The 57671-nt window shown below is 61.2% G+C and carries 40 protein-coding genes (1 of these 40 running past the window's edge); 27 read left to right on the plus strand and 13 right to left on the minus strand.

What is annotated here, in order from left to right; genetic code table 11:
- Positions 1 to 268 precede the first annotated feature (268 nt).
- The 3 genes from ABHT90_RS03700 to ABHT90_RS03710 all read left to right on the plus strand — a co-directional run bounded on the left by ABHT90_RS03700 (position 269) and on the right by ABHT90_RS03710 (position 3613).
- Complete coding sequence (locus ABHT90_RS03700; protein ID WP_055310199.1) at positions 269 to 985, plus strand: YoaK family protein; 717 nt, start codon at positions 269 to 271, stop codon at positions 983 to 985.
- Between the two features lie 165 nt (positions 986 to 1150).
- Positions 1151 to 2317 carry a lactaldehyde reductase gene (fucO, locus tag ABHT90_RS03705; protein ID WP_195234670.1) on the plus strand — a complete coding sequence of 389 codons (1167 nt, stop codon included), beginning with the start codon at positions 1151 to 1153 and terminating at the stop codon, positions 2315 to 2317.
- Between the two features lie 276 nt (positions 2318 to 2593).
- Complete coding sequence (locus tag ABHT90_RS03710; protein ID WP_346981660.1) at positions 2594 to 3613, plus strand: M42 family metallopeptidase; 1020 nt, start codon at positions 2594 to 2596, stop codon at positions 3611 to 3613.
- 135 nt (positions 3614 to 3748) lie between these two features.
- Here ABHT90_RS03710 and ABHT90_RS03715 read toward each other — a convergent pair whose 3' ends face one another.
- The 3 genes from ABHT90_RS03715 to cysK all read right to left on the minus strand — a co-directional run bounded on the left by ABHT90_RS03715 (position 3749) and on the right by cysK (position 7497).
- Positions 3749 to 5146 (minus strand): hypothetical protein, encoded by a 1398-nt coding sequence (locus ABHT90_RS03715; RefSeq protein ID WP_346981661.1) that lies wholly within the window; start codon positions 5144 to 5146, stop codon positions 3749 to 3751.
- Positions 5147 to 5275: 129 nt separating this feature from the next.
- A complete protein-coding gene (gene mnmA, locus ABHT90_RS03720) occupies positions 5276 to 6541 on the minus strand; it encodes a tRNA 2-thiouridine(34) synthase MnmA (protein ID WP_346981662.1) in 1266 nt (421 codons plus the stop codon).
- A gap of 17 nt (positions 6542 to 6558) precedes the next feature.
- Positions 6559 to 7497 carry a cysteine synthase A gene (cysK, locus tag ABHT90_RS03725; RefSeq protein WP_329738258.1) on the minus strand — a complete coding sequence of 313 codons (939 nt, stop codon included), beginning with the start codon at positions 7495 to 7497 and terminating at the stop codon, positions 6559 to 6561.
- A gap of 253 nt (positions 7498 to 7750) precedes the next feature.
- Between cysK and ABHT90_RS03730 the strand changes: the two genes are divergently transcribed.
- On the plus strand, positions 7751 to 8179 hold the full coding sequence (locus ABHT90_RS03730) for an RrF2 family transcriptional regulator (RefSeq protein ID WP_022094857.1): 429 nt from the start codon (positions 7751 to 7753) through the stop codon (positions 8177 to 8179).
- Between the two features lie 144 nt (positions 8180 to 8323).
- Here ABHT90_RS03730 and ABHT90_RS03735 read toward each other — a convergent pair whose 3' ends face one another.
- Positions 8324 to 8683, minus strand: a complete 360-nt coding sequence (locus tag ABHT90_RS03735; RefSeq protein ID WP_055285729.1) for a phage holin family protein — start codon at positions 8681 to 8683, stop codon at positions 8324 to 8326.
- Positions 8684 to 9008: 325 nt separating this feature from the next.
- Between ABHT90_RS03735 and ABHT90_RS03740 the strand changes: the two genes are divergently transcribed.
- The 12 genes from ABHT90_RS03740 (at position 9009) to ABHT90_RS03795 (ending at position 31953) form a co-directional block, all read left to right on the plus strand.
- Positions 9009 to 9308: a YerC/YecD family TrpR-related protein gene (locus ABHT90_RS03740; protein ID WP_022094855.1), complete on the plus strand. Its 300-nt coding sequence runs from the start codon at positions 9009 to 9011 to the stop codon at positions 9306 to 9308.
- 183 nt (positions 9309 to 9491) lie between these two features.
- Entirely contained in the window at positions 9492 to 12590 is a 3099-nt protein-coding gene (locus tag ABHT90_RS03745) for a PD-(D/E)XK nuclease family protein (protein ID WP_346981663.1), read from the plus strand.
- A 3-nt stretch (positions 12591 to 12593) separates the two neighbouring features.
- Positions 12594 to 16220 (plus strand): UvrD-helicase domain-containing protein, encoded by a 3627-nt coding sequence (locus tag ABHT90_RS03750; RefSeq protein ID WP_346981664.1) that lies wholly within the window; start codon positions 12594 to 12596, stop codon positions 16218 to 16220.
- A 176-nt stretch (positions 16221 to 16396) separates the two neighbouring features.
- Positions 16397 to 20200, plus strand: coding sequence for a DNA polymerase III subunit alpha (dnaE, locus tag ABHT90_RS03755; RefSeq protein ID WP_346981665.1), 3804 nt, complete (start codon positions 16397 to 16399; stop codon positions 20198 to 20200).
- A 162-nt stretch (positions 20201 to 20362) separates the two neighbouring features.
- A complete protein-coding gene (locus ABHT90_RS03760) occupies positions 20363 to 23836 on the plus strand; it encodes a DEAD/DEAH box helicase (RefSeq protein ID WP_346981666.1) in 3474 nt (1157 codons plus the stop codon).
- Positions 23837 to 24000: 164 nt separating this feature from the next.
- Positions 24001 to 24363, plus strand: a complete 363-nt coding sequence (locus ABHT90_RS03765) for a desulfoferrodoxin family protein (protein ID WP_161156252.1) — start codon at positions 24001 to 24003, stop codon at positions 24361 to 24363.
- 117 nt (positions 24364 to 24480) lie between these two features.
- Complete coding sequence (locus ABHT90_RS03770; protein WP_346981667.1) at positions 24481 to 26466, plus strand: NAD(+) synthetase; 1986 nt, start codon at positions 24481 to 24483, stop codon at positions 26464 to 26466.
- Between the two features lie 294 nt (positions 26467 to 26760).
- A complete protein-coding gene (gene ruvC, locus ABHT90_RS03775) occupies positions 26761 to 27282 on the plus strand; it encodes a crossover junction endodeoxyribonuclease RuvC (protein ID WP_118405685.1) in 522 nt (173 codons plus the stop codon).
- Positions 27282 to 27902 carry a Holliday junction branch migration protein RuvA gene (gene ruvA / locus ABHT90_RS03780; protein WP_271736621.1) on the plus strand — a complete coding sequence of 207 codons (621 nt, stop codon included), beginning with the start codon at positions 27282 to 27284 and terminating at the stop codon, positions 27900 to 27902. The genes ruvC and ruvA overlap by 1 nt, the downstream gene beginning before the upstream one ends.
- Positions 27902 to 28969: a Holliday junction branch migration DNA helicase RuvB gene (gene ruvB, locus ABHT90_RS03785; protein WP_022095140.1), complete on the plus strand. Its 1068-nt coding sequence runs from the start codon at positions 27902 to 27904 to the stop codon at positions 28967 to 28969. The genes ruvA and ruvB overlap by 1 nt, the downstream gene beginning before the upstream one ends.
- A gap of 144 nt (positions 28970 to 29113) precedes the next feature.
- A complete protein-coding gene (locus tag ABHT90_RS03790; RefSeq protein ID WP_152068300.1) occupies positions 29114 to 30781 on the plus strand; it encodes a formate--tetrahydrofolate ligase in 1668 nt (555 codons plus the stop codon).
- A 179-nt stretch (positions 30782 to 30960) separates the two neighbouring features.
- Positions 30961 to 31953: a hypothetical protein gene (locus ABHT90_RS03795; RefSeq protein ID WP_346981668.1), complete on the plus strand. Its 993-nt coding sequence runs from the start codon at positions 30961 to 30963 to the stop codon at positions 31951 to 31953.
- Positions 31954 to 31965: 12 nt separating this feature from the next.
- Here the strand turns inward: ABHT90_RS03795 and ABHT90_RS03800 are convergent, their stop codons facing one another.
- Positions 31966 to 33147, minus strand: coding sequence for a cation diffusion facilitator family transporter (locus ABHT90_RS03800; protein WP_346981669.1), 1182 nt, complete (start codon positions 33145 to 33147; stop codon positions 31966 to 31968).
- A gap of 218 nt (positions 33148 to 33365) precedes the next feature.
- Between ABHT90_RS03800 and ABHT90_RS03805 the strand changes: the two genes are divergently transcribed.
- Positions 33366 to 34703: a TFIIB-type zinc ribbon-containing protein gene (locus ABHT90_RS03805; RefSeq protein ID WP_346981670.1), complete on the plus strand. Its 1338-nt coding sequence runs from the start codon at positions 33366 to 33368 to the stop codon at positions 34701 to 34703.
- A 122-nt stretch (positions 34704 to 34825) separates the two neighbouring features.
- Here ABHT90_RS03805 and ABHT90_RS03810 read toward each other — a convergent pair whose 3' ends face one another.
- Positions 34826 to 35614, minus strand: coding sequence for an ADP-ribosylglycohydrolase family protein (locus tag ABHT90_RS03810; protein ID WP_346981671.1), 789 nt, complete (start codon positions 35612 to 35614; stop codon positions 34826 to 34828).
- A 199-nt stretch (positions 35615 to 35813) separates the two neighbouring features.
- Between ABHT90_RS03810 and ABHT90_RS03815 the strand changes: the two genes are divergently transcribed.
- On the plus strand, positions 35814 to 36083 hold the full coding sequence (locus ABHT90_RS03815) for a hypothetical protein (RefSeq protein ID WP_346981672.1): 270 nt from the start codon (positions 35814 to 35816) through the stop codon (positions 36081 to 36083).
- 94 nt (positions 36084 to 36177) lie between these two features.
- Here ABHT90_RS03815 and ABHT90_RS03820 read toward each other — a convergent pair whose 3' ends face one another.
- Positions 36178 to 36771: a hypothetical protein gene (locus ABHT90_RS03820; RefSeq protein ID WP_346981673.1), complete on the minus strand. Its 594-nt coding sequence runs from the start codon at positions 36769 to 36771 to the stop codon at positions 36178 to 36180.
- Positions 36772 to 36999: 228 nt separating this feature from the next.
- Positions 37000 to 37605, minus strand: a complete 606-nt coding sequence (locus ABHT90_RS03825) for a hypothetical protein (RefSeq protein ID WP_346981674.1) — start codon at positions 37603 to 37605, stop codon at positions 37000 to 37002.
- 377 nt (positions 37606 to 37982) lie between these two features.
- Between ABHT90_RS03825 and ABHT90_RS03830 the strand changes: the two genes are divergently transcribed.
- The 7 genes from ABHT90_RS03830 to ABHT90_RS03860 all read left to right on the plus strand — a co-directional run bounded on the left by ABHT90_RS03830 (position 37983) and on the right by ABHT90_RS03860 (position 50740).
- The gene (locus ABHT90_RS03830; protein ID WP_346981675.1) at positions 37983 to 38615 is read left to right on the plus strand and encodes a cyclodeaminase/cyclohydrolase family protein; all 633 of its coding nucleotides are present in this window, start codon (positions 37983 to 37985) and stop codon (positions 38613 to 38615) included.
- A 2-nt stretch (positions 38616 to 38617) separates the two neighbouring features.
- A complete protein-coding gene (locus ABHT90_RS03835) occupies positions 38618 to 39472 on the plus strand; it encodes a bifunctional 5,10-methylenetetrahydrofolate dehydrogenase/5,10-methenyltetrahydrofolate cyclohydrolase (protein ID WP_346981676.1) in 855 nt (284 codons plus the stop codon).
- A 101-nt stretch (positions 39473 to 39573) separates the two neighbouring features.
- The gene (locus tag ABHT90_RS03840) at positions 39574 to 41097 is read left to right on the plus strand and encodes a C69 family dipeptidase (RefSeq protein WP_346981677.1); all 1524 of its coding nucleotides are present in this window, start codon (positions 39574 to 39576) and stop codon (positions 41095 to 41097) included.
- Between the two features lie 143 nt (positions 41098 to 41240).
- Positions 41241 to 41657, plus strand: coding sequence for a hypothetical protein (locus tag ABHT90_RS03845; protein ID WP_346981678.1), 417 nt, complete (start codon positions 41241 to 41243; stop codon positions 41655 to 41657).
- Positions 41658 to 41665: 8 nt separating this feature from the next.
- Positions 41666 to 43429: an ABC1 kinase family protein gene (locus ABHT90_RS03850; RefSeq protein ID WP_346981679.1), complete on the plus strand. Its 1764-nt coding sequence runs from the start codon at positions 41666 to 41668 to the stop codon at positions 43427 to 43429.
- A gap of 431 nt (positions 43430 to 43860) precedes the next feature.
- The gene (locus ABHT90_RS03855; RefSeq protein WP_346981680.1) at positions 43861 to 49848 is read left to right on the plus strand and encodes a DUF4430 domain-containing protein; all 5988 of its coding nucleotides are present in this window, start codon (positions 43861 to 43863) and stop codon (positions 49846 to 49848) included.
- Positions 49838 to 50740: a DUF4430 domain-containing protein gene (locus ABHT90_RS03860; protein WP_346981681.1), complete on the plus strand. Its 903-nt coding sequence runs from the start codon at positions 49838 to 49840 to the stop codon at positions 50738 to 50740. Before ABHT90_RS03855 ends, ABHT90_RS03860 begins: the two co-directional genes overlap by 11 nt.
- Before the next feature lie 412 nt (positions 50741 to 51152).
- On the opposite strand, the gene ABHT90_RS03865 is transcribed toward ABHT90_RS03860, so the two are convergent.
- The 3 genes from ABHT90_RS03865 to ABHT90_RS03875 all read right to left on the minus strand — a co-directional run bounded on the left by ABHT90_RS03865 (position 51153) and on the right by ABHT90_RS03875 (position 54169).
- Positions 51153 to 51560 carry a GtrA family protein gene (locus ABHT90_RS03865; protein WP_022095123.1) on the minus strand — a complete coding sequence of 136 codons (408 nt, stop codon included), beginning with the start codon at positions 51558 to 51560 and terminating at the stop codon, positions 51153 to 51155.
- A gap of 218 nt (positions 51561 to 51778) precedes the next feature.
- A complete protein-coding gene (locus ABHT90_RS03870) occupies positions 51779 to 52174 on the minus strand; it encodes a GtrA family protein (protein ID WP_006235398.1) in 396 nt (131 codons plus the stop codon).
- Between the two features lie 78 nt (positions 52175 to 52252).
- Positions 52253 to 54169 (minus strand): fructose-1,6-bisphosphatase, encoded by a 1917-nt coding sequence (locus ABHT90_RS03875; protein WP_346981682.1) that lies wholly within the window; start codon positions 54167 to 54169, stop codon positions 52253 to 52255.
- Between the two features lie 320 nt (positions 54170 to 54489).
- Here ABHT90_RS03875 and ABHT90_RS03880 point away from each other — a divergent pair, with 320 nt between their 5' ends.
- Positions 54490 to 55380 (plus strand): DegV family protein, encoded by an 891-nt coding sequence (locus tag ABHT90_RS03880; protein ID WP_346981683.1) that lies wholly within the window; start codon positions 54490 to 54492, stop codon positions 55378 to 55380.
- Between the two features lie 79 nt (positions 55381 to 55459).
- Here ABHT90_RS03880 and ABHT90_RS03885 read toward each other — a convergent pair whose 3' ends face one another.
- On the minus strand, positions 55460 to 56551 hold the full coding sequence (locus ABHT90_RS03885) for a beta/alpha barrel domain-containing protein (protein ID WP_346981684.1): 1092 nt from the start codon (positions 56549 to 56551) through the stop codon (positions 55460 to 55462).
- A 191-nt stretch (positions 56552 to 56742) separates the two neighbouring features.
- Between ABHT90_RS03885 and ABHT90_RS03890 the strand changes: the two genes are divergently transcribed.
- Positions 56743 to 56913 (plus strand): hypothetical protein, encoded by a 171-nt coding sequence (locus ABHT90_RS03890; RefSeq protein ID WP_006235403.1) that lies wholly within the window; start codon positions 56743 to 56745, stop codon positions 56911 to 56913.
- 24 nt (positions 56914 to 56937) lie between these two features.
- On the opposite strand, the gene ABHT90_RS03895 is transcribed toward ABHT90_RS03890, so the two are convergent.
- Positions 56938 to 57671, minus strand: partial view of an RsmB/NOP family class I SAM-dependent RNA methyltransferase gene (locus ABHT90_RS03895; RefSeq protein ID WP_346981685.1) — the 3' portion only. 370 nt of this gene lie beyond the right edge of the window; 734 of the gene's 1104 nt are visible here — the last part of the coding sequence; the start codon falls outside the window, past its right edge; the stop codon is at positions 56938 to 56940.

Below are 57671 nucleotides of genomic sequence, written 5' to 3' on the forward strand. Positions count from 1 at the left end.
ACCGGTACGGCTCAATCGTATAGCCGTGCAACGGAAAAGAGCCGCCCTTTCGGACAACTCAAACTGTAATGGGGCTAAAAAGACTGGGGGAGTACATGAGCTGGGGATCGGCGCGTCGATGCGGGGATCGTTTGTTTCCAGACTGTGTATCTGCGCGTTGGAGAACCCGTCTCGCGCGCGCGCCATGTTGTCAATGGGTTACAGTATGAACGGCGGTTATGTTTCCGCCAACGCACGAGAGAGTCGTCAACAAGGAGGATGCACGGCGATGCAGCGTGCCAAACAGATATCGGAGTCTATTGAGCTGGGCATCATCTTGGCGCTTGCCGGTGGCTTTATGGACGTTTATTCGTACATTGGGCGCGACCATGTTTTCGCCAACGCGCAGACAGGCAACATCCTGCTCGTGGGCGTGAGCATCTCGGAGGGCAACTGGGCACTTGCGGGACGCTACTTCTTCCCCGTGGTGTCGTTTGCCGTGGGCATTATGCTTGCCGACCTGGTGCATGAGCGGTTTGGCAGCGTGATTCACTGGCGCCAGGTAACGGTGTTCTTTGAAGCCGTCATCTTGCTGGGCGTGAGCTTTATCCCGGGCGGCAATTTCAACCTGCTCGCCAACTGCCTCACCTCGTTTGCCTGCGGCATGCAGGTCGAGAGCTTCCGCAAGATCCACGGTCACGGCATCGCTACGACCATGTGCATCGGCAACTTGCGCAACGCGCTGCAAAACGTGGACGATTACATCATCACCCACAGGCGCGGCTTTTTGGAAAACGGCCTGCTGTACTTTGGCGTGATCTTTACCTTTGTGTTTGGCGCCGTGTTGGGCAACTGGTGTATTGAGCGCATGGGCCTGCACGCCATCGTCGTGGCGAGCTTGCTGCTGTTTGTCGCGTTTGCCATCATGTTCATCGACCGCGAGCGCGACTTGCGCTTACGCTGGAAGGTTGCGGCCGAGGCTTGGAAAGAGGGCTGCCGAAAGTAACCGAATGCGGCAAAGGGGTTGTCCCTTTGCCGCAATATTTTTCATCATCTGTTGAAACGCTTTAACACTTTTGATGTTCTCACGCGTTTTTTGTTTCAAAAGCGTTAGGATGGGACTCATAGCGTGGGGCGTAATGGATGCCCCGCACACGATGGGAGGCTATCAATGGCTAATCGTTTCGTTCTCAATACCATCTCTTATCATGGTTCCGGCGCCATCAAGGAGATCCCCGGCGAGCTCCAGCGTCGCGGCTACAAGAAGATCTTCGTCTGCTCCGACCCCGATCTGGTCAAGTTTGGCGTTACCGCTAAGGTGACCGACGAGCTCGACGCTGCCGGCATCGCTTGGAGCCTCTACTCCGAGATCAAGCCCAACCCCACTATCCAGAACGTCAAGGACGGCGTCGAGGCCTTCAAGGCCGCCGAGGCTGACGCTATCGTGACCATCGGTGGTGGCTCCTCCATGGACACTGCTAAGGCCATCGGCATCATCATCAACAACCCCGAGTTCGCCGATGTCCGCAGCCTCGAGGGCGTTGCTCCCACTAAGAACCACGCCGTGTTCACCATCGCTGTGCCGACGACCGCCGGTACCGCCGCCGAGGTGACCATCAACTACGTCATCACCGACCCCGAGAAGGTCCGCAAGTTCGTGTGCGTCGACACCAACGACGCCCCCGAGGTCGCCGTCGTCGATCCCGACATGATGGCCTCCATGCCCGCCGGCCTGACCGCCTCCACCGGCATGGACGCACTGACCCACGCTATCGAGGGCTACACCACCAAGGGCGCCTGGGAGCTTTCCGACATGTTCCACTTTGAGGCCATTAAGCTGATCAGCGAGAACCTGCGCGACTCCGTCGCCGAGGCCAAGTCCGGCCAGCCCGGCTCCGGCCGTGAGGGCATGGCTCTTGGTCAGTATGTCGCCGGCATGGGCTTCTCCAACGTTGGCCTGGGCATCGACCACGCCATGGCTCACACCCTGTCTGCTCACTACGACACCCCGCACGGCGTCGCTTGCGCCATGCTGCTGCCGATCGCCATGGAGTTCAACAAGCCGGTTTGCGCTGAGCGCCTGGCCAAGGTTGCCCTTGCCATGGGTGTTGACACCACGGGCATGAGCACCGACGAGGCTGCCGACGCCGCTATCGCCGCCGTCAAGCAGCTTTCCGCCGACGTGAATATCCCGCACGTCTGCGAGGCTATGAAGGCCGACGAGATCGAGGTTCTGGCCAAGGACGCCATGGCCGACGCCTGCTTCCCGGGTAACCCGCGCGAGGCAACGCTCGACGACGTCATCGAGCTCTTCAAGAAGATCTGCCCGGCTGCCTAACTTGGTTCGGCGGGCCCCTGCCCGTTAGCCCCAGAATCGTCCTCGGACATGTCGGAGGCCCCGTTGCGCACTACGTGCGGCGGGGCCTCCTTCTGTCCTGCGGAAAGATTCTGGGGCTAACGGGCAGGGGGCCGCCGGCTCGTTATCGTGGCGGGCGCTGCTCTGAGAAGCTCGATGGGTTGTCTCGCTGGGTAAATTTTTGTGCGTGGTGGTATCGTTGTTGGGGCTTTTACTGATTACGGGATGTTGACTTTGGAGTTGTGGATGGTGCCCCAAATGGATTCTACGCTTGGTTTTATTACTGACCAGCTTAAGACGCTGACTTCTATCGCTTCGCCTACGGGCTATACCCGTGCGGCGACTGATTATCTGATGGAGACCCTGCGCGATATGGGGTTTGGGCCTGAGCGTTCTAATAAGGGTAACGTGCTCGTTGAGCTTGGTGGCGAGGGTGAGCCGCTCGTACTGGCGAGCCATGTCGATACTCTGGGCGCCATGGTGCGCTCCATTAAGGACAATGGTCGCCTGCGCCCCACGACGCTCGGTGGGCACCAGTGGTCCACGGCTGATGGCGAGAACTGCACCGTTTACACGCGCGATGGTAATGTCTACACGGGTGTAGTCCTCAATACCGAGCCTTCGGCGCATGTGGCCGATGAGCCGGTCAAGACCATCGAGAAGAACATGGAAATCCTGCTCGACGAGAACGTCGACGGCAAGGACGATGTGCTCGAGTTGGGCATTCAGACCGGTGACATCATCGCCATGGATCCGCGCACCACGGTGACGGAGAGCGGCTACATCAAGAGCCGCTTCCTGGACGACAAGCTTTCGGCCGCCATTTTGCTGGGCTTGGCGCGTGCCGTCGCCGCTGGCGAGGTGACGCTTTCGCGTAAGGTTTCGCTGCTCTTTACCGTGTACGAGGAGGTCGGCCATGGCGGTGCCTTTGTGCCGGCCGACACGCGCGAGATGATCAGCGTGGACATGGGCTGCGTGGGCGACGACCTGGGCTGCACCGAGCGCATGGTGTCGATTTGCGCCAAGGATTCGGGCGGCCCCTACAACTACGATCTGGTGACCACGCTGTCCAATATCGCGCGCGAGCTTGAGCTCGATTACGCCATCGACGTGTACCCGCATTACGGCTCGGACGTTGAGGCCACGCTCTCGGCCGGCTACGACATTCGCCATGGTCTGATCGGCCCCGGCGTGTACGCGAGCCACAACTACGAGCGCAGCCACATCGACGGCGTGCGCAACACCTTCGAGCTCGTCCGCGCCTACGTACAGCGCTAGCGATGCAGCGGCCTCGGCTGATACGGCAGTACCGACCGAGGCCGTCCTCTCTAAGTTGCGGTGAAATAGGGACTGTTTAAGCGTTTAAAACCGCCAAACAGTCCCTATTTCACCGCAACTTAGGGGGCAGTGCTGTTATCTCTGCACGTGCCGTAGCACCTCAACGGCGGCGCTTACCTCTATCGTGCGGCGCTCGAGACCGCGGCGGATGGCCTTGAGGCGATTGCCTGCTGTTGCCCATGCGCTTTGTGAGAGGATTTCGACTGCCTCGTCGACGAACCCATCGAGATGCGACGCATCGAACCAATCGAGCGAGTCAGCAAATGCTAGCTGAGTGGAAGGGTCCGGACCAAACGGTTTGGCGGCAAATCCAAACTCCCCGGCAATGAGCACGGCGGTTGGCACGTTGTACCACAGGCAATTGCCACTATCGAACAGCGGTGCAGGCCGCATTTCCAGCGTGTCGACATTGCGGATGATGCCGAAGTTTCGCCAGTGGCGGTCGCTGTTGGCCAGGAGGGCATCGCAGACAATCATCTGCGACATGGATTTTCTTACCGTGGCTTCATCAGCCCCGTGTCTGCCAAGAAAGCGACAGTATCGATCGTATGTTGAGTTTCCTCGCTGGCCACCGAGTGCGTCCCTGATATAAGCGGCCGGCACGTATTCCTCACGGCCATTAAGAAAGTCATCGCATAGGCATACGGGCCCGTCGAACATGCGCTCGACCGTATAGGGAACAAACTCACCTTTGGATAGCAGACGCCGATGTAGAGCTGTTGCAACCGCCTCGTTAAACGGTCGCTGATCGTCCATTCCGCATCCTTTAACCAGGATGCGAACGCCATTGCGGATCATCCAGGATTTGGGGAGCTCGCCCTCGGACGTATTGTCAGGATTTTTGAGTCCGATGCCCTCAAGCCAGCCTGAACGATGCTCGGGTGCCGACCGTTCAAAATTGTTTTCGAAGTAATTGAGGTGCTGCCAATTGAGCTCGTCGCAGTTGACCGGTCTTAGCCAATAGCAATCCGAAAGCGAAAAACCCAGGCAACGAACGGGCACTTCAATACCGCTGTCAATTCCCAGCTCGCGATAGCGCGAGATGAGTCCGGGGCGGACGTCGGGCACCGACCGGTGACTCCACCACGTGTTGAGTGCTCGTTTATTCACCGTTGGAGAAGAACTCGAGCACGTGCCAAACGGCATCCTTCGTGCATCGAGTATGTCGGCAATTTCAAAGGAAAACTCGCGCGTTGGATCAAACGAGACATGCGCGACCTCGTGGTCGGCTGACATCAACGTGAACTTGCGCCCTACGTCAGCTGCGGGACGGCGCCCACGCTTACGGACCTTTTGATAACCAATCGCGGAATCGTACTGAACCATTTTCCGCCCACCGACGATATCGCACGCGAGCGTTCCCGATGCAGCCAGTTGCGATATACGGGCCTTCGTAACGCCCAGCAGGCGCGCGGCGTCACCCATGGTTATATAGTTGGAAGTATTCATCTGCTGCATCACCTCGTTAAGCATTCTAATCGTTAAATATAGCAAGCACAAACATCATAATACTTAACAAAGTTGCGGTGAAATAGGGACTGTTTAGCGGCTTGAAACGCTTAAACAGTCCCTATTTCACCGCAACTTATGAAGGGGGTGGGACTACTTGATGGCGGCAGTAACGGTGCCGCCGCCGAGGACGACGTCGCCGCGGTAGACGACGACGGCCTGGCCGGGGGCGATGGCTCGCTGCGGCTCGTCAAAAGTCAGCAGCATTTGTCCGTCGGCGCCACGTGTAAGGGTCGCTGCCTGGTCCTTTTGACGGTAGCGGTACTTGGCGCCCACGCGAATGCCGCCGGCATCGAGTTCTGCCTCCATGCGGTCGGCGGGGGCGCTCCAGATCCACTCATCGGCCGTGAGCGCCGCGGCGGTCAGGTCCTCGGCCTCGCCCAGATGCACGGTGTTGTTGGCGGTGTCGACGCCCGTCACATACACGGGATGCGCCATCGCGACGCCCAAACCCTTGCGCTGGCCGATGGTATAGCGCAACGCGCCGTTGTGGCGCCCGACCACGCTGCCGTCGCGCCATACGATGTCGCCCGGTGCAGCGGCATGTCCGCAGCGGCGCTCGATATAGCCCGCGTAGTCACCGTCTGGAATAAAGCAAATATCCTCGCTTTCGGCCTTCTTGGCGTTGATGAAGTCCTGCTCGGCGGCAATGCGGCGCACGTCGCGCTCCTTGTCCAGGCCTGCCAGCGGAAAGATTGTGCGTGCCAGGCGCTCTTGCGTGAGCGAATACAAAAAGTAACTCTGGTCCTTTTTGGGGTCCTCGCCGCGATGCAGCTGCCAGGTGCCGTCGGGCGCCTGGCTCGTTTTGGCGTAATGTCCCGTTGCGATGTAGTCGCAGCCCATGTCCAGCGCCGCATCGAGCAACGCGCCAAACTTAATGTGGCGGTTGCAGATGATGCACGGGTTGGGCGTCAGCCCCTCCTGGTAGGCGTTCACAAAACGCTCGATAACACTGTGGTCGAAGGTCTGCTGCAAGTCGAGCACATGGTGGGGTATCCCCAGACGCTCGGCGACGGCCTTCGCATCGGCGATGTCGCGGTCGACCTTACTCATGCCCGTGGCGGGATCGGGCGCGGGGCAGGTGAGACACATGGTGGCACCGACACATTCGTAGCCCTGGCGTTTGAGCAGGTAGGCAGTCACGCTGGAATCGACGCCGCCGCTCATGGCGACGAGCACGCGCTTGTTGTGCATGGGGAGGTTCTCCTTGGTGGCATGTGGCCAAAAAAGAAAAGCGGCGCGGGAGGCTGGTTCCGCGCCGCAGACATTGTAGCAAGTTCGGACGTTTCGTGGGGCGCCCTGATGGGATGGGCTCCGACTGCCGGGAGAGAGAGGAGACCGGCTCGTCCCTGGGCTCAACCTATGGGCGACAGGCCTTAGTCCTTGAAGAGTGCCGTGGACAGGTAGCGCTCACCGGTATCGGCGAGCAGCGCCACGATGGTCTTGCCCTCGTTCTCGGGGCGCTTGGCCAGCTGCAGCGCAGCCCACACGGCGGCGCCGGACGAAATGCCCACGAGCACGCCCTCCTTGTGGCCCACGGCGCGGCCGGTGGAAAAGGCGTCGTCGTTCTCGACGGGGATGATCTCGTCGTAGACCTGGGTGTCGAGGACGTCGGGCACAAAGCCGGCGCCGATACCCTGGATCTTGTGCGGGCCGGCCTGGCCCTTGGAGAGCACCGGGGAGGTGGCGGGCTCGACGGCGACGACCTGAATCTCGGGGTTCTGCTCCTTGAGGAACTCGCCCACGCCGGTCACGGTACCACCGGTGCCAACGCCGGCGACGAAGATGTCGACCTCGCCGTCGGTGTCATCCCAGATCTCGGGGCCGGTCGTGGCCTTGTGGATGGCGGGGTTGGCGGGGTTCACAAACTGGCCGGCGATAATGCTGTTGGGCGTCTCCTTCTGCAGCTCCTCGGCCTTGGCGATGGCACCCTTCATGCCCTTGGAGCCGTCGGTGAGCACGAGCTGTGCGCCGTATGCCTGCATAAGTTTGCGGCGCTCGACGGACATGGTCTCGGGCATGGTGATGATCACCTTGTAGCCGCGAGCCGCCGCCACCGAGGCGATGCCGACGCCGGTGTTGCCGCTCGTGGGCTCGATGATGGTGTAGTCACCGCCGCGCACGAGCTTGCCGGCCTTCTCGGCCTCGTCGATCATGTTCTTGGCGACGCGGTCTTTGACGGAGCCGGCGGGGTTGAAGTATTCCAGCTTGACGAGTACGCGGGCCTTGAGGTCCTCATCGGCCTCAAAGTGAGTGAGCTCCAGAAGCGGGGTGTGGCCGATAAGCTGATCGATGGACGTGTAAACATTGCTCATGGTGAACCTCCAAAGTGTTCAAACGACTGGATACCGTGTGGGTTTACGGTGTGTGTAGCAGCGAAACCCATAAACCTTATGGGTTGTTCTTTTTGCTGTTGGCAAGCATAGTAGACAGTAAAGCCTAGTAACGCAATAGGAAATAGAAGATTATTACGAGTCGATTAACCAGCTTGACGGGAATAGGTATTTTCAAAACCAATTTTTCGGCTAGAATTTCTACGAATTAAAAGACCGAAAGGCAGCACTATATATGTTGGTTTCCACAAAGGGCAGATATGCCCTGCGCGTTATGGTCGACCTGGCCGAGCACCAGGCGGCAGGCCGCATTCCCCTCAAAGAGATCGCCGCGCGTCAGGGGATTTCGGAGAAATATCTGGAGAACATTTTGGCCACGCTCGTGCGTGCCAATATGCTCTCGGGCATGCGCGGCAAGGGCGGCGGCTATGTGCTCACGCGCCCGCCCGAGCAGTACACGGTGGGCGAGATTTTGCGCCTGACCGAGGGCAGCCTGGCGCCGGTCGCATGCCTAGACGGCGACTGCAAGGGCTGCTCGCGTTCGGACGAGTGTCCCACGCTCGACGTGTGGAAGAACCTGGACAAGCTCATTAACGACTACCTCGACGGCGTGACGCTTGATCAACTTGTCGCTCCCAACCATGGCTACGACTACGTCATCTAACCCATACCCGCCATTTGGGGACGGAGCGGAAATGGTAGATTCTCTCGCCCTTTGAGACTTGACAAATAAGAAGGCCGCCCATTTTTGCGATGGGCGGCCTTCGTTTTGGGTCGATATGACGGTTCGTATTGAACAGTTCTAGCCCTAGGCGATGCTATCGAGAATGCTGCGCATGATGGATACCAGGATGCTGCCCATAAAGGCCGATCCAAAGCCGGCAATGGAGATACCAGCGCCCAACAGATTGACCGACAGGTAGCTGGCCAGCTCGAGCATAAAGCTGTTGACTACGAGCTGAAAAATACCAAGCGTAATAATAGTGAGCGGCAGTGAGATGACCGTCAGGAACGGCTTGACGAGCGAATCGACGATGTTGAGGAACAGTCCCACAAAGGCGAAACAGACCCAGGCCTCGGCAAAACCGAAGGGTTGGATGCCGGGGACGAGGAACGTGGCGATCGCGATGGCGATCGAAGTAAAGAGCCAGTTAAGCATAAAGCGCATGGTAGGGGGTCCTTTCTTGCGCGGGGAGAGTTAGTGACGCGTGAAGCAGCTTGCCGTGGCGACTTGGACGGCTGCGCGAACGCGGGGCCTTGCCTGGATGCCCATTGTCGCAAATATTCGTGGAGCTTACGTGCGCATTCGATTTCAAAACGGCGTTCGTCCTGAAAAACGCGCCGCTGACAGAGAGTCTTGTCGCTTTAGTTTGGTGGTGTGCTACACTGCTACGGGCAAAAGCCACAGGCGTTGCCCTATTGCATAGAACGGGCGAACGATGCCCGATGTCAGTATCAACTTCGATGCCTTTTGGCGGGTTTGGCGGTGATCGATGAATATCGAGAACATGTTTGACAAGCCTGATGTCAAGCAGCTGGTCCACGCATTTAGCCTTTTGGACGACGAGAAGGATATCCAAGCGTTTTTGACCGATATCTGCACGCCGCGCGAGATTTGCGACCTTTCTCAACGTTTGCAGGTTGCGCGCTATTTGGACGAGGGCGAGCCTTATGTTGAGGTTCAGGCCCGTACCGGCGCTTCGTCCACCACGGTGAGCCGTGTGTCCAAGGCGCTCAACGGCGAGTACGGTGGCTACCGCAAGATCCTCATTAAACTGGAGGATGGCGAGTAGGCCGCGCCAAAAACGAATTGTGCAAAACCGCTCTCCCGGGGGCGGTTTTTATATGCCCGCAATCGGCTGGTGCGTTGGGGTCAGGTTGCTTTGTACCAAAAGATGGAGCTGCGGTGGCAATGTGTCCGCTTGGGCGGGTAGGATGGATGCATTGATTATTGCGAACAGTTTGAGCGGAGGACCATGCCTGTTCGAATCTATACCACCAATGCCGGCACGGATTTGAGCGATGCCGAGTCGGCGCTGCTTGCCGACCTTATTGCCCGTTACGGGCGTGCCGTGTTGCTGGCACCAACGTTTGCCGAGCTCGACCTGTGCCGTCATGATGCGGCGGAAGCCGGCGTTTCGCTGGGTATCGACTACAAGACGCCTACATCGTGGCTTCGCTCGCTTTGGGAGCTTTTGGGCGACGGGCGCGGTTTCGTCGACAACCTGCAGCGCCAGATGCTGTTCTCGGACATGGTCACGCGTCTCGACGATGCCGACCTGCAGCCGCTTTCGCGCAGTCAGGGCACGGTGCGCATGCTTGCGCGTATGGCCCGCGATGTGTTGCCTGGCGTGGCGGGGACGGGCGACGAACGCTGCCGCGATGCCGCCGCTCAGCCCGAGCCCAAAAGCGACGCTGAGGCCCGCGTGTTCGAGCTGTTGAGCGCCTATGCGAGCGGCTTGGACCGTCGAGATATGGTCGAGCCCTGCGAGGCAGCCGACATTATGGCCGGTGCCCTGGCCGATAGCCTGCCGACGTGCACTCGCGCCGTATGCGTGCGCGGTATCACGTCGTTTACGCACGGTCTGCTCGAGCTGCTGTCTGCCGTGGCGAACAATGGGGGAGAGGTCGTCGTGCTGCTTGCCCGCGAGCAGGCGGCGATGCGCGAGGAGCTTGCCACGGCATTTGATGCCCGCGGTGTGCTGTTTGAGGTCGCGCCGCTGGGGGAGGGTGCCACTGTGCCCCAGACTGCCTCCGAGTCCGCCGCTCAGCCTACCTTTATAGAGGTTGCCGGCCCTCACGCCCGCGCCCACGCCTATGTGGATGCAATCGATGGGCTGGTAAAAACGTGTGAGGACGCCGCGGTCGACGGCGGTGTCACGGCGTCTGCGGACCCCGCGCGCGTGCTCGTAGTTTCCGCCCGGGCGCCCCAGCTGTTCGGCGAACTCGCTGCCCGTCTGGCGGCGCGTCACATTGCGGCCGAGACGACTGAGTTCACGGCGTTTTCCCAGTCCATCGCGGGCAGGCAGTTTACGGCGCTCGCCAACCTGATCGAGCGTATGAAAGCCGCCGACGAGGGCACCGCTTCCAAGACCGAGTGGTGGCCCGCTCCGGAGCTTACCGACTGGATTTATAGCCCGCTTTCGGGTGCCGACGCCGCGAGCGCCCGCGGCTTCGACAAGAACATACGCCTGTCGCGCAACAAGACCACTGCGGGCGTTAAGAGCCTGCTGCAGAGCGTCCAGGGTCAGGTGAGGGGCGCGCGCAAGGCGGCGAGCGACGAAAACTGGTTTAAGAACGTGCCGTGTGTGGTCTCGGACGTGTTCCAGGCGCTGTGGCGCGACAAACCCGTGACGGCGCTCAAGGCCATGCTCGCCGTTGCCGAGGCGCTGCCCGATCGCGCTCTAGGCGGCCTTGACGGCCAGGCCCGTCGCCAGGCAGAGACGGCTTTGCTGCGCCATGCCATCGACATCCTTATGAACGATGCTCGCGCACTCGACGTGTCGCAGGCCGCGACCGTGCCGGTTCTCGACGGCGTTCGAACCAAGGTGGACAAGCGCAGTACCGCTTACGATTACGCGACCTACGAGGTCGATCGCACGCCACGGGCACAAGTGCGCTTCGTGTCGCTTGCCGATGCGTCGGTTTTGCGTCCTGGCGGCTACGATGCCGTGCTGTTTGCCGATGTCGACCTGGACAGCTATCCGCTTTCGCACGAAGAGGGCCCGCTTGCCACATTGACGGCCGAGCTGCGCCGCGACGGCGTGTCTTTGGAGCCCGCCGCCCTGCTGCGCGTGCGCTTTGGCCGTGCGATGCAGGCGGCGAGCGGTCCGGTCGCGCTCGCCCGCGTGACGCACGATCGCCAGGCGCGCGAGTGCTACCCGGCAGCCGTATGGACCGAGCTGCGGGCACATGCCGAGGCCGCTGGCGCTGCCAAGCCCACGTGCGTGGGCGAGGGCGATATCATCGCCGACTTTGATCCCGCGGCAGGTGAAGGCCTCAAGCGCGAGCGCGTGACCTGTGAAGCCCCTCAGCATCTGAGTGCCGAGGCCGTGCCGTATTTGGTCCTGCGCCGTCGCGATGGCGAGGGCGAGGATGCGCCGCTGGTGCCGCGCTTGACGTCTGCCTCGCAGATCGAGGCCTATTCGACCTGTCCGCTATGCTGGTTCGTCTCGTATCGCGTCAAGCCCCAGTCGATCGACGCTGGCTTTGGCAACATGGAGAAGGGCAACTTTGTCCACGACGTGCTGGAGCATCTGCATGCCCGTCTGCCCCAAGAAGGCATGGAGCGCGTGACGCCCGAGAATCTGCCGCGTGCTCAGGAGCTGCTGCACGAGGTCTTTGACGAGACGTTGGCCGAGCACGCCGGCAAGCGCGGCACGGAGGGCCCGCTGGTGCCGCTCTCTGCGGTGGAGGAGCGCCAGGTGGCCGAGATCTTGCCGCAGCTGGAGGGCGTGCTTGCCTACGAGTCCGAGGCACTTGCCCCCTTTGCCCCGCGCTACCTGGAGTTTGCGTTCAACGAGCTCCAGGTCGAGTATGCCGGTTGGCCGCTCGGCGGGCGCATCGACCGTGTGGACGTGGACGCCGAGAACCGCGCCGTGGTAATCGACTACAAGCATCGTTCGGGTGTCGAGGAGTTTAAGCTTGCCGACCCCACGGTGCGTGACGAGGAGACGGGCGAGGCTCCCATCGACGACCCGCGCTGGCTGCCGCCCCATACCCAAACGCTCATCTACGCGCAGGCCATGCGTCGGGCACTGGGCTTGGATACCCGTGCAGCGCTCTATTTTTCGACCAAGGGCGGCAAGCCCGCGCTGCGCGGTGCGGCGAGCGCCGAGTTGCTCGAGGAAGAGCGCGGTGACGGTCGCATCCCGGGCCTCAAGAAGGGCTTCCCGGGCGAGGGCGGCAGCATGGACTTCGATGCCCTGCTCGATCGCGTGGAGGCCGGCATCGCCGAGCGCCTGCGCGAGCTCGAGGCGGGCAACGTTGCCGCCGTCGACCCGGCGTCGGCTCAGGCCGCGCATGCGCGCTGCTCGTATAACCACGAAGGAACGTTTGTAAGGAGGGACGTGTAGACCATGGATCTTTCGACTTTGATGCCGCAACAGCTGCAGATTGTCAAAACGCTCGACCGCCCGTTGTTTGTCTCGGCGGGCGCCGGTTCGGGTAAGACCTTTACCCTCACGCGCCGCATCGTCTATGCGCTCTCGCCCGAATCCGGTCCGTTCGTTGAGCATCTGGACCAGGTGCTCGCCATTACCTTTACCAAAGATGCCGCGGCCGAGATTCGCGACCGCGTGCGCCGTGCGCTTATCGACGAGGGCATGGACGAGGAAGCACTGACCGTCGACGACGCGTGGATCTCGACCATTCACGGCATGTGCTCGCGTATCCTGCGCGCGCACGCGCTGGAGCTGGGCATCGACCCCGAGTTCACGGTGCTCACCGATACCGACGAGCTCATGGACCAGGCTGTTGAGCATGTGCTGGGTCGCGCGACGGCACCCGATGCCGCCCCCGAGCTCGCGGCATCGCTCAAGGCCCTCTATGCCTGGTATCCCATGGCGGGCGAGGGCGGTTCCTTTGGCGGCGGTACGACCATCAAGGGTCTGGTGCGCGACCTGCTGGAGCTGTCGAGCCAGTTGCCGGGCGGTATGGACGACGCGCGCGTGGCGCGCGGCCAGGCCGATACCTCGGCACTCGCCGATGCCTATCGCGCGGCGCTAGGCGCAAGCAAGGCCGCGACCGAGAAGGCGCAGACGGCGCTCGATGCCATCGACGCGTTTGAGGCGAGTGGCAAAACCATGGAGGATGCGGCGCGACTCATGATGTCGTGCACCATGCCGCGCGCGGGCAAGGCATTCCCCAAGGAGCAGGTCGAGCTGCTCAAGGCCGAGGCCGCCGATGCGTTTATCAATATCGTGCTTGCCTGCGGTGGCCCGGCGCTCGATGCGCTGGTGGGCCTGGCCCGTTCCGTCGAGGCCGAGTATCGCGCATTGAAGGCTGCCCAGTCCGCCCTCGATAATAACGACCTGCTGCGTATGGCCTACGAGGCCCTGCGCGATTACCCAGCCATCCGTGCTGCGTACGAGGGCCGCTTTAAGATGGTCATGATCGATGAGTTCCAGGATACCGATCAGATGCAGGTCGATTTGATTCGCTATCTGACGGGCGCGGGGGAGCGCGCGCTGTGCACCGTGGGCGATGCGCAGCAGTCGATCTACCGCTTCCGTGGCGCCGAGGTCGAGGTGTTTCGCCGCCAGGAGCGCAAGGTGGGCTCGTCTGCCGCGTCCGAGGCGACTGCCGTGGCCGATGCCCCTGCCGGCGAACTCGTTAAACTCGTGCGCAACTTCCGCAGCCATGACGAGGTGCTGCGTTACGTGGCGCGCGTCTTCGACGGCGATGACGGCGGCCTGATGCAGGGCTTTTTGGATCTTGAGGCGAGCGACGGCCGCAAGGACACGCTGGTGGCGGACGCCTCGCGCCGCCAGGCCCTCTTTGTTGCCGGCGGTAGTATGCAGGAGCGCACACAGGCCAAGGCCCGTGCGATCGCCGAGCGCTTCCGCGCGCTTGCCGATGCCGGCCAGCCCCAGGGCGGCATGGTACTGCTGCTGGGCCGCATGACCAACGCCGACGTCTACGCCCAGGCCTTCCGCGATCAGGGGCTCGACTGCGTCATCGCGGGCGGCTCGGTCTTTGCCCAAGCAGCCGAGGTGCAGACGGTGCGCGCCCTGGTTTGTGCGCTCGCCAATCCGGCCGATACGGCGCGGGGCCTTATGCCGCTGCTCGCCTCGCCGATGTTTGCGCTCGGCGCTCAGGAGTTCCTGGCGCTGGCGACCAAGCTCGATAGCGAGACAGGGGAGACCTCGCGCCGGAATATCGACATGGGCATCATGAGCGATTCCGACGTGCCGGGTTTGCAAGACTTGCCGCTTGTGAAGCGCGCCCGCGAGGTGCTGCGGTATGCGCTTCGTCGCGCGGGCCGCGATTCGTTCGCCGCCATCGCGCGCGACGTGGTCAACGCCTCCGGCTGGTTTGTGCGCCTGGCGCAGCGCGGCCCCGAGGGCAAGGCCATTGCCGCCAACGTGCTCAAGGCGCTCGACGCCGTGGCTGAGGCTGAGGCCGAGTTCGGCAACTCGCCGCGTTCCATCGCGCTGGCCTTCGACCGCTTCTTGGCGGGCAAGGAGGCCCCGGGCGCGCTCAACGAGGAGGGTGACGGCGCGGTACGCATCATGACGGTGCATGCCTCCAAGGGTCTGGAATATCCGGTCGTGGCGGTCGCCGAGTGCTTTGGCGTGCGTAAGTCCTCGGGTGCGGCACAGATGGGTCGCGTCGATGGCGGAGCGCAGGTCGTGGCACTGCCGGCACGCTTCGACGGCGTTAGGCTCGCCGACGGAACCTTTGTGAAGGGCGACGACGTCAAAAAGCAGTTTGAGCATGCGTTTAAGGGCAAGGGCACGTCGCTGTGGCTGCCGCCGGAGCTCATGGAGGACGTTTGTGCGACGGGTTCTCCCGCCGAGGCATTTGCTCGCCTGCGCAACGACGACCTGCAGCTCTCGCTCGAGGAGCGGGCCCGCCTGCTCTATGTCGCCATGACGCGAGCACGCGAGCTGGTCATTCTGGCGATGGATGCCGGTGTGAGCCGTGGCAAGGTGACGGCGCCGACCTTCGATGTCGAGACGGATCTGACCTACGACGTGCTGCGCCGTATTTTGCCGACCGACGCTCTGGACACGCCGCAGCTCGATAGCGACCGCCTGGTGTTCGACAACTCCCAGCCGGGCGACTACGAGCTCATTTCGCTCACGGACTTTACCTTTGGCGAGCAGGCGTTTGAGGCAAACGCTTCGCTGGATGCCGAGGGCAGGCTTGTCCGCGGCGATGTCGATGTCGCCGATAGTGCTGCGCACTCAACTGTGCCCGGTCCTGCTGACCCCAAGCCCGATTCGTTTGAGCTTGTGTATCCCCAGGCAGTGGGCGTGCGCATGGGCATCTGTCCGTTCCCGGCGCGTGACTCGTATAGCTACTCGTCAATCGCCGCGGCACTCCATGCCGAGACGGAAGACCGTGCCGCCGAGGCTCGTGTTCCCATGGACGAGTCCGGCGATGATGCAGAGTCGGATGGCTCGGAGATGACGGATGCAGACGTGGCCGCTGTCGAGCCCGCCGGCAATCCCATGGCGCTGGGCTCGGCCTTCCACGCCGCCTGCCAGTGGCTCATCGAGATGGGTGCCGATGCGCTGCCCGCTGAGCGTGCCGACGCCCTGGCTCGCCTGTGGCACCTGACGCCAGAACAGCGCGAGCGCTTCGATGTCGCTCTGGAGCGCTGGCTCAAGTCGTCGGTTCGTGCCGAGCTGTTCGCGTGGCCGTGCGTTCGCGCCGAGGTGCCGTTCTTCTCGCTGGGCTGCGAGGACGAGGACATCGCCCGCTACGGTGCATATGCCGAAGGCGCCATCGACGCTTTGGCGACCGACCCGGCCGATTCGTCACGCGCACTGGTCATCGATTACAAGACGGGTGGCACGCCGGATGAGACGCCGGACCAGCTGCTCGAGAAGCACGCCCTGCAGGCGCGCGTTTACGCCGACGTGTTGCACAAGGCGGGCTTTGAGACGGTGACGGTCAAGTTTGTTCGCGTGGAGCAGGCGAATCCAGCCATCTTCGTCGAACCCGCCGAACCTCAAGTAGTCACCTACAATCTCTAGCCCTCAGATAACTTGCGGTGGAATACGGGCTGTTTTGGCCAGAAAATCCGCCAATCAGTCCGCATTTCACCGCAACTGCAAGAGGAGCCGTGTTGGTTTGGCTAGGTTCGGGTGCCGTCCGCGCCGTGCGGTAAAATCGTTCAGTCAGAACACGAACCCGCATCGGAGCTCATCACATGGCATTCGTCCATCTGCACAATCACACTGTTTTCTCCATGCTCGACGGCGCAACCCGTATCCAGGATATGGTCAATCGTGCCGTTGAACTTGGCATGCCCGCCGTGGCCATTACCGACCACGGCTACATGTATGGCGTGCCCGACCTGGCGCTGGCCTGCGACGCCGTCAATCACAACACGCCCGAGTACAAAACCTGGAGCCACGACAAGGCCTTCTTGGAAAAGGACCGCCGCGACGAGCTGGTGGAGCCCGACCCCGAGGAAAACCCGCGCGAGCATGCCCAGTATGTGAAGGACATGGCCATGTGGGACGAGAAGGGCAATATCGACGAGCTCAAGCCGCCTCTGGTCATCAAGCCCATCTTTGGCTGCGAGGTCTACTTTACGCCGGACGAGACCCTTGCCCGCGACCACAAGCCCGAGCTCTACCACATGATCCTTCTGGCCAAAGACCAGGAGGGCTACGTCAACCTAATGCAGACGGTTTCCGAGGCCGCCGTGCAGGGCTTTTACTACAAGCCGCGCGTGACGCTCGACAACCTACGCCGCCACGCCAAGGGCATGATCTGCACGAGCGCCTGCATCGCGGGCATCATCCCCAAATACATCGACCGCGGTGACATGGAGGGCGCCATCAAGTGGGCCGAGACCTTCCGCGATACCTTCGACCCCGGCGACTTCTACATCGAGATCCAGGAACATGGCATCACCACCGACAACGGCCTGACCGACGAGCAGATGGACCGCACGCTCATCGATATCGCCAAGCAGGTGGGCGTCAAGGTCATCGCCACCAACGACTTCCACTACCTGCGCCGCGAGGATGCGCCCGTGCAGGACGTCATCATGTGTATTGGCATGAACGCCAAGGTCGATGACCCCAACCGCATGCGCATGACCGGCTCGGAGTTTTACATGAAGACCGAGGAGGAGATGCGGGCGATGTTCCCGTATTGCCCCGAGGCCTGCGACAACACGCTCGAGATCGCCGACAAGTGCTACGTTGAGCTGGACTGGGACTCTATCATCCTGCCGCGCTTTCCGTTGCTCGATCCCGGTGAGACGCACGAGAGCCAGTTCCGCCGTGAGTGCGAGAAGGGCCTGCGCCAGCACTATGGCGACGACTGGGCCACACGCGAGATCGGTGGCGTCAACATCAAAGAGCGCTTTGAGTACGAATACAAGGTCATCTGTGACAAGGGCTTTGCCGCCTACTTCCTCATCGTTGCCGAGTACGTGCAATGGGCCAAGGACAACGGCATCGGCGTCGGCCCCGGCCGTGGTTCTGCCGCCGGCGCTATCGTCGCCTACGCCATGAACATCACCGCGTTCGACCCGCTCGAGAACGGCCTGATGTTCGAGAGGTTCCTGTCCCCGCAGCGTACCGAGATGCCCGATATCGATATGGACTTCGACGATGAGCGGCGCCTCGAGGTCGTGGAGCACGTTCGCCAGCTCTACGGTCCCGAGAAGGTCACCCACGTCATCACCTACTCGACCATCAAGGCCAAGCAGGCCATCAACGACGCCGCGCGCGTCCTGGACTACCCGGTCTACATGGGCCAGCGTCTGTCCAAGATGGTCTCGAGCGACCCCAAGGTCAAGCTCAAGCAGGTACTCGAAAAACAACCCGGCAAAGAGGATCTGTTTAACCCCGACTTTGCCGAGGCCTATAAAAAGGACGACGACGCCCGCCGCATCATCGACACGGCGCTCTCGATCGAGGGCCTTACCCGTGGCGAGGGCGTGCACGCGTGCGCCGTTCTGATTTGCCGCGACCCCGTCAACGAGCACGTGCCCACCAAGCTCGATACCAAGGGCGGCGTCGAGATTACCCAGTACGAGGGCCATACCGTTGCCGACATGGGCCTGCTCAAGATGGACTTCTTGGGCCTGCGCACGCTGACGGTTATCTCCAAGGCTAAGGCAAACATCAAAAAGAACTTCGGCATCGACATCAAAGAGGAAGAGATTCCCTTTGACGACCCCGAGATCTTTAAGCTCATGGGCTCCGGCCACACCGCCGGCGTCTTCCAGATCGAGTCCGCCGGCATGACGGCCACGATCAAGAACATGAAGCCCACCGAGTACAAGCACGTCGTGGCATTGATTGCCCTGTACCGCCCGGGCCCTCTGGGCGCCGGCATGGTTTCGTCCTATATCAACCGTATGAACGGCAAAGAGCCGGCCGTCTCCTATGACGACCGTCTGGACGACATCCTGGGCGAAACCTACGGCACCATGGTCTACCAGGAGCAGGTTATGCTCATCTCCGTCGAGATGTGCGGCTTCTCCAAGGGCGAATCGGACTCGCGTATCCGTAAGCCCGTGGCTAAGAAAAAGATCAAGCTGCTCACCTCGACGGTGCTCCACTGGGAGGATGGCTCGGACGAGACCACCTACGACCACTGGATGAACGGCGCTATCAAGAACAACTACACGCGCGAGGTCGCCCAGAAGATTTGGGACGATGTTCTCGAGTTCGCATCTTACGCCTTTAACAAGTCGCACTCCGCCGGCTACGCCATCCTGGTTATGCAGACGGCATGGCTTAAGGCGCACTATCCGCACGAGTACATGGCGGCCGTTCTGACGTCCTACACGGGCAAGACCGACAAGATCGTTCATTACGTCTCGGCGTGCCGTCACGACGGCATCCCCGTGCTGTCGCCAGATGTTAACGAGTCCGGTACTGAGTTCACGGCTACCAAGGAAGGCGTGCGCTTTGGTTTGGCCGGCATTCGCGGCGTGGGCACCGGCGTGGCGCAGGCGATTATCGCCGAGCGCGAGGCGGGCGGCCCGTTTAAGACGCTGCACGACTTTGTCGAGCGCGTGGACTCGAGCCAGGCCAACCGTCGCGTGATCGAATCGCTGATCAAGGCAGGTGCCTTCGACTCCACCGGGTATCCGCGCCGCCAGATGATGCACTTTGTGGACAAGAACAACCCCGAGAACATCATCGATGCCGCCGTGAAGCGCCAAAAGGATCGCGCGAGCGGCCAGACGTCGTTCTTCGACATGTTCGGCGATGTTGAGGGCTCGGGCTTTGAGGTGAGCGTGCCCGATCCGGACGGCCAGGAGTGGGACCGCCACCTTAAGCTGAGCCAAGAGAAGGAGGTTCTGGGCATCTATGTCTCGGACCACCCGCTGCGCCCGTTTGAGTATGCGCTAGCCAAGGCGCGCGACTTCTCGTTCTCGCAGATCGACACCGGCTACGAAGTGCAAAACCCCACGGGCGGTACCATCAACCAGGAGATTCCCGAGGGCAAGGCGCTGTGGTGGGCCGGCATGGTCTCGAGCGTGTCCAAGCGCGTGACCAAAAACGGCGACCCCATGGGCATCGTGCAGCTCGAAGACATGGAAGGCGAGGCCACGGTCGTGGTGTTCCCCAAGACCTACAAGGAGGCCGAGGGGTATCTGTACGGCGAGGTCGATCCCGAGACCGGCGCGCAGCTGTCCGACGCGTTTGTGCGCATTAAGGGCAAGCTCGAGCGCTCGGACCGCGGCGACCAGATCATCGCTCAGGAGATTGTGCCGCTGGAGCTTAGCGAGGAGAACAACAAGCCCAAGGTGTTTGAGGTCATGGTGCCCAACAGCCGCTTTAGCCAGGGCAATATGGCGCGTCTTGCCACGGTGCTTACCGCAAACCCGGGCGGCGACCGCGTGGAGATCTTTATCGAGCAGGTGGACGGGCGCGTACTGCGTGCCGAGGTGCCGGCCAAGGTCAACGCACGCTCGATTCCGCTGCTGGCAGAGGCAAAGGCGATTGTGGGTAACCAAGGCAGAGTGACGGTAATTTAAGGACGGCGTTGGCGGGGTAGCTAATTTGGGACGGGGCTATTTTAGCTACCCTTTGACTGACGGCGAATGAGTCGGGGTCGGAATGCATCTCAACCGACATATGGGGGTAGCTAAAATAGCCCCGTCCCAAATTAGCTACCCCGGGTGAGATTGGAGGAAGTGATGGCGCAGGGGACGTTTGTGCAGGCGCTTCGTAAGGAGGCGGCGCTTAGCAGCACCTTTATGAAGGGGCGCTCGCTCATGCTCAACGGTGCCGTGCTGTCGTTTGAGGACTCCGGCTCGCGCTTCTCCAAAAACGTGAACATCGAGGGCACGGTGCGTGGCTCGCGCGGCGACCTGTACAAGACGCACGTGGCGCTCGATATGGACGAGCACGAGGTTATTGACTACGACTGCGATTGCCCCGCTGCCTTCCGCTATTCCGGCATGTGCAAGCACGCCATCGCCACGGCGTTGGCGTATCTGGATGCCAGTGGCGCCGAGCCTGTCGAGGGCCTGCGTACGCCGGTCCGCACGTTTACGGCACCGCCCGCACAATCCAAACAGTCCGCACGCCCCGCGCCTAGCGCATCTTCGGTCAACCCCAACTTTCCCTTCCCTGCGCCCGTCCCCACGAGCCCGAGCCTTGTGGCGGCGCTTTCCGATCTTTCGGACGCGCGCATGGACGAGCTCGCGGCCATGCGTCGCAAGCTCGCCGGCACCATTGACCCCGATGCGCCCAAAGCGGTGCTGGAGCCCTCGCTGGTGCCGTACTACAATCCGCTGTTTGCCGATCGCTTTAACTGGGCGCTCGAGTTTCGCATTCGCTGCGGTTCGGTGTCCTACGTGGTTAAGGATATCGACGGCATGGCCGATGCCTATGTGCGTGGTGGTACGTTCTCCTATGGCAAGAAGCTTACGTTTGCCCATGTACCCGAGGCTTTCGATGACGTGTCGACAAAGCTGCTCGACTTTGTCGCAATGACGGTCGCCTACCTGAGCGACATCACGAGTTCGCGCTCGGCATCGTATGACTTTGCTCGCAGCGGCTTTGTTGCCGAGCGTCAGTTGCCGGTATCCGAGTATTCCATCGTGTCCGTGCTGGACCTGCTGCGCGGCAGGACCATGTCCTTTGAGCCTGCTTGGTCGCGGGGGACGACGACGCATCGCTCCTACGAGGTGGCGGTCGAGCCGTCGCCGCAGGGGGAGGGCGAAGTCCCGGCTAAGCGCCCGCCGCTCCTTGCCGCCAAGATTGCACCGGCGGCGGGAGGCAGCTACGACTTGCGCCTGCCGGCCGATACGTACTGCTTTGTCGCAGGTGACGCAGCCTATCTGGTCGATACGCGCCGCGCGCGCCGTACCGACGCGGCGTTTGCCCAACATGCGGCGCCGTTCCTATCGCACTTGTTGCCCTGCCGCACGCCGGTCCATATCGCTGCCGACCAGGTGGGTGAGTTCTGCCGCATGGCGCTGCCCATCTTGCGCGACTACACCGACCTGACCGCTCCCGCCGTACTTGACGCCGTGGCGCCCGAGCCGAGTTTTGCCATGGCGATTGGCGTCGACGATGGTCTTGTGACCTGCAAGATTACGGTGGCCTACGGCGATTGGTCGGCAGATCTCTTTAGTCTTGGTGCTCCGGGCAGTCCTTTCGAAGAGCAACGCCCCGGCGTTCCGCCCCGCGATACGGTGGCGGAGTTTCGCGTTATGGACACGGCTGCCCTGTATTTCGACTTTTACGAGGGCGGCCTGGCATTTGAGGAGCGCGATGACGAGAGCCTGTTCCACTTGTTGACCGAGGGCCTGTCTGCTCTGTCCGAGCTGGGCGAGGTCATGCTCAGCGACCGCCTGCGCCAGATCTCGGTGCGCCCTGCGCCTAAGCTCTCGGTGCGCGCCACCGTCAAGAGCAACTTGCTCGACGTCGAGCTGGGTGCGAGCGGGCTTTCGGCGGCCGACCTTGCCATCTATCTCGATTCGTATAAGCGCCACCAGACGTTCGCGCGCCTTACGTCCGGCGACATCGTTCGCCTGGACGAGGGAGCGCGCGCCGCGTTTGGACTTGCCGAGGACCTGGGCGTCGATGCCGTCGACCTGCTCGACGGCATGTCGCTTCCCGCGTCGAGCACCCTGTTTGTCGATAGCATGCTCGCGCGCACGCCAGCGCTTGAGGCCGATCGCGACGCTGCGTTCCTCCGTACCGTCGAGCGCCTGGACACGCTCGGCAAGATGGACTTTACGGTGCCCGCCTCGCTCAAGGCCACACTGCGTGGCTACCAGGTCGACGGCTACCAGTGGCTCGGCTCGCTTGAGCACCTGGGCCTAGGCGGCATCTTGGCCGACGATATGGGCCTGGGCAAAACGCTGCAGATGATCGCGCACATTCTGGCGCGCGTGGAGGCGGGGGATACCAAGCCCACGCTCGTGGTATGCCCCGCGTCGCTCGTGTACAACTGGGCTGCCGAGCTGGAGCGCTTTGCCCCCTCGCTTGATGTGTGTGCCATCGTGGGCGCCAAGGCCCAGCGTCGCGTGCAAATTGCCGGTGCCGCCGAGCACAACGTGGTCGTGACGTCGTATGATCTCATGCGCCGCGATATCGACGAATACGTCGAGCAGGACTTTGCCCGCGTGGTACTCGACGAGGCCCAGTACATTAAAAACCCGCTCACCCAGGTGGCCCGCGCCGCCAAGCGCCTGCCGGCCGGCGTGCACTTTGCCCTGACGGGCACGCCCATCGAAAACCGCCTGTCCGAGCTCTGGAGCATCTTCGACTTTTTGATGCCGGGCCTTTTGGGTACGCGCGACTCATTTGCCAAGCGCTTTGAGAGTCCCGTCGAGCATGCCGAGGGCGACAGCGCCGCTCGTCTGCAGGCGCTTGTGTCGCCGTTTGTGCTGCGTCGCGTTAAGGAAGACGTGGTGACCGACCTGCCCGAGAAGATCGAAGACACGGTGATGGCGCAGCTTACCGGAGAGCAGCGCAAGCTCTACCTGGCCAACCAGGACCGCATCGCCCAGCAGGTGCAGCACCGCGAGGCATCCGAGTTTAAGAAAGACAAGCTCAAGGTGCTTGCCGAGCTCACCAAGCTGCGTCAGATCTGCTGCGACCCGCATCTGCACTATGCGGACTACAAGGCGGGAAGCGCCAAGCTCGATACGTGCATGGAGCTCGTGCACGGCGCGCTCGACGGCGGTCATCGCATCTTGCTGTTCAGCCAGTTTACGGGCATGCTCGATATCATCGGCAAGCGCCTGGCAAAGGAGGATATCGCCTTCCTTAAGCTTACGGGCGCATCGTCTAAGGAGAGCCGCGCCAAGATGGTTGCGCAGTTCCAGGCGGGCGAGGTGCCGGTGTTCTTGATTTCGCTCAAGGCGGGCGGCGTGGGTCTCAATTTGACGGCCGCCGACGTGGTCATCCACTACGACCCGTGGTGGAACGTGGCGGCACAGGACCAGGCGACCGACCGCGCCCACCGCATTGGCCAGCAGCACACCGTGACCGTGTACAAACTCATCGCCAAGGATACGATCGAGGAGCGCATTATGCAGATGCAGGAGTCCAAGCGCGATCTGGTCAACAGCGTGCTCGGCGGCGATGGTATCTCGTCGGCACTGTTTACGCGCGAGGATGTTCTGGCGCTGCTCGGTGGTGACGGTCGCTAGCCTCGCGCGGGATGGGGCTGCCGGGTCGGACCAGGTCACCGGTTCGTCCTGGCCCGACCGCTTTCCCGCCCGTTATGTGTTCATTTGCCATGCCGTGGATGGTTCGCCTGCCTTTGGGCATAAGAAGCATCAGGAATATTGGCACATCAGCAAAGGAGAACATCATGGCGAAATTCTTTAAGGACTCCGACGGCAAGCTCGTTGCCGCCCTTGGCGACGGCGTTGCGACCCCTGCCGGCTGCACGGAGCTGACGGCAAACACCGAGGACGCGGCGCACGAGAAGCATGTGCCTGTTGTCGAGATCGAGCGCGACGGCCACGTCATTCGCGCACGCGTGGGCTCGACGGAGCACCCTATGCTGCCCGAGCACTACATCGAGTGGATTGCGCTTGAGGCCGAGGGGCGCCTGGAGGTCCATTACCTTGAGCCCGGCATGAAGCCCACGACGTTTTTCGCTGGCGGCTCCAAGACCGGTACCGTCTATGCCTACTGCAACCTGCACGGGTTGTGGTCCGCGACGTTCTAGGAGCGCGCCCCCGCTCGGGGTATCATAGCTAGCATATGCACATGCGAGCGCCGGCTGCATTATGCGGCCGGCGCTTTTACTACGACAACGACGATTTACGACGGAAAGGGCTGGGCCATGAAGCTCGCACTTGCACAGATCGATATGCGCCTGGGTGACATCGAGGGCATTTGCGGCCGCATCGAGGACCAGGCTCGCCTGGCTCATGAGCGCGGCGCGCGCGTGCTGTGCGTTCCGGCCCCGCTCTTTATGGGTGCCATGCCGGGCAGCCTGGTGGGCGCTGCCGATTTTGAGCACGATATGCTGACGGGCTTGACGGGCGTTGCCGAGCGCATCCAAGAGCTCGACATGATCTGCATCGTGCCCTCTGCGGTTTCGTTTGAGGGCCAGCCCCTGCTCGACTACATGATGCTTAAGGATGGTCGCGTGGTGCCCGCGCGCGCAAGCATCGCCCTGCAGCGTGGCGAGAGCAACGACGCGCGTTGGGCACCGCCGGTGTTTGACGTGGACGGCGTGCGCGTCGCCGTGGTGTTTGACCTAGACCGCGAGCTTGAAATGCTGCCGACCGGCGTCGACCTCATCGCCTATTTCCAGTTCAACGCGTTTGACATGACCGATCGCGAGACGGCCGCCATTGCCGCCGTGCGCAGCGGTGCCTACCGCAAGATCGCATCCAAGCGCAGCGTGTGGTTTGCCTGCATGGCGCCGGTCGGTGCCTATGACGAGTCGGTGTATACCGGCGGTTCGTTTGTGCTCGACGACTGCGGTCGCGTGGTGGCCCAGGCGCCGTGTTTTGAGGAGAGCCTGCTGGTTCAGGAGATTCAGCGCGGCGTGATGCTCGATGCCCTGGAGGATCACGAACTGCCCGAGTTCCGTTCCGAGGAGTGGCTGTGGCAGGCGCTGGTGCTTGCCGTGCGCGACAATGCCCGCGCTCGCGGTGCGTCGCGTGCCGTGGTGGCGCTCGAGGGCGATCTGCCGTCGTCCCTGTTGGCGGCGCTCGCCGTCGATGCCTTGGGTCCGCGTAATGTGATTGGCCTGGTGCTGGGGCGCAATCGCATCTTTACACCGGCGCAGGAGGAGGCAGAGGCTGCCCGCTGTTCCGCTGTTCGCTCAATCGCCGAGCGCCTGCACATTCGCACCGTCGAGCGCGATGCGCCAGATGCGGCGCGCGTACTCGACCGCGATGTGTCGGCGGGCGATGCCGAGCGCCTGCGTTCGCGTGCGCTGGGCCTGATGCTCGAGGATACGGCGCTCGAGCTGGGCGCCATGGCGCTGAGCCCGCTTTCCAAGACCGAGTATGCGCTGGCGGCGCCCGCGCTGTCCGGTGGCTACCAGGGCGACTTTGCGCCCTTTGGCGATGTGTATCTGTCGACACTCGAGTTTGTGGCACGCGTGCGCAACCGTGTCTCGGCCGTGGTGCCCCAAGAGCTCGTGACGCTCAACGCGGTGGAGGATTGCATGGATCGCGTGCTGGCGCAAGCGCTCTCGACGCTCGCCGGTCCGGTTGATATGCTCGATCGCGCGGCGCAGCTGCTTGGCGGGCTTGAGCCGGGCGAGGTCGATGGTGCGCTCGAGTCGCACGTAGACCGCAATCGACCTTTCGACGACATCCCGATGGCCGCCGCCAAGCCCGAGGCCTGCTCGCTGCTGCTGATGCTCGTGCGCCAGGGTGAGGCTGCTCGTCGCATGCTACCGACGGCCCCGATCGTCTCGGCCCGTTCGTTTGCCGAGCGCGCCTGGCCGTACATGCTTGCATGGTCCGATCTGGGGCTCAACGGTAAGGAGCGCATGACGGTTGATTCGCTGGCACGCGCCGAGGTGCGCCGCTTTGCCGACGACGATACGAGTGACCGCATGCGCGGCGAGATGATGGGCCTGTTGGGCGAGCTGTTGGGTATTTCGCCTGAGCAGATGGAAGAGCTGCGCTCTGAGGACGGTCAGCGTCGTTTGCACGAGGGAATGAAAAAGTTCGAGGGCGAGGTTCAGGACGCCATCGACAAGATGATGGGCGGCCAGGGCGGACCACAGGGTGGGCCCCAGGGAGGTCCGATGCCGCACCCGCCGGTTGATCCGAGGCAGTTCCCCTTTTTCTCGCAGAACTAACTCTGGGATAGGGCCAAGGTTACGCGGTTTTACCAAACCGCGTAACGAGTCGACGCTGCGCGAGCCCCTGCCGGGCAATCTGCCGCTCAAACCGTCGCTTGCGTACAGAAGTACGCGGCGCTCCTCTTTCGTGACACCTTGCCACGGCAGGGACTCGCTCGCTGACTTATGCTCAACCTATGGTTCAACCTTGCTTGCTAGATACGGTCGCTGTTGTGTTATTATAGAACAGACGTTCGTGAATGATGCGCGGGGCCTTGCCTTGTGCTGTGCTGGTGACGAGGGGAGGTTGGCTTGGTTATCTTGGGCATTGACCCCGGTTTGGCCCATACGGGTTGGGGGATTATCGAGGAGCGGCGTGGCGAGGTTCGCTGCCGTGCCTACGGTTGCATCGAGACCAGCGCGGGCAGCCCGCTCGCGGTGCGCCTGTCGCATATCGCCCGTGACCTTAAGGATGTCGTCGAGCGTTATCGACCCGACACGGCTGCTGTTGAGAGCATCTACTTTGGCGCCAACGTTCGTTCGGCCATTCCCACGGCGCATGCCCGCGGTGCTGCGCTTGTGGCGCTTTCGGAGTGCGCGCTCGAGATTGGCGAGTACACGCCCATGCAGATCAAACAGGCTGTGGTGGGCACTGGCGCCGCGGACAAGCGGCAGGTCGCCTACATGGTACGCACACTCACACAGCTCGATCACGACCCGCATCCCGACCATGCCGCCGATGCCCTGGCCTGCGCCATCTGCCACGTAAACCTCAGCCGCACCCGCGCCCTCACCGGTGGCGAGTTCTATCAACAGAGAGGAACCGGATACTGATGATTTCCCAGCTCCACGGAACGCTTGTCGAGGCCACGATGAGCTCTGCTGTCGTCGATGTGTCGGGCGTTGGCTTTGAGCTCGGCATCTCGGGCAGCACTGCGGCCACGTTGCCGACGCCCGGTGGCGAGGTCTGCCTCTACACGCGTATGCAGGTGCGCGAGGACGCCATGACACTTTTCGGTTTTTCCTCAAAGGATGAGCGCATGATGTTCGACCGGCTCGTGTCCGTTTCGGGCGTTGGCCCGCGCCTGGCGCTTGCCGTGCTTTCCACCTATACCGTGGGACAGCTGTATTCGCTGGTGATGGCCGAGGACGACAAGGGCATGGCCAAGGTACCCGGTGTGGGCAAAAAGACAGCTCAGCGCCTGATCCTGGAACTCAAGAGCACCTTTGCCAAGGATAAGGGCTTTGTGCCGGTCGACGTGATTCCCGGACAGGTTGCGATGCCCGTGCCCGCTGCCGCTCCCTCGGTGATCGATGATGCCCGTGCGGCGCTCCTTTCCATGGGCTTTAGCCCGCAGGAGACCGATGTTGCCCTGAGCGGGTATGATGGGCAGAATATGCGTGTCGAGGATCTGCTCGGCGCGGCGCTTAAGCGACTCGGAATGGATGCGTGATGTGGGAAGCCGATGACTCTCAGGACTTGTGGGCGACGCCCGGTAACTCGCCGGCGGCATCCATGGCGCACGGCGAGCGCATGGTGGGCTCGGAGCTGACGGCCGAGGATCTCGATGTCGACCGCACTTTGCGCCCTCAGCGCCTGGACGATTACTGCGGCCAGGAGCACATCAAGCAGAGCCTGCGCGTGTTGATCGAAGCGGCTCAGAGCCGTGGCGAGACGCTCGACCACGTGATCTTCTCGGGTCCTCCGGGCCTGGGCAAGACCACGCTGGCCACCGTTATCGCCAACGAGCTGGGCGCTCAGATCAAGACCACGAGTGGCCCTGCCATCGCGCGCACGGGCGACCTGGCGGCCATCCTTACTAACTTGCAGCCGGGCGATGTGCTGTTTATCGACGAGATCCACCGCCTCAACCGTTCGGTCGAGGAGGTCCTGTACCCCGCGATGGAGGACTTTGCCCTCGATATCGTGATTGGCAAGGGTCCGGCGGCGCGCTCGATTCGCCTGGATATCCCCAAGTTTACGCTGGTGGCGGCTACGACCCGCTCAGGCATGTTGACCGGCCCGTTGCGCGACCGCTTTGGCATTTCATATCGCCTGGATTACTACACGGTCGAGGAGCTCGCGCAGATTGTGACGCGCTCGGCGACTATCCTGGGCGTGACGATCGACCATCCCAGTGCACTCGAGATCGGCTCGCGTTCGCGCGGCACGCCACGTCTTGCCAACCGTCTGCTCAAGCGCGTGCGCGATTACGCACAGGTGCGCGGCAACGGCCCCATCGAGCTCGATATCTGTCGCCAGGCGCTCGAGTTCTTCGAGATCGACGAGCTCGGTCTGGACTGGATGGATATTCGCATTTTGGAGACGCTCGCCAAGACGTTCTCCGGTCGCGCCGTGGGACTTACGACCCTTGCCAGCGCGGTGGGCGAGGACCCGGGCACGCTCGAGGATGTCTATGAGCCCTATTTGCTGCAGTGCGGATTGATGATTCGTACGCCGCAGGGCCGTCAGGCAACCCTCCGCACCTTTGAGCACCTGGGGATTGAACCTACCGTTTAGGGCGTTTTGTTTTGGCGGGCTGTTGGACTATCGCTGGGCATCGGGTAAACATATCGCCGTTCATCGGTTATGGGCGTTTTACTATTGCGCGCCCGTGCTATGCTGAATTGGTCTTTTTCTCATTCGGTAACGAAAGGACCGCCCATGCCTACTGACATCGAAATCGCACGTTCTGTCACGCCGCTGCCTATTACCGAGGTGGCCAAGAACGCCGGCGTCGACGTTAAGCACCTTATTCCGTACGGCTTCGACAAGGCTAAGGTCGACTATTCACTGCTCAACGAGCCGACTGATCACCAGGCCAAGCTCGTCCTCGTGACCGCTATCAACCCAACGCCCGCGGGCGAGGGCAAGACCACCACGACCATCGGTCTGGCCGATGGCCTGCGTCGTCGCGGTATCAAGAGCGCCGTGGCCCTGCGTGAGCCTTCGCTCGGTCCCGTCTTTGGCGTCAAGGGCGGTGCCGCTGGCGGCGGTTGGGCCCAGGTCATTCCCATGGAGGACATCAACCTGCACTTTACCGGCGACTTCCATGCCATCGGTGCTGCCAACAACCTGCTGGCCGCCATGCTCGATAACCACATCCAGCAGGGCAATCAGCTCGGTATTGACGTTAAGCGCATCACCTGGAAGCGCGTCGTCGACATGAACGACCGTCAGCTGCGCCATGTTATCGATGGCATTGGCGGTAAGGCCCAAGGTGTGCCGCGCGAGGACGGCTTCGACATCACCGTTGCCTCCGAGGTCATGGCAATCCTGTGCCTGTCTACGAGCATCAACGACCTCAAGGAACGCTTGGGTGAGATTGTCGTCGGCTATAGCTTTGCCGGCGAGCCCGTCCGTGCCCGCGACCTCAAGGCCCAGGGTGCCATGGCCGCGTTGCTTAAGGACGCGCTTAAGCCCAACCTGGTGCAAACGCTCGAGGGCACGCCCGCGTTTGTCCACGGCGGTCCCTTCGCCAACATTGCCCACGGCTGCAACTCTATTATGGCCACGCGTATGGCGATGCGCTTTGGCGATGTTGCCATTACCGAGGCCGGCTTCGGTGCCGATCTGGGTGCCGAGAAGTTCCTCGACATCAAGTGCCGCATGACGGGCGTTCGCCCCAGCGCCGTCGTGGTCGTCGCGACCGCTCGTGCGCTTAAGTACAACGGTGGCGTCGCCAAGGCCGACCTCAACGAGGAGAACCTCGAGGCACTCAAGGCTGGCATGCCCAACTTGCTGCGTCATGTCGACAACATCCAGAACGTTTATGGTCTGCCCTGCGTGGTCGCCATCAACCGCTTCCCGACGGACACCGAGGCTGAGCTTGCACTCATCGAGTCCGAGTGCCAGAAGCTCGGCGTCAACGTTAAGCTTTCCGAGGTCTGGGCCAAGGGCGGCGAGGGCGCGCTCGAGCTGGCCGATGAGGTCATGCGTCTGATTGAGCAGCCGAGCGAGCTCAAGTTTGCCTATGAGGACGGCGCTGATGTCGCTGATGCCCTCGAGGCCGTTGCCACCAAGGTCTACCGCGCCGACGGCGTTGACTTTACGCCGGCCGCCAAGCGCCAGCTCGCCGAGCTGCGCGAGAACGGCTTTGGCAACCTGCCGGTGTGCGTCGCCAAGACGCAGTACAGCTTTAGCGACAACGCCAAGGCCCTGGGCGCTCCCGAGAACTTCCGCATCACCGTGCGTGAGCTCAAGGTTTCCGCCGGTGCCCACTTTGTGGTCGCGCTGACCGGCAGCGTTCTGACCATGCCGGGTCTGCCCAAGGTGCCCGCGGCCGAGAACATCGACGTCGACAACGACGGCAACATCACCGGCCTGTTCTAAGTCTGCTGTCCATAGCTGCTTGTCCGCCCCGCCGTGCCCACAAGGCCCGGCGGGGCTTTTTGATCCTTAGGCCCGCGCATGTCTTGTAGATACCGACGGACTCTGCCCATCATAGGCTTTTGCGCGGGTAGAATGCATGGATAACTTGAGGCTCACGCGCGACGGAAAGGAATCGTTGCATGGATCAGGACAAGACAACCGTGATGGGCGGCTACGGTTCCGCGCAGGCTGGCGATAGCGCCGATGCGACCCGCGTTGTTCCCAACCCCGGTTATGCCGACCCCGCCGCGACGCAGCCTTCTGCCGAGCCCACCCGGGTTATGGGCTATGGCGACACGGCGCAGGATTCTTACGCTGCATCTTCGCAAGGCCCCTATGGCAACGCAGCTCCGGATCCGTTTGATTACACGCCGCAGGATTCTTATGCTGCCTCGACGCCGAATCCCTATGACAACCTGCCGCAGAATCCCATTCTGCAGCCTCAGCAGACGACGTATATGCCTCGCACGGCGCAGCCTCGCTACGAGTCGCGCGAGCCGTATCGCGAGTACCCCAAGTCGATTCCGCAATATAGCGAAGACGAGGAGAAGAGGCCGTCGCGTTCGTCGAGCGTGATCAAGAAGATCCTCATCGTGCTGGCGATTTTCTTTGCGCTGTCGGTTGTGTTTGCCATCGTGTCGGGCATGCTCAACAAGCGGGGGAGCTCAACGGCCGATACCGCTGCCGAGCAAACCGAGTCCGCCTCGTCTAGCACCGTCGATCTGAGCGATATCCCGGGGCAGTATTGGTCCAACGCCAAGAAGCTTCTCAAGTCGCGCGGCGCCGATCTTTCGAATGCCGTGGTCCTGACTGATGATGGCTCAACGCCCGTCGTCGATGCCAACTGGGTCGTTACTTCTGCCTACTATAACGACAGCGGCAACCTCGAAATTCAGCTCACGCACAAGGACGGCTCGTCGGGCAACGCGTCCGGCGACCAGGGCGGCGCGGACAGCTCGAGTTCCAATACGCTGGAGGACTTGAGCAACAAGGCGCAGGAGTTGGGAGACAAGGCGCAAGAGCTGGGCGACACGGCACAAAACCTGGGCGATACCGCGCAGAACTTGGGCGGCTTGGCGACGGATGCCTGGAACGCCCTGCAAAACGGCATCTCGGGCGCGCAGGGAAACTAGCTGTTAAGCAGGCTACAACTGCTCGGCCGGACGCTCGGGCGAGCTAAAGCCCGAATCAAACGTGACGACGCATGAGGCATCGGGTCGGCGCTCGTGCACGATGCGCGTGACGAGCTCCAGCAGCTCCTCGTCGGATATGTCAAAGCCGTCGGGACGCACCAGGTCAAACGAAACGAACCCGTCGTGCTCGTGCAGGTCGTGGATGGAGAGCGCGGGATCGATCTGCATGACGCCGCGCTTGACCCAGCTGCGCAGGTCGTCGCTGGTGGTGGCGATGGGGTCGCAGTGCAGCGTGATATCGATGCCCATTTGGCGCTTGATGTCGTGCTCGATGGTGTCCAAAATCTCGTGGTGCTCAAATGCGTCGCCCTCGCCGGGCATCTCCACGTGGGCGCTGGCAAACTGACGACCGGGGCCGTAGTCGTGCACCATCAGGTCGTGTGTGCCCAAGACCTGCGGATAGGACATGATCTTATCGCGGATTGCCTGGACGAGCTTGGGGTCGGGCGCTTGCCCCAGCAATGGGCTGATGGCGTCGCGCACTAGGCCCATGCCGCTGATGCAGATGAAGATGCCCACACCCAGGCCTGCCCAGCCATCGAGGTCAAAGCCGGTCGTCTGCGAAATAAGCGCCGCCACCAAGACCGAGCCCGAGGTGATGACGTCGTTTTTGGAGTCCTGCGCCGTGGCGATGAGCGTCTCCGAGTCGATGCGGTCGCCCAGCGTGCGGTTGAACGCGGCCATCCAGAGCTTTACGAGCATGGACGTAGCCAGTGCCGCAAGGGGAATGAACGTGTAAGCGGTGGGGGAAGGCTTGATGATCTTGGTGACCGACTCGAGGATCAGGTTGATGCCGACGGCGCAGACCAGGACGGCGACGAACAGGCCGGCTAGGTACTCATAGCGGCCGTGACCATAGGGGTGGCCTTCGTCTGCCGGGCGGCTGGCAAGGCGGAACCCGAGCAGGCTCACGATGTTGCTCGAGGCATCGGAGAGGTTGTTGAAAGCGTCGGCGATGAGGGAGACGGAGCCGGCGAGCAGGCCCGCGATGCCCTTTGCCAGGCACAGGGTGATGTTGAGGCCAATGCAGACGAGGCCTGCGGAAAAGCCCGCGTTGGTGCGGCAAGATGCATCGACCGGCTCGCTCTCGCTGCCGGGAACAAGCGTATGTACCAGCCGATTTACAAATAGCATAGCGGTCGTCCTCACAATCATGTTTAAGGGGATAGTGTAGCTCGCGCGGGGGCGCCGTGCACCGATGCTCAGAAAATGCAGCAATAGTCTGCCGGTGCTAACGAGCGAGCCTTCTCGTCTGCCTGGGTGGTCCATTTTGGGCCACATGGGTATGGGCATGTGCCTGTTTGCTCGACATACTTAATGTCGACAGCCCCTGTGCAAAGGAGGACGTTTCCATGGACGAGATGTTTGCCATTAAATGTCAAAACTGCGGCGGCCCTATGTACTCGCACCAAGCTAAGCGCAGCTTTGAGTGCGCTTATTGCGGTGCGGTCATTCCGTGGCAGGCGGACGCCGGAGAGCCCAAGAGCGCTTTGGGCATTCGCCATACGCCGTTGACGGTAGTGGATGGACTGCTCAAGCTCACGCATGTGTCGCAACTCGAGCGCCCGGAGGACCCGGACTGGTATTTCTTCAATTCGCACTGGCGCAATCAGTCGGTCCTGGAACATCTGCTGTGGGAGGACCGCGGCACGGCGCAGGAGTTCCAAGAAGCGACGCACGTGAGCATTCCTTGTCCCTTCTGCGGAGCGTCCTTTGAGGGCGAGTCAACGCAGCGTGTGTTTGAGTGCCCGTCCTGCGGCAACAAGATCGGCATTGCCGACCTGCTCAAGCCCGGTACCTTCAGCAAGCGTCTGACCATGGGCGTGGGTGCAGAGTATGTGCCGGAGCAGGGTATTCCCTGCGAAATCTCGCCGCAGCAGGCACGTGCCAACGCGCTGCAGCTGGTGCGCCAGTATCCGGATGCCTTTGCCGGGCACGACGTGGAAGACGCGATCCAAAACGACATGATGCTCTTCTATTTCCCCATGGCGCTGGCGGACTTGCGCATGATGGCGAGCTTCCCGGGCAAGGGCCTGAGCAAGGAGGCCTTGGTGTACTACGAGGTGCTCGACTGGGCATACCCCAGGGCAAACTACCTGGACGTTCGCCTCATGGGCATTTTGGAGCCGTGGGACTTTGCCAAGGTCGGTCCGTTCGATCCCGCCATGCAGGAAGGTGACTTTCGCGTTGTCTCAGTCGATGCGTCTACCAAGGACCAGGTGGTCATTGATAAGTTGGCGCTCGACGTTGCGGGCAACGACGCCGAGGCTGTACTGGGGCTCAATAAAAAGAGCATTCGCATGTGGGCGCGCAAGGCCCGCAAACATAAGGACGGCCTGGTGATGGTGCCGGTCTACTTTGTCGATCGTCCGGCGACAGACGGCCGCGATGGCGAGCAGGTGCGCATTGCCGTAAACGGCCAGACGGGCCGCGCGGCCGCGGTGGTGTTTAGCGACAAGCGCGAAACGCATATCGTGGCGCCGCTCAGCCCGAGCCTGCATCTGTCCGGTGAGAGCACCGTGCACGCCACGCCCGTCGAGGTCAAATACGTTAAATCGCCCTTCCTGTACCAGATCGTGCGCCGTGGAGGCGGCGAGCAACCGCGCCAGGTGGCAGCCGCAGCCGAGGGCTCCTACCGAGAGGAAAAGCCCAAGCGCAAAGGATTGTTCGCTGCGATCTTTGGGAAGTAGGGGAGCACTGCCGGTTGGCGTTGTAATGCGATAGTCAGGGGCACGGGGCGGCTCGCAGGAGTGCGAGCTGCCCCGTTTTTGTGTGATACGGATGCTTCTCGAGATTAAGTTAGAGGAGCGCCCTAAAACAGGCAGCTCTCAATCAGTTCCTTACCGCGCAGGACATCAATCCACTCCTGTGGGATGGCGTCCATACCATAGGCTGTGCCCGCGAGGGCGCCTGCGACGGCTGCGGTGGTGTCGGTGTCGTCGCCCAGGTTGACGGCGGTAAGCACGCAGTCTTCGTAGCTGTTGGTGTTGACGAAGCACCAGGTAGCGGCTTTAAGCGTATCGCGTACGAAGCCGCCGGACCTGATTTCGTGCTCGGACACGTCTTTCAGGTGGAGTGCCCACGAGGGGAGTGCGCCGTACATCACGCCCCTCATCAGCTCGACAAATATGATGCATGCGTCGGTTGACGTTCTGTGGGCGTGCGTGATTGCTGAGACCTCGCGGATCTCGTCGTCTGTCGCGTCGGTGTACGCCAGGGGCGCGATACGCATGAGCGATCCGTTGCCATTGTCGCGCTCGCCGGAGCCGCCCTTGCCAGAGCGAAGTGCGCGGGCGGTCGTGCCGCCGTAATCGAAAACGCCGTCGATCGTATAGTCGCCGCGGGCAATCCAGCTTACGAACTTGTCGCGCATGTCTGCGGTGTCGATATGCCCGAGCTCCCTAATCGAGTCGCAGGTTGCAAGCGTCATGGACGTGTCGTCGCTCCAGGTGCCCGCGGGCTGCCCGTGCGTGCCGTAGCCGATCATGTCGGTGCATTCGAACGTGCCGCGGGGCCTAAACTCATAGGGGACGCCCAGCGCGTCGCCGACGGCAAGCCCGTAGATGCAGCCGCGCAGCGTCGGTTTTGATGTCTCTGCCATGTTGGACTCCTTCTGTGTCGAGCGATTTGAGGCGCACCTAAGTGGCCTTCAGCTGTGCCGATCTATCTATCACCCCAAGCATAAAGTCTCGCACGGACACGAATCTAGATGCCTTCTGAGTGCCTTCGTGTAGGGGTCTTGGAGCGATTAAAATGTGACGATGGAGACAGTTTTAGCGAACCCCATGGGAGTGACGCACATGGACAACAACACCTTGCTGTTCCAGGACAAGGGTTCAGGCAGGTTTAAAGACGTCAAGATCTACCCTAACCGCATCGAGGTGCTCAAGAAGGGCACTTTTGGTGGCAAGCACACCGAGATTGTCTACCTTAAGGACATCACGGGGGTCAACAGGATCAAGGGCCGCGACGTTTTCCTACGCAACAGGCTGCTAACTGCCTGTGTCTTTTGCCTGAGCAGCCGCTCCCGGGCTCAGGAATTCGTCAACGTGCTCAATATGGTGATGTGACCGGGCGCTTTCGAACACAAAAAAGCGGGATGCAAGGAGTCGCACCTTGCATCCCGGCTGAGCTAAAACGGCGCTGCTGCATGCCGTTGGAGCTTTAGCGCTTGATCTCGATATCGTCGAGCTTGACGTCCATTGCCTCGGTCTTGGCCTTGGCGATATCATCGGCAAATTCCAGAGACTTCATCATGGTTTCGACGGCATCCTTGTGCTCCTCGACGTTGTCGATGCGCACGTAGACGCTGCCGCCGCCTGCTTCGGTGAAGTACTCAGTCGTCACGCCGCCCGAGTGTGTATAGGAAGCGTTGCGCCAAGTCTTGCCGTTGTACTTGACGGGGTCATTCTCGGTCCACTCAAAGCTGGCATTCCACTTTGCCTCGTAGTCGAACAGCTCGTCGGCGTTCTTGTCAGGATCGAAGACGGGGATGAAGCGATCGCTGGCGTGCTCGCTCTCGGTGAACTTAAACTGGGCCCTATCGGCCGTGTCGCCGGCGACGTCGGTGATCTCGACGCCCTCGGGGACCTCGACCTTAAACCAAATGAAGTCGGTCCTCATATCCACGGCTGGCTTTTCTGCTCCGCCGCCACCGCCACTGCCGGTAGTGCCGCCGCTTCCGCCACAACCCACCAGGGCAACCGCGGCAAAGAGACTGATGCAGAGGGTGAGAATCGCAAAGGCCTTCTTTTTCATGGTCGTGTCCTCCTCGATCTGTAACCGCCCATGGATTACCTGCCTTTACTGTACGCGCGGACGGCTCGCTAGGGTGGGCCATGTGTCCCATTCTGAGGGCCGGATTTGCGCCTTTAAGTGGCAATATGTCCGGACGCAAAAGAGGGGAGGGCCGGCGCCGTCGGCCCTCCCCGGGTTGGGCGCCCGTTCATTTAATGGGGCGTTCGTGCGGGCGTGCGCGAACCCTTGCTACTTGATCTCGATGCTCGAAATCTCGACGCCGCGGGCCTCGGTGACGGCCGCCTTGATGTCGTCGGGGAACTCGATGGAGTTGAGGAGCGTCTCGGCTTCTTTCTTGTGAAGGTCGACGTTCCTAATCATGATATAGATGCTTCCCGTGTCGACGTCGGTAAAGAGGTAGGTATAAGTGCCGCCGTTGTCCTTGCACGTTCCGGTGAGCCATGTTCTGCCGTTGTACTCGACGGGGTCGCCATCCTCCCACTGGAACGTTCCGGTGTGCCTTTCGGCCTGCTCTGCAAAGGACTCTTCGGCCGTCATCTTCTCTTGCCAAACGGGGATGAAACGGTCGACTGTGGTGTTCTCGTTCTCGGGGAAGGTGAGCTGGACCCTGTCGGCGTTCTTGCCGGCGGAGTCGCTCACGCCAACGCTCTCGGGCATCTCGACCTTAAACCAGATAAAGTCGGTCTTTGCGGCTGCGGGGGCCTTTTCCTTGCTTTCGCTCTTGGCGCTGCCGCTGGGGCTTCCGCTCGATGCGCTCCCGCCGCAGCCCACAAGGGCGAGCGCGGCAAAGAGGGCGATGCAGAGGGAAAGGATCGATAGAGTCTTTTTCTTCATGGTGGCGTCCTCCTTGTCTGTCGGTGACATCACGGCGCCGCATGCTGTTGGGGTACTGATTGCGCTGGCGGCGGATGTCTCTGTGTGCTGTGCGGCTTATGCCTCCGTTCATCGCTTGTGGCCGTTGCGCGGCCGTGCCCCAACGGGTTCCTTACTTATAGATATGCCCCAGTCTGTGACGTCCGGAAGTCTCGAAAGGTGGGCCATGTGTCCCATGTTTGCGGCGCCGACGCCTATCGTTCGTCATAGAAATCCGCGATGGCCAGGTGTGCTGACGCTCATGTGCTTATGGGCTAGACTTAGCATTATTACGTGTTTGATGCGGTTGGTCGGCGGTTGCCGCCCGACCGATCTATATGACTTGAAGGTGCATACGTATGAGCCAAGAGATGATGGACAAGACCTGCCGCGGGTTTGCCGAGGCGCTGGCCGCGCGCGAGCCGGTTCCCGGCGGTGGCAGCGCGAGCGCCTTTGTGGGCGCGCTGGGCGCCTCGCTGTGCGGAATGGTCGCACGCTACGGGGCAACCAATCCCGCGCTTGTCGATCGCGCAGACGATCTGACGCGCGCATTTGCCCAGGCAGACGAGTTGGCACAGGAGCTAGTGGGCCTGGTTGCCGAGGATGTTCGTGCGTACGGCCAGGTGTCTGCGGCATACGGTATTCCTCGTGATGACCCGGCTCGACCCGTGGCGATTCAGGACGCGTTGCGTGTGGCGGCCATGCCTCCGTATCGGATCATGGACACCTGTGGGCGCGCGCTGGCGCTGCTCGAGGACATGGCAGACAAAGGCTCGCGCCAACTGCTGTCCGACGTGGCGTGCGGTGCCGTGTTCTGCCGCGCCGCCATGCAGGGTGCGAGCCTGACACTCTTTGCCAACACCACATCTATGAAAGACCGGGCGCGCGCCGAGGAACTCGAGGCAGCGTGCGACGATCTGCTGGATACGTGGCTGCCGCGCGCCGATGCGCTGGCGCGCCGTGCTGCCGACGCCGCAAGGAAGAGGGGGTAGCCATGGCCGAGCTGTTGAAGGGCGCTCCCGTCGCCCGTGCTTTGACCGAGGAGCTCGCCGCTCGCTGCACGGCTTTGCGCGAGCGCGGCGTTGTTCCGACGCTGGCCATCGTGCGTGTGGGCGAGCGCGAGGACGACCTGTCCTACGAGCGCGGCGCCCTCAAGCGCTGCGAGAAGGTTGGCATTGAGGTTCGCCGCCTTTTGCTTCCCGCCGATGTTTCGCAGGACGAGCTGTTGGCGGCTATTAAAGACATCAATGCCGACCCCGCTGTTCATGGCTGCCTGATGTTTCGTCCGTTGCCCGCTGGGCTTGACGAGGATGCGGTTGCCGCGGCACTCGATTCCGCCAAGGACGTCGACTCCATGACGCCGGCCTCGCTGCTCACCACGCTTTCGGGGCGCGGCGAGGGCTTTGCTCCTTGCACGGCTGAAGCCGTGTTGGCATTGCTGGACCATTACGGCGTTGAGCTGGATGGGGCCAAGGTCGCGGTTGTTGGTCGGTCGCTGGTGATTGGTCGTCCCGTAGCCGCCATGCTTACGGCTCGCAATGCCACGGTGACGACGTGCCATACGCATACGCGCGACTTGGCTGCCGAGTGCCGTGTGGCCGATATTGTGGTTGCGGCCGTTGGACGCGCGCGCACGATTGGCGCGGATGCGGTTCGTGGGGGTCAGACGATCATCGATGTTGGCATTAATTGGGACGAGGCCGCTTGCAAGCTGGTCGGGGACGTGGATTTTGATGCTGCGGAACCGATTGTTGGCGCAATTACTCCCGTGCCGGGCGGCGTGGGGGCTGTAACGACGGCGATTCTCGCCAAGCACGTGATCGAGTCGGCGGAGCGCGCATCGAAATAGTCGTTTTTGACCACAGGGGTTGCCGGGGCGGCTGTTTCGCCCTTTTTGCGCCGAAGCGATACACTGTTGCCGTTTGATTTCTTCGCTCAAGGAGGATGCGCATGCCGTGCACAACGATTTTGGTTGGTAAGAACGCGAGTTACGACGGCTCGACGCTTGTCGCCCGCAACGAGGACTCGTCCAACGGGGTGTTTGAGCCCAAGCGCATGCGCGTGGTGCATCCCGACGAGCAGCCGCGTGTCTACACGAGTGTTCTGAGCCACCTGACCGTTGAGCTGCCCGACAATCCCATGCGTTACACAAGCGTCCCCGACGTTGTCCCGGGCCATGGCATTTGGGCCGAGGCCGGCTTCAACGAGCTCAACGTTGGCATGTCCGCAACCGAGACGCTTACCACCAACGAGCGCGTCCGCGGCGCCGATCCGCTCGTGGACTACGTGCCCGCCAAGGGTAACGAGGGCGAGGACGGCTATGTTCCGGCACAGCCCGGTGGTCTGGGCGAGGAGGACATGGTGACCCTGGTCTTGCCGTACGCCAAGTCCGCCCGCGACGGCGTGCGCATCTTGGGTGACCTGCTCGAGCGCTATGGCACCTACGAGAACAACGGCATCGCCTTTAGCGACGTGGATGAGATCTGGTGGCTCGAGACCATTGGCGGCCACCACTGGATTGCCAAGCGCGTGCCCGATGACGCCTATGTGACCATGCCCAACCAGCTGGGTATCGATAGCTTTGACCTGGACGACGCCGAGGGCGCCCAAGCCGACCACATGTGCTCCGCCGACCTGCGCTCCTGGATGGCCGAGTGGCATCTGGATTTGACGCTGGGCGTCGAGGGCGACGGTCCCGCAACGGTCTTTAACCCTCGCGAGGCCTTTGGCTCGCACAGTGACAGTGACCACGTCTACAACACGCCGCGCGCCTGGTATATGCAGCGCTGCCTCAACCCCAGCGATGTGTGGGACGGTCCCGAGGCCGACTACACGCCCGAGAGCGACGACATCCCCTGGAGCCGCGTGCCCGAGCGCAAGGTGACCATCGAGGATATCAAGTATGTGCTTTCGAGCCACTACCAGGGCACGGAGTACGACTGCTACGGCAGCAAGGGCACACCCGCCACGCGCGGCGCCTATCGTCCCATCGGCATCAACCGCAACAGCCAGCTCGCCGTGCTGCAGCTGCGCCCCTATGCCGAGCCGGCATACCGCGCCGTGCAGTGGATGGCCTTTGGCTCCAACTCGTTTAACGCGCTGGTCCCGCTGTATGCCAACGTCGAGACCATGCCCGAGTACTACGCCGACACCCAGGCTCGCGTGACATCCGAGAACTTCTATTGGGCGAATCGCCTGATTGGCGCCCTGGCCGATGTCCGCTTCCATGAGTGCGGCCGCGCGGTGGAGGACTACCAGGAGAAGGTCGGCGGTATGGGCCACAAGCAGATCCACGACGTAGACGCTGCTGCAGCCACTCTGCCCGAGGCCGAAGTGCCCGCCGAGCTCGCCCGCGCCAACGAGGCCTTTGCCGAGCTCATACGCGTGGAGACCGATGCCCTGTTGGGCAAGGTGCTTTACACCACGAGCTGTGCCATGAAGAACTCCTTCGCGATGAACGACAACGTAAGGTAAAGACAACCTTGCAGCGAGCGAGGCAAACGCCGTCAAAGGCTTTGCCCCGCTCGATTTCTATCCCGGCGACAAACGAATTTGTGTCGTTCGCCCAATCTTGGGTACAAGAAGGCCATTGCAGTTGTTCACGATTGGAGCCAACCATGGTTATGAAACTCGATCAACTTGTTAACGGTGCCATCAACGTGGGCTTCGGCGCCGCCGCCGTTGCCGTCGAGGGCGGCAAGAAGGTCCTTGACGACCTTGGTACCAAGGGCGAGCAGGTCCGCAAGGATGCTGGTACCCCCGATATCGCCCGCAGCGTGTCCGACATGTTCGAGCAGGCCGGCGGCACCATCTCCGATCTGTCCGAGCGCCTGGGCATGCAGGGCGAGACCGCGGCGCAGCGTGTGCTCGACGAGCTCATCCTGGCCCGCGTCCGCGTTATGACCGCTCCCGAGCGCACGGCCTTCTTGGCCCACGTGCGCGACATCGTCGATTCGGTCGAGGACAACGTGACCTCGGTGCCCGTCGAGTCCGTTGAGCCCGACGATGCAGAGGACACCGAAGAGGCCGAGTAGCAGCGCAGATGGCAGATTCCACCACCGATTACAACAATCTAGATCCCTTGGGTGACGAGGCGGCGGTTGTCGACGAGGTCGAGGCCGCCGTCTCGGGCGCTCGCAAGAAGCCGCGCGCTGTCGATATGGTCCCCGAGGAGCCCGACGCGATGGCGCCGGACGAGGAATACCAGCTCACGCCGGCAGGTCGTCGTGAGCGCATTGGGCAGATCGTTCGCCTTATCAAAAAGTACCGCGTATGGGATAACCTTACGCCGGTGCGCCTGCGTCGTCTGCTCGAAGAGCTCGGCCCCATGTTCGTCAAGATGGGGCAGATTCTGGCTAACCGGTCCGAGATCTTGCCGCAGCGGTTTTGCGACGAGCTGCGTCGCTTGCGCTCCGACGTAGAGCCGGTGCCGTATGAGGTAGTGCTCCGCTGTCTGGAAGAGGAGTACGGCCAGCGCTTGGGGCAGATGTTCGACGCGATCGACCCTAACCCGCTCGGAAGCGCGTCGCTCGCGCAGGTACACCGTGCCCGCTTGGTGACGGGCGAGGACGTGGCCGTTAAGGTGCAGCGCCCCGGCGCGCAGCAGGTCATGGCGCAGGACATCGACATCATTCGCTCGGTGGTGCGCATCGTTTCAAAGTTCGTCAACACCGACCAGTTTGTTGACTTACATGCCGTCGTCGAGGAACTGTGGGCCTCGTTTCGCGAGGAGACCAACTTTTTGGCCGAGGCCAAAAACCTCAACGATTTCTATGAGTTCCATAAGAGCGTCCATGGCGTGTCGTGTCCCAAATCCTACTTGGACCTTTGCACCGAACACGTCGTGGTCATGGACTACATTGACGGTATCTCGATTGCCGATCCCGAGCGCCTGGTGGCCGAGGGCTATGACCTGGAAAAGATCGGCTCGGCGATTGTCGAGGACTATTCGACGCAGGTGCTCGATGACGGCTTTTTCCATGCCGACCCGCATGCGGGAAACATCATCCTCAAAGATGGCATCGTTTACTTTATCGACCTGGGCATGGTCGGGCGCATGTCGAGTCACGACCGCGGTATCGTCAAGGATATGATTTTCGCCGTGGCCGAGGGCGACGTGCCCAAGCTCAAGGACTCGCTCATGCGCTTCGCCGTGACGCGCGGCGATTCGGCCGAGCTTGACCATTCGGCCTTTTTGTCCGACCTGGACTTTATCGTTGCCGACTTTGCGGGACTTGATCTTAAGGACCTGGATATCGGTGAGTTTTTGACCTCGTTGCTTAATTTGGCGCGCAAAAACGACGTCGAGCTGCCGAGCGTGGTGACAATGTTCGCGCGCGGCATGGTGACGCTCGAGGGCCTGCTGACCGAGTACATGCCCAACGTCAATATGATCCAGATCATCCAGGCGCACATCAAAAACGAGAAGAGCACCTATGCACGCATGCGCGACATGAGTCGCGATTTCGCTGCGAGTAGTTACCGTGCGGCCAAGGGTTCGCTCGAAGCGGCTGAGTATCTGGGCCTGGCGTCGCGGATGCTTACGCGCGGTCAACTTAAGCTGAACTTGCAGCTCATGAGCAGCGAAAAGGCGCTGCGCCAAGTGGGCTGCATCGTTGACCGCATGTCGATGGCCATTGTTATCGCCGGTCTGTTTATCGGTTCGTCGGTGGTGTACTACGCACGCATCGAGCCGGTCGTGCTCGGCATTCCGGTCATTGGCTTTTTTGGTTACGTGAGCGCGTTGGTGTTGGCGTTGATGCTGGGGCGCGAGATCTGGCGCAACAGCCACGGCGGCAAGCACTAGGGCCTGCGGCCTGCGCCGCTTTTTCCTATCGCAAACAATAGCTTTTACCTTGGGCTTCGCCTGTGTGCGGGGCCCTTTTGCGTGCTACCATATCGACGGTAATAATCGATGGCCTAGATGGTGGTGCGGAGACGCACGAATGCGCGGTTTTCCTGCGCGTTTGGGAGAATCGGGGTGCAAGTCCCCGGCTGTACCAGTAACCGTAATTCCTCTTGGTCCGGGATGGTCGCGTCGCAGATCGGACGGCGCGCCCGGGTCGTTAAGGTTAAGTCGGATCGCCTCCCATCTTGCACGCGGCCGCGGCGCATGCTGCCGGTACGCGTTGGGCTCTGGAGGGAAGGAGGACCCCGATGGGGGTACTCGAGCGCAATGTGCGCGATGACGTGGGGCAGCCGCTGGGCAATGCTCCAAGTGCAGACAGTAGGAGACAAATGGATATGTTTGAGGACGAGTGCCAGCGCGCCTCGTGGCGTCGTCATGGAGCGCTTGCCCGCGGCGTAGCCAAGCGCGGTTTGGTGGCGTTCCTGGCCTTCGCGATGGCATTCAGCACCACGCCGGCCCAGCTTTGGGCCGATGGCGCTGAGGGTATCGCCGAGGCCGTGGCTCAGGCCACGACGCCGAGCGAGGGCGCGCAGGCCACGGATGACGCTGCCGATAATACCGCGCCTGCTGCTGGCGCAAACGATCCGGCTACCGACAAATCCTCCGAAACTGGGGATACGAGTTCGGATGCGCCTGACAACGCGAGCAATGACGCGCTAGGCGACCCCGCTGCGTCAGACCCCGCTTCGGCCAATCCGGCGAATGAGGCGTCCGACACCACCGCCGAGACCGACGACGCGGCTGCGGTTGTCAGCGAGTCCAATGCGCCTAAGGCCGCACCTCGTGCCGCTGCTTCGCTTTCCTCGAATAATGGCGTCAGTGTAGGAAAGAGCAAGAACCCTACTCGTTGGGTTGGCTCTAACTTCACTGGCTTTATCCAGAGCAATACTACGCTCTATGCGAATGTCTGGACTTCGTCCAGCAAGCGCGCCAGTGTTTCGGGTTGCACCTATCAGTGGCTTGCTGCCGATATCGCCAACGGGAACGATGCGGACAACTCTGCGTTTGTTGCTGTCGAGGGCCAGACGGGCTCATCGATCGTTCTGGACGACGCCCTGCGCACTCAGCTTAACGGCAAGTGCCTGCGTGTACGTATTACCGATGCCAGCGGTAACGTCGTCTACGGTCCGGCTAAGAGTGCCGCCAACCAAAAGCTGCTGACGGCGACGAACACTATCAAGGCGCCCGTTCCTACTAAGACGGCCCTGGATGCAAAGTCTTTTGTCCTCATCCAGTCTTCGGCAGACGATTCGAGCTCGTATTCGTCCGTCAAGGCCGAGATACTGAACCCTGGCACTACACTTTGGGCGAATGCCTATGACGGCGAAGCGGTCCCCAATAAGCGTATTGCGGCGCAGGGTGGCTGGGCCTATCAGTGGCTTTCGTCCGATACGCGCGATGCCAAGGACTCTGCCTATCGGGTGATTCCCGGTCAGACCGGCCAGTCGCTAACGATTACGGACGAACTCGCCTCGCAGCTTGCGGGCAAGTACATTCGCGTTAAGGTTGTCGGCGACGGCCAGGAGCTGTACGGTCCGAGCGGATCTTTCAACACGCCCTCGTCTGTTGGCTACAATACCCCGGGCCCCGTTGCCGCGAGCGGCCAAATCGCGTTGGGCCATATCGTTCTCGCCTATAACGGCGCCGAATTTGGCGACGATTACGAGAACGTCCACAACGCCAACGTCGGCGACACGATTAAGGCTGCTGCCTACTACCTCAACTACGACACGCCGACTGACCTCTACGGTTCCGACAAGGTCGATTTTTCTTGGTGGGTGGCCGATTCCGCCGACGGCTCGTTCGAGCAGGTTGCAACTGGTGACACCTACACGGTTACCAAGGAGTGCGCGAACCGTTACCTCAAGGTGGTCGCTAAGGCCAAGAAGGGCATCCCCGGCTCCGATAGCTGCGAAACCAAGGCGGGTCGCATTCTGCCCAAGGGCGCGACAACGCTTGATTCGGTTGCGTTTACCAACGCGAGCAAGGGTGCTAAGGACACTGGCTCTACGATTGAGGCGTGCGCCTACAAGGCGGTCGACTACTCGTCTGAACCGGTTACCGAGGGCGTTACCTACACGTGGCGTTGGTCCTCCGTCGACCCGTCTTCCTCTGCGTTTGATGCGAAGACCGACTGGCATGTTGTCGAGGGTAAAACCGACAGCAGCTTTACGATTCCCGATGACTACGCCAAGCGCTGGGTGAGTGTGTCGGCCACTGCGGGCGATAACACCGTAGAGGCGACTACTGCCGTGGCCGTTAAGGCCGCAGGCTCGCACGAGCTGTTCCTGACGTATCTCAAAAAGATCGTCGGCGACCAGAGCGATGACGCCAGGTTTGTCTACAAGAGTGGCGAAAAGGTCGGTGTTACTGCATTCGAGAAAACGTCTGCAGGAACAAAGGGTGCCGAGCTTACATCCGATCAACTGACGTATACGTGGCAGATTGCCGATAGCGCCCAGGGTCCGTTCACGACGCTGACGGATGAAAACGCGCACAGGCCGTCGTTCGTAATTTCGCAAAAGTACGTCGGCAAGTACCTCAAGTGCATCGTCGACGGTGGCTACAACACCGACTATGCCTCCACGCGTTATGCCATCGTCAAGGGCGAAGATGCCAAGGCGTATACCCTGACATCGGTTAATGTCGCTTCGAGCGGCAACCTTGCACAGGTCGGCGGAACGCTTACCCCTACTGCCAATTACATGGCAACGGGCGATTGGGGCGATTACGAGACGGCGCTCCCCGAGGGCTCCCTTGTCGATTACCGCTGGTATCTCGCCGATGACGCTGAGGGCACAAATGCCCACGAGCTGTTTGGCGCCGACGAAACGACCGGCGCGATCACGCTTCCCGCCTCGGCCGAGGGCAAATACGCCTATGTCGTGGCAAACGCCGGCAACAACGATGTCAAGAGCACCGCTTGGCTCGTTAACTCTTCCGACGAAAAGTCTCTTTCCGTTAACGTCAGGGTTGTAGGCGTAAGCAAGCACGATGTCGGTCAGTCTTATGACCTTGTGGATTGGGTGCCGTCGACCTCGTATAACTGGTCGAGCACTCAAAAAATGTCTGCGTGGGACATCTTTGCCAAGGTGCTTGACGAGGCCGGCTATAGCTATAGCACGGACGGCGGCGTTCCCTATTCGGTTACGAACCCCGATAAGTCCCAGACGCTCGCGATGGAAAACACGGCGTCCGGCTATAAGTACTGGCGTTTTGATATTAATGGCAAGGCTGCCAACTCTTATGCCACGGGCTACTACCCGAGCGATGGCGACACGCTCGAGCTGGTGTACGAGGATCCCACGGGCACGGTTTCCACGCAGGTTTCCGCGACGTGTTCGGTCGTCGGCATCGACGCCAAGGGCGCTCAGCAGACCTGGGCCGCAGCCCAGAACATCACGCTGAAGAAGGGCTCGACTGCGGCCGACCTCTCCGAGCAGCTGTTCAAGCAGACCGGCCTCAAGGTTGACTACGACCCCAACGGCTCCTGGGGCTGGGCGCTCAATTCGATCACGTCGCCCTTCGACTCCAACCGCACGCTCGCCTACGATCCGGCGACCAAAGCGTATTGGCAGCTGTTCATCAACGGCAAGTCCTCCATGGTCGGCGCCGGCGGCTACACGCTCAAGGCCGGCGACTCAGTCGTCTGGTGCTACTCGAAGGACGGCGACCCCGCTCCTGCCGATCAGCTTTCTGTAAGCTGCACCGTTATCGGCCAGGATGCTTCGGGCGCTCAGCAGACGTGGGCACAGCCTACGATTGCTCTGGTGGACGAGGGCACAACCGCTGCGGATCTTTCCGAGCAGATCTTTAAAAAGGCCGGCATCGCCGCCGATACGGGGAAGGGTGCGTACGGCTGGTATCTCAATTCGTTGACTTCGCCGTTCGATAAGAGCGTGAAGCTCTCGAGCGAGAAGGTTAACGAAAACACCTGGAAATACTGGCAGTTCTTTGTCAATGGCAAGCCGACTGATGTTGGTGCGGGTGGCTACACGCTCAAGACCGGCGACGAGATCGCTTGGGTCTATGGCTCTGATGGGGCCATGCCCGGCCAAGTTTCCGTTTCGATGGAGATCATCGGCAAGAAGGACGAGAAGGCACAACGTTGGACCGATCCTTCGACTCAGGTGTTTGTCGAGGGCACGACGATCAAGGACGCTTCTGCTGCCTACTTTGACGCCATTGGTGTCGAGTCCAAGATGTATGACCAATTTGGCTATTGGGGTGTCCATAGCCTTGTTTCCCCGCTTGACGGTACCAAGCTGTCTGGCGCTTGGTCGTTCTTTGTCAACGGTGTCCCCGGTTCTCAGCTCGATAGCGACTATGTGCTCAAGTCGGGCGACAAGATTGTCTGGGCTTATGCTGCTGGCGATACTGTTCCCAACCCGGATGAAGTTGTAGTCGATCCGAGCGCTTCGCGCCCGACCGATTGGAAGGCCGACTGGAGTGGCAATTCCAATGCGGTTGTCGAGAACGTGTCCACGCCCACGGGCGCGTTGGCAAGCTCTTGGACGTTCGATTGGAAGGCCTACTCGGGTGCCACGTATCCCAACGCGAGCGAGCCTATCGTCGTGAACGGCAATGTGTATCTTGCCGTCAACAAGCGCTTGCTTAAGATCGATGCCGAGTCGGGCAAGGTGCTTGCCGAGTCGAACCTTAAGACTGCGATTGGCTACACCACGCGTCCGATCTATGCAAACGGATTGGTTATCGTGCCGCTCGATGGCGGTGCGGTCCAGGCTCTGACGGCCGATACGCTTACGACGGTTTGGGTTACCGACTCCGTGAGCAAATCCGCTCAGTCAAATTCTCAGTTGACGGTCGACGGCAACTACCTCTACGTCGGCACCGTTGATGTCGACTATGGTAAGGGCGTGTATAACAACGGCCATCTGACGCGCATCAATATCCTGACCGGTGCCGTTTCCTGGCAGCACGTCAACGCCGATGAGGGTTATTACTGGACGGGTGCTACCGTGGGTGACGGCTTTATTCTGGTTCCCACCAGCGCCGGTACCGTTGAGATGCTCGGCAAGTCTTCGGGCGCTGTGCTTGGAAGCGTTTCCGTTGGGGCTATCGTTAACTCCTCCTGTGTGCTCTCCGCCGACGGTAGCCATGCTTATCTGATTTCGCGCGATGGCAAGCTGCACGTTTTGGCGATTTCTGACGGTAGTTCGCGTGGTGCGGATGCCGCTTCGCGCATTTCCGAAGAGCGCGTCGTCGACCTGGGTCTTACGGGATGCGCCTGCATGCCTACGCTGTATGGCAACAAGCTGATTGTCGGCGGCGAGGTTTCCGGTGGCTCTGCGCTGGCGATTGTCGACCTTGATAATGACTTTGCTACGACGTTGGTTTCGTCTGCTGATGGCTCCGCGCTTCCCATCGGCGGCATCAAGGGTGCACCGCTCGTGAGCGCCCAGGCAGATGGCACGTATGTCTACTTCACGGTTAACTACGGTGCGACTTCCGACTATGTGAACTACACCTCGGGCGGCGGTGTCTATCGCTACAAGCTGGGTGACGCGCAGGCGACCGGTGCGTTTAGCGCAACGGGACACAACAACTACTGCGACTCGCCGATTGCCTGCGACGCCAAGGGCAACCTCTACTACATCAACGATTCCGGCACGTTGTTCAAGCTGAATGGTGGCGTTAAGGTCTCGTTCGAGACTGGCGATGGTTCCAAGGTCGATTTCCAGACTACGGCCGACGGCAAGCTGGTTAAGCCTGCCGATCCGACGCGTGAGGGCTACACCTTCGGTGGCTGGTACACCGATGAGGCTTGCACGGAGGCGTATGACTTCAGCACGCCGGTGACGGCCGATATGACGCTGTATGCCAAGTGGACCAAGAACGCCGTTAACCCTGACGGCAATGGCGGTTCTGGCTCTAACGGTGGCAGCGGCTCCGGCACTGGTGCTGGTACCGGCACGGGCGCTGGCGCGGGCACTGGCTCCGGCTCGAAGGGTGGCGCTGTCGCCCCGGGTCAGAAGCCGGTGACCAAGACGACGGTGTCGACCAAGACCGGGACCAAGGACAACAAGTCCGACAAGAAGGACTCCGACAAGTCCGACAAGAAGGACGAGAAGAAGTCTGACAAGAAGGACGGCAAGTCCGACAAGAAGTCCGACTCCAAGTCCGACAAGGCATCCGCTTCCACGACCACTGCCAAGAAGTCCACTGAGGCTTCCGCGCAGGAGTCTGGCCTCAACCCGCTCGCTATTGTCGGCATCGCGGCCGGCGTGATCGGCCTCGCGCTCATCGCCGTCTTCATGCTGACCAAGCGCGGCAAGGGTGACGGTAATGCCCGATAAGCCCAAGGAGACCAACGGGCAGCAGCCCGACTCCTCGTTTATCCAGCTCGACGATGCAAAGCAAAAGGGCGCCGCTTCGGCGGCGTCCGCCCCGCGGCGCAAGGCACTTGTCGGCGTTTTTACGGCTGCTTGCGTTGCCCTGATTGTCGTCTCGCTGGGGTTTGTCCATCCCTCCACAAGCGGTGCCTGGTCCATCGACTGGATCGTTCAGGCCGTGACGGGGGAGAGCGTCGTTGCCAACGACGCCAGGGGAGCTGCCTCGGCTGCTGCTTCTGGCAAAGCTGACTCTAAGAACTCCAAGGCTTCGGGCGATGCGAAAGATAAGTCCAAGGACTCGGGTGACGCCAAGGGCGATTCCGAGTCTTCGAACAAGAGCTCGGATAAAAACTCGGATGGCAAAAAGTCTGAAGACCAGCGTGGCAAGAAGTCTGGCGATGTATCGGCTGCTCAGAATACCGAAACTGCCGATACTTCTAACACGTCTGGTGGTACCTCTTCGGGCGGCGGCCAATCGTCTGGCGGCGCCTCTGCTTCTAACGGCGGAACCGCCTCCTCGGGCGGCCAGGGCGGCACGCAGGAGCCCAGTTACGTCACGGTGACGGTTGCGGTCACATCGAGCGCCGTGGGCAATCCTGTGTCCGCCGGCGGCACCTATACCTTTAACGAAGGTGCCACCGTCTACGACGCCCTATGCGCGCTCGGGCTTTCCGTCAACGCACACGGCTCATCGTACGGCACGTATGTCGCCGCGATCGGCGGTTTGGCCGAGAAGCAGTATGGCGGCACGAGCGGTTGGATGTACTCTGTCAACGGCTCGACGCCCATGACGGCCTGCAGCAACTACGTTCTCTCCAACGGCGACAACGTCGTCTGGTATTACGTAACAGGCTAGGGATCTCAACATAACGCACGGAACGGGCAGCTCGGACAAACATCCAGGCCGCCCGTTTTTTGATGCGAATGGGACGGAGTTTCCCAATCAAGGCTCAACCGGAAAGCGCGTCCCACTCTGGAGGGGGATTCCGGGATGCAGTTTCCGCTTCGATGGCCATTGGGAAACCGCGTCCCGTTCCGAGGTCGGATTCCGGGATGCACTTTCCGCTTGAGTGGCGTTGCGGAAACTGTGTCCCGCTTTGAGGCCTCAATCTGGGACGCGCTTTCCGGAACGGCGCCCATGGGGAAGGCGCGTCCCATTTCGGCACCGTGGCCCGTCCCGTACGTCTTCCTCGACAGCCTCGGCAAACAAAAAACCGGTTGGAACGGGAATTCCAACCGGTTATACATTCAAGCAAATAGCGAATCGACTACGACCGTGCGCCCTCGAGGAAAAAGCGGCGGCTGAAGTAGTTGTACCAAGTGACGAGGAACGTGGCGATGGCCTTCATGGCCTGGTAGCCGATGCTCAAAAACGTGACGCCCACAAACATGTACAGGTCGTTGAGGCCCAGGCCGATCACCGACAGGATGGTGAAGATCGTGAACTCGCGCTTGCGGCTCATGCCTTCGCGGTGGTCGAACACGTACTTCATGCTGAGCCAGTAGTTGACCACGACGGATGTGATAAACGAAACCGTGGTGCTCATCAAAAAGTCAAGGTGAAACAGCTCGACGAGCGCAATGAGCATGCCCCAGTCGATGCCAAAGGAGATAAGACCCACGACAGCGAACTTGAGGAATTGCTTGGTATGAGGTTGTGCCAGTGCCTTGCGCACGTAATCACATCCAATGCGTTGATGAATCGAGCAGAGGATACTTTAGAGCTTTTGCAAGGGAAACGTAAGGTCTTTGCCAAGAACTATACGAACTCGCCAAATTTTCAAGAGCTAATCCGCAAACGTTGAAAATTTGCCCGTAAACGAACGATGCCCACGGGCGATACTGTACTGAGCACGCATTGTCCGTGGGCATCGTAAGGCTGTAAGGTTGCGAGTTACTTGGTCTCGTCACCCTCCAGGAAGATCTTTCGGGTCACAAAGTTGTAGACCATGACAAGCGCGGTGGCGCAGATCTTGGCGATATTGGCCTCGAGCCCCAGACCGGCGTTGAGTGTCAGCACGATACCGTCGTTGAGTGCCAGGCCGATCACGGACAGCACGACAAAGATGATGAACTCGCGGCGGCGGCTCATGCCTTCCTTGTGCGCAAACACGTACTTCATGCTTGCGAGGTAGTTAAAGATGAGTGAGATGATAAAGCCGCTGGTGTTGGCGATTAGGATGTTGAGGCCCAGACCGTAGTGGAGCAGATTCATAATGCCAAAGTCGATAACCGTGGCAATGACACCGACGACGCCAAATTTCATGATCTGCGCAAGGAGCTTTTGCATGGTACCTGCCTTAAGCCGGCGCCGGGGCGCCGTGGGGATGACAAACTTAGCAAGTTTAGCCAATCCCCGCGGGTGGTGCTAGGCGCGCTCCTCGATAGCACCGTTTCTATATGCATCGAGGAGCTGGCGCAGGTCCTGGATTTGGCTGCGGATCTTGGCGCCAGTATCGGTGTCGCTTACCATGCGGCGACGGTCTGCTTGGTCAAAACGGTTGGTCTCGCTTTCGATGTCCACGTTGCGCGTGAGTGCCTCGGCAACCGTCGTAAAGGCCCGGTGCGACTTGAGGCGGCAGCCGCGCGAGCTCGAGATGAGCGTATAGCCGGCGATGCCCGTCTTGGGATGGTAAGCGCGGCAGAAGCCGCCATCGATGACCAGTAGCTTGCCCTCGGCGCGGATGGGCTGCTCACCCTTGGTGGTTTTAACGGGCGTGTGGCCGTTGATGATGTGGCCGGTCGGCGAACATGCCATGGGCGCGACGCCAAACTCGCGCATGATGTCGTCGCAGACCGAGGGCGACTTGGTAAGCGTAAAGTATGGGTCCATCGGCTCGACCCAGGTGCTCTTATCGGCGATATAGGCGCGCTCAAAGGTACGCACCAGGCGTCCACTGGCGGGCGAGTTAAAGCCAATCCACAGGTACCACATCCAGTCGAGGGCGTCGCGGTCGCCCACGCGCCAGGCGCGGCGGGCGATGTGGTCGCAAAAATCGAGATAATCGCGGCCAGCGTGCCAGGTGCCCAGACAGTTCATGCTGCTAAAGGTGCCGTCTTCGTTGAGCGGCACGCAGCCATGGAACAGCAGGTTGCCGTTGGTGACCTTGTACATCGAGCCGTGGGAATAGAGGAAATCGATATGGCGATGCAGGTGATCGGCGGTGACAAACTCGGAAACGAGCTTGTCGATGATGTGCTGCTCCTGGGGCGTGAGCGTATAGGGGTCCGCCGGGTCGACGGTGGGGAAGTCGTTGGTCGTGAGCGGCCACACGCTGCCGTCGGCGAGCGTGACCGTGCCGGTGTCGTGATCGATCTTGTCGAGTAACAGGCGGTCGGTCATATCGAACTCGGGGTGGCGCTGGATAATCTGGCCCTCGAGCTTAAAGAGCAGCACGTTGATGGCCTTGATCAGCGGGGTGATGGACTCACCGGCGGTGTAGGTGGCATCGGCAAAGGCGACAAGCTCGCGCAGCGAGATGCCGTAGTCGTTCTCGAGGATCTCGTAATTGTCGTAGCGTAGGTTATTGCGCAACACCGTGGCGATGCAGGCGGGCTCACCGGCCGCAGCACCCATCCACAGCAGGTCGTGGTTGCCCCACTGGATGTCGAGCGAATGGTAGGTGAGCAGACGGTCCATAATCTTGGCCGCGCCGCCGCCGCGGTCGAAGATGTCGCCCACCAGGTGCAGGTGGTCGACGGCCAGGCGCTTGATGAGCGAAGCGAGCGACTCGATAAAGTCGTCGGCGCTGGCGGTCTCCAGGATGGACTCCACGATGCGCTCGTGATAGCGCACGCGATAGTTGTTCTCGTCCGGGTGCGTGTGCAACAACTCATCGATGATATAGGCGTAGTCGCGCGGGATGGCCTTGCGCACCTTGGAGCGCGTGTAGCGGCTTGAAAGCGAGCGAGCGACCATGATGAGCTGATCAAGCATCGTTTTGTACCAGGTTGGCGAGTCCTCGCGCTGGCTGCGGACCAGCTCGATCTTCTCGCGCGGGTAGTAGATGAGCGTGCACAGCTCGCCCTTTTCGTCAAAGGAGAGCGTGTCGCCAAAGATCTCGTCGATATGTTCGCGCACGACGCCCGAGCAGTTGTTGAGGATGTGCATGAAGGCTTCGTACTCGCCGTGCACGTCGCTCATAAAATGCTCGGTGCCCTTGGGTAGGTTGAGGATGGCCGAGAGGTTGATAATTTCGGTAAACGCGGATTGTTCGGTGGGGAACTGTCTCGACAGCAGGCGCAGATACTTGAAGTCTTGCGGGTTGCGATCGAATGCGACCATGAAACACCTTCCGATGGGGCTGGTAAAACTGATAAACAGCGTCAAACGTTTATCAGTATGCGCCGCTTTTGTTTCGATTTTGCGCCAGCGGCTGAATTGTCGGCTGAACGGTTTGGTAAATCGATTTAGTTGAGGTAGATATGGCGGTTGAGTGGAGACGACAGAGGGTGTTTTCTCAGATATTTATGCGTGGGGTCGGTGGAGACGATGGTGGTAATGATGTTCGCTATTTTTGGTTCGATTTGGTAAATAGTGGACATATGTACCGTATGTAGGCTCACTGTGCGATAATTTGCGCAGCAATGAGTAAGGAGCCTCATATGAGTGATTTTGTCCTGACCTGTGAATCCGCCGCCGACCGAACCCGTGAGTTCTTTGCGTCGCGCAATATCCCTGTCGTGTGTTTTCATTACGAGATCGACGATGTTGTCCATACGGACGATCTGTATCAGTCGATTACGCCGGACAAGTTTTTTGCCCAGATTGCCGCGGGCGCCATGCCCAAGACGTCTCAGGTGAGTGTGGGTGAGTACGAGGAGTTTTGGGAGCCGTTTGTTGCCGAGGGTAAGGATGTACTGCACCTGACGCTATCTTCGGGTATTTCGGGTACATATGGTTCGGCTTGCGTTGCGGCGCAGATGCTCGCGGATCGCTATCCCCAGGGCGGCAAGGTGCGCGTCATCGATTCGCTGGCGGCGTCTTCGGGCTTTGGCCTGTTGCTGGAATATGCCGCCGACGTGCGCGATAGCGGGGCTTCACTCGACGAGACGGCTTCCTGGATCGAGGAGCACAAACTCAACCTGCACCACTGGTTCTTCTCGACCGATCTGTCGAGCTACCTACGAGGCGGTCGCATTTCGGCTGCGAGTGCGATCATCGGCACGGCGCTTAAGATTTGCCCGCTTATGACGGTCGATTGCGACGGTAAGCTGGCACCGCGTGAGAAGATTCGCACCAAGAAGCGCGCGATTTCCGAGATGGCCAAGACCATGATGGCACACGTGCAGGACGGTGTGGATTATTCGGGTAAGTGCATCATGTCGCACTCGGCGTGCCGTGAGGATGCCGAGGCAGTTGCGGCGCTGATTGAGGAACAGGTTCCGCAGCTTAAAGGCAAGATTGAGATCAATGACATCGGTACTCTGATTGGCTCGCATACCGGACCTGGTACGGTGGCGCTCTTCTTTATGGGCGACAAGCGCGTGGATTAATTTGCCCCATCACGTCGCTGCATGTTTGTTCAAGCGAAAACGGCCCGCCTCATTTGTGGGGCGGGCCTTGCTGTTGCGGCTAGCGTTTCTTTCCGCGGAAGAAGAAGCCGTGCAGTGATGGCTTGAGGCCGCGATTGGCGCGATGCTCCTCGACGCGCTCGTGGATCGAAGCGACGCGCTCGATGACTTCGTCGGGAATCGGCACGTCGGGATTCATGTTCTCGACTTGGCTGACCTCGGCGGCGGCGACCTGGTCGATAATGGGCACATCGTCGCGCGAGATGACAGGTGTGGTGTCTTCCTTCATTTTGCGATAACGCTGCATCATGTCGGTCTGTAGCTGCTGGGCCGAAGGCGGCGTCCAGATGATGGCGTTGGCGCCGGCGGCGATGGTTTCACGGATGCTCTCGGGCGTCTTGCCGCCCGGTGCGATGAGCGGCAGGTTGGGATAGTGCTCGCGCAGCTCGCGTAGGACCTGGGGCGTGTTCTTGCCGGCGGCGATGTTGAGAATCTTGGCTCCGGCGCGCACCTTGGCGTGAGCATCGTCGTCGCAGCGAACGACCGTGGCGATGACGGGGATGTCGGCGATGTTGGTGATGTGCTCGACCATCTCGGCAGTGGCGGGGGAGTTGACCACGCAGCCCGCCGCGCCCTGCATCTCGGAGACGGCTGCCATCTGCACGGAGCGCTTACCGGTCGTAGTTCCGCCGCCCACGCCTACAAAGACCGGGCACTCGGCGACGGTCAGCAGCGCTTGCGTAATGGCGGGCTGCGGCGTGAAAGGGTAGACCGCAAAAACGGCATCGGCGTTGGAGTTGCGGATAACCGCGACATCGGTGGTGTAAATGAGCGACTTGATGCGGCGGCCGAAGAGCGTGAAGCCGCTGGCCTCCTCGATCTCGTCGGGCATGCGAAGGGCAGCCTTGCGCAGACGTCCGTCGATGGGCAGGGGCTCCATGGGGAGCAGTCCGTTGGGGGTCACGGCTACCTGGGGCTCGGTGAACTCGTCTGCGAGCTCGACCTCGGAGAAATCGACCGAGGCGACGATGTCCTCGTGAACCTCGGCGGGCACATCGATGGAAGCTTGGTCGTTTGCCGCGGCAGGCGTGTCGAAGGAGCTGGTGCCGACGAAGGCGTCGACGCGCTCATTTAGATCGTTGAGGGTATCCATGGAGGCTCGATTCTATGTGATAACGGCCGGCGCTACGCAGCCGGAATTGCGAATGCTAAATCGTTTGACGAGTTGATTTTTCCCCGCCGCGCCATCCGTTAGACCGAAGGGCCGGCGAACGTGAAGGAGCTGTGGTGGCGGGTATCGAGGTGCTATCTTGAAAGTCCCGTTTAAAAGAGAGGTGACGCGGTATGGAATTGACAGCAATGTTTGGCTCGATTGGCCTGTGTGTGGGCGCAATCGTTGCCGCCGCGGTCATCTACTTTGTGGTCACGGCCATTAAGGGCAAAAGGGCCGAACGCAAAGAGCGCGCAATGCTTAAACAGCATCGCGACCAGCAGGGCAAACGCGCACAGAGATAGCTTGTTGAGTTTTGGATCCGTGCGCTAGCTGCGTTTTCGGATCAGGGCAATGTAGAAGCCCTCAAAGTCGCGGCTAGGCGGAATGGTGAGCGTGCCGGGCAGGCCGTTGGCGATGACCGATACCTGACCCGCGGCAATGGCCTCGGTCAGGGCGTTGGACTCGATGCGCGGCTCCTCACCAGCTTCTTGGGCGCGGCGTGCTTCACTTTCGCTTGGCGTGCCGTCGAGGGGGATGAGCTCGCAGTCCATATGCTTGGCGAGGGCCTCTTGCAGGGCGTCCTCGTTTTCCTGCGGCAAGATCGAACAGGTCGAATAGACGAGCGTGCCGCCCGGTTTGAGGGCACCCATGGCGCGGTCCAGAAGTGCCCGCTGCGATCGGGCGCACTTGCTCAGCAACTGCTCGGTGAGGCCGCGCAGGCTTTTCTCGTTGCCGCTGATGACGGTGCCCGTGCCGGTGCAGGGAGCGTCGAGCAGGATGCGGTCGAAGCGGAAGAACTCGTCGAGCTCGCGTGCGTCGATGCGCATGACGGGCACGTTTTTGGCACCCTGGCGATGGAGGTTTGACTCGAGCTTTTCGGCGCGGGGAATGCTCATCTCGCAGGCCGTGAGGTGTGCCTGGCCCTGGGTGAGGGCGGCGATCTGCGTTGTCTTGCCGCCAGGGGCTGCGCACATGTCCAGGATGTCCTCGCCGGCCTGAGCGCCCAGGACCAACGGCGGCATCATGGACGACAGGCTCTGCAGATAGATTTTGCCGTCGC

Origin of the sequence: Collinsella aerofaciens (genome assembly GCF_039758815.1) — a bacterium.
GTDB lineage: Bacteria > Actinomycetota > Coriobacteriia > Coriobacteriales > Coriobacteriaceae > Collinsella > Collinsella aerofaciens_BP.

Bases quoted from the DNA above. Each gene is read 5' to 3' on its own strand.
- ABHT90_RS03800 (WP_346981669.1), bottom strand. From the start codon at position 33,147: ATGCTATTTGTAAATCGGCTGGTACATACGCTTGTTCCCGGCAGCGAG.
- ABHT90_RS03840 (WP_346981677.1), top strand. From the start codon at position 39,574: ATGCCGTGCACAACGATTTTGGTTGGTAAGAACGCGAGTTACGACGGC.
- ABHT90_RS03850 (WP_346981679.1), top strand. From the start codon at position 41,666: ATGGCAGATTCCACCACCGATTACAACAATCTAGATCCCTTGGGTGAC.
- ABHT90_RS03890 (WP_006235403.1), top strand. From the start codon at position 56,743: ATGGAATTGACAGCAATGTTTGGCTCGATTGGCCTGTGTGTGGGCGCA.
- fucO (WP_195234670.1), top strand. From the start codon at position 1,151: ATGGCTAATCGTTTCGTTCTCAATACCATCTCTTATCATGGTTCCGGC.
- ABHT90_RS03745 (WP_346981663.1), top strand. From the start codon at position 9,492: ATGCCTGTTCGAATCTATACCACCAATGCCGGCACGGATTTGAGCGAT.
- ABHT90_RS03735 (WP_055285729.1), bottom strand. From the start codon at position 8,683: ATGCGCTTTATGCTTAACTGGCTCTTTACTTCGATCGCCATCGCGATC.
- ABHT90_RS03870 (WP_006235398.1), bottom strand. From the start codon at position 52,174: ATGCAAAAGCTCCTTGCGCAGATCATGAAATTTGGCGTCGTCGGTGTC.
- ABHT90_RS03710 (WP_346981660.1), top strand. From the start codon at position 2,594: ATGGATTCTACGCTTGGTTTTATTACTGACCAGCTTAAGACGCTGACT.
- ABHT90_RS03825 (WP_346981674.1), bottom strand. From the start codon at position 37,605: ATGAAGAAAAAGACTCTATCGATCCTTTCCCTCTGCATCGCCCTCTTT.
- ABHT90_RS03860 (WP_346981681.1), top strand. From the start codon at position 49,838: ATGCCCGATAAGCCCAAGGAGACCAACGGGCAGCAGCCCGACTCCTCG.
- cysK (WP_329738258.1), bottom strand. From the start codon at position 7,497: ATGAGCAATGTTTACACGTCCATCGATCAGCTTATCGGCCACACCCCG.
- ABHT90_RS03765 (WP_161156252.1), top strand. From the start codon at position 24,001: ATGGCGAAATTCTTTAAGGACTCCGACGGCAAGCTCGTTGCCGCCCTT.
- ruvB (WP_022095140.1), top strand. From the start codon at position 27,902: ATGTGGGAAGCCGATGACTCTCAGGACTTGTGGGCGACGCCCGGTAAC.
- ABHT90_RS03845 (WP_346981678.1), top strand. From the start codon at position 41,241: ATGGTTATGAAACTCGATCAACTTGTTAACGGTGCCATCAACGTGGGC.
- ABHT90_RS03835 (WP_346981676.1), top strand. From the start codon at position 38,618: ATGGCCGAGCTGTTGAAGGGCGCTCCCGTCGCCCGTGCTTTGACCGAG.
- dnaE (WP_346981665.1), top strand. From the start codon at position 16,397: ATGGCATTCGTCCATCTGCACAATCACACTGTTTTCTCCATGCTCGAC.
- ABHT90_RS03760 (WP_346981666.1), top strand. From the start codon at position 20,363: ATGGCGCAGGGGACGTTTGTGCAGGCGCTTCGTAAGGAGGCGGCGCTT.
- ABHT90_RS03790 (WP_152068300.1), top strand. From the start codon at position 29,114: ATGCCTACTGACATCGAAATCGCACGTTCTGTCACGCCGCTGCCTATT.
- ruvA (WP_271736621.1), top strand. From the start codon at position 27,282: ATGATTTCCCAGCTCCACGGAACGCTTGTCGAGGCCACGATGAGCTCT.
- ABHT90_RS03815 (WP_346981672.1), top strand. From the start codon at position 35,814: ATGGACAACAACACCTTGCTGTTCCAGGACAAGGGTTCAGGCAGGTTT.
- ABHT90_RS03770 (WP_346981667.1), top strand. From the start codon at position 24,481: ATGAAGCTCGCACTTGCACAGATCGATATGCGCCTGGGTGACATCGAG.
- ABHT90_RS03810 (WP_346981671.1), bottom strand. From the start codon at position 35,614: ATGGCAGAGACATCAAAACCGACGCTGCGCGGCTGCATCTACGGGCTT.
- ABHT90_RS03740 (WP_022094855.1), top strand. From the start codon at position 9,009: ATGAATATCGAGAACATGTTTGACAAGCCTGATGTCAAGCAGCTGGTC.
- ABHT90_RS03875 (WP_346981682.1), bottom strand. From the start codon at position 54,169: ATGGTCGCATTCGATCGCAACCCGCAAGACTTCAAGTATCTGCGCCTG.
- ABHT90_RS03820 (WP_346981673.1), bottom strand. From the start codon at position 36,771: ATGAAAAAGAAGGCCTTTGCGATTCTCACCCTCTGCATCAGTCTCTTT.
- ABHT90_RS03880 (WP_346981683.1), top strand. From the start codon at position 54,490: ATGAGTGATTTTGTCCTGACCTGTGAATCCGCCGCCGACCGAACCCGT.
- ABHT90_RS03715 (WP_346981661.1), bottom strand. From the start codon at position 5,146: ATGCTTAACGAGGTGATGCAGCAGATGAATACTTCCAACTATATAACC.
- ABHT90_RS03700 (WP_055310199.1), top strand. From the start codon at position 269: ATGCAGCGTGCCAAACAGATATCGGAGTCTATTGAGCTGGGCATCATC.
- ABHT90_RS03750 (WP_346981664.1), top strand. From the start codon at position 12,594: ATGGATCTTTCGACTTTGATGCCGCAACAGCTGCAGATTGTCAAAACG.
- ABHT90_RS03855 (WP_346981680.1), top strand. From the start codon at position 43,861: ATGGATATGTTTGAGGACGAGTGCCAGCGCGCCTCGTGGCGTCGTCAT.
- ABHT90_RS03805 (WP_346981670.1), top strand. From the start codon at position 33,366: ATGGACGAGATGTTTGCCATTAAATGTCAAAACTGCGGCGGCCCTATG.
- ABHT90_RS03730 (WP_022094857.1), top strand. From the start codon at position 7,751: ATGTTGGTTTCCACAAAGGGCAGATATGCCCTGCGCGTTATGGTCGAC.
- ABHT90_RS03795 (WP_346981668.1), top strand. From the start codon at position 30,961: ATGGATCAGGACAAGACAACCGTGATGGGCGGCTACGGTTCCGCGCAG.
- ABHT90_RS03885 (WP_346981684.1), bottom strand. From the start codon at position 56,551: ATGGATACCCTCAACGATCTAAATGAGCGCGTCGACGCCTTCGTCGGC.
- ABHT90_RS03830 (WP_346981675.1), top strand. From the start codon at position 37,983: ATGAGCCAAGAGATGATGGACAAGACCTGCCGCGGGTTTGCCGAGGCG.